The organism is Streptosporangium sp. NPDC020072, assembly GCF_040631445.1.
GTDB lineage: Bacteria > Actinomycetota > Actinomycetes > Streptosporangiales > Streptosporangiaceae > Streptosporangium.
The window spans coordinates 562,871-604,458 of the sequence record NZ_JBEYAB010000004.1 but is presented as its reverse complement, the minus strand read 5'-3'; the positions used below and the strand labels follow the sequence as shown (position 1 = coordinate 604,458).

At 70.6% G+C, this 41,588-nt stretch carries 44 protein-coding genes and 1 CRISPR repeat array (1 of these 45 cut by a window edge); of the genes, 21 read left to right on the top strand and 23 right to left on the bottom strand.

All coding sequences use genetic code 11. The annotated features are described in order from the left end of the window. The first annotated feature begins 325 nt into the window (after window positions 1–325). A complete protein-coding gene (locus ABZ470_RS12425; protein ID WP_362911398.1) occupies window positions 326–1,354 on the top strand; it encodes an IS4 family transposase in 1,029 nt (342 codons plus the stop codon). Here ABZ470_RS12425 and ABZ470_RS12420 read toward each other — a convergent pair. Next, a complete protein-coding gene (locus ABZ470_RS12420; RefSeq protein WP_362911397.1) occupies window positions 1,303–1,728 on the bottom strand; it encodes a hypothetical protein in 426 nt (141 codons plus the stop codon). The two genes, ABZ470_RS12425 and ABZ470_RS12420, sit on opposite strands and share 52 nt — an antisense overlap. 596 nt (window positions 1,729–2,324) lie before the next feature. On the opposite strand from ABZ470_RS12420, the gene ABZ470_RS12415 reads away from it, so the two are divergent. Continuing rightward, a complete protein-coding gene (locus ABZ470_RS12415; protein ID WP_362911396.1) occupies window positions 2,325–2,798 on the top strand; it encodes a DUF1992 domain-containing protein in 474 nt (157 codons plus the stop codon). Between the two features lie 150 nt (window positions 2,799–2,948). Here the strand turns inward: ABZ470_RS12415 and ABZ470_RS12410 are convergent, their stop codons facing one another. The 3 genes from ABZ470_RS12410 to ABZ470_RS12400 form a co-directional block, all read right to left on the bottom strand. After that, window positions 2,949–3,998: an aldo/keto reductase gene (locus tag ABZ470_RS12410; protein ID WP_362911395.1), complete on the bottom strand. Its 1,050-nt coding sequence runs from the start codon at window positions 3,996–3,998 to the stop codon at window positions 2,949–2,951. A gap of 92 nt (window positions 3,999–4,090) precedes the next feature. Further along, the gene (locus ABZ470_RS12405) at window positions 4,091–4,759 is read right to left on the bottom strand and encodes a response regulator transcription factor (protein ID WP_352011231.1); all 669 of its coding nucleotides are present in this window, start codon (window positions 4,757–4,759) and stop codon (window positions 4,091–4,093) included. Window positions 4,760–4,762: 3 nt separating this feature from the next. Continuing rightward, window positions 4,763–5,908, bottom strand: a complete 1,146-nt coding sequence (locus tag ABZ470_RS12400; RefSeq protein ID WP_362911394.1) for a histidine kinase — start codon at window positions 5,906–5,908, stop codon at window positions 4,763–4,765. 139 nt (window positions 5,909–6,047) lie between these two features. On the opposite strand from ABZ470_RS12400, the gene ABZ470_RS12395 reads away from it, so the two are divergent. Together ABZ470_RS12395 and ABZ470_RS12390 are read left to right on the top strand one after the other, a co-directional pair. After that, window positions 6,048–6,761 (top strand): ATP-binding cassette domain-containing protein, encoded by a 714-nt coding sequence (locus tag ABZ470_RS12395; RefSeq protein WP_352011233.1) that lies wholly within the window; start codon window positions 6,048–6,050, stop codon window positions 6,759–6,761. Further along, window positions 6,758–7,489 carry an ABC transporter permease gene (locus ABZ470_RS12390; RefSeq protein ID WP_362911393.1) on the top strand — a complete coding sequence of 244 codons (732 nt, stop codon included), beginning with the start codon at window positions 6,758–6,760 and terminating at the stop codon, window positions 7,487–7,489. The genes ABZ470_RS12395 and ABZ470_RS12390 overlap by 4 nt, the downstream gene beginning before the upstream one ends. Window positions 7,490–7,579: 90 nt before the next feature. Here ABZ470_RS12390 and ABZ470_RS12385 read toward each other — a convergent pair whose 3' ends face one another. The 3 genes from ABZ470_RS12385 to soxR all read right to left on the bottom strand — a co-directional run bounded on the left by ABZ470_RS12385 (window position 7,580) and on the right by soxR (window position 9,676). Then, on the bottom strand, window positions 7,580–8,095 hold the full coding sequence (locus tag ABZ470_RS12385; RefSeq protein ID WP_352011235.1) for a hypothetical protein: 516 nt from the start codon (window positions 8,093–8,095) through the stop codon (window positions 7,580–7,582). A gap of 219 nt (window positions 8,096–8,314) precedes the next feature. Next, a complete protein-coding gene (locus ABZ470_RS12380) occupies window positions 8,315–9,088 on the bottom strand; it encodes a lytic polysaccharide monooxygenase (RefSeq protein ID WP_352011236.1) in 774 nt (257 codons plus the stop codon). Window positions 9,089–9,205: 117 nt separating this feature from the next. Continuing rightward, the gene (gene soxR / locus ABZ470_RS12375; protein ID WP_352011237.1) at window positions 9,206–9,676 is read right to left on the bottom strand and encodes a redox-sensitive transcriptional activator SoxR; all 471 of its coding nucleotides are present in this window, start codon (window positions 9,674–9,676) and stop codon (window positions 9,206–9,208) included. A 44-nt stretch (window positions 9,677–9,720) separates the two neighbouring features. Between soxR and ABZ470_RS12370 the strand changes: the two genes are divergently transcribed. The 7 genes from ABZ470_RS12370 to ABZ470_RS12340 all read left to right on the top strand — a co-directional run bounded on the left by ABZ470_RS12370 (window position 9,721) and on the right by ABZ470_RS12340 (window position 19,200). Continuing rightward, window positions 9,721–11,166, top strand: coding sequence for an MFS transporter (locus ABZ470_RS12370; protein ID WP_352011238.1), 1,446 nt, complete (start codon window positions 9,721–9,723; stop codon window positions 11,164–11,166). Between the two features lie 166 nt (window positions 11,167–11,332). Continuing rightward, window positions 11,333–11,902, top strand: coding sequence for an RNA polymerase sigma factor (locus ABZ470_RS12365; RefSeq protein ID WP_362911392.1), 570 nt, complete (start codon window positions 11,333–11,335; stop codon window positions 11,900–11,902). Continuing rightward, window positions 11,895–12,845, top strand: a complete 951-nt coding sequence (locus ABZ470_RS12360) for a CU044_5270 family protein (protein ID WP_362911391.1) — start codon at window positions 11,895–11,897, stop codon at window positions 12,843–12,845. The genes ABZ470_RS12365 and ABZ470_RS12360 overlap by 8 nt, the downstream gene beginning before the upstream one ends. 39 nt (window positions 12,846–12,884) lie before the next feature. After that, window positions 12,885–14,822 carry a S8 family serine peptidase gene (locus tag ABZ470_RS12355; protein ID WP_362911390.1) on the top strand — a complete coding sequence of 646 codons (1,938 nt, stop codon included), beginning with the start codon at window positions 12,885–12,887 and terminating at the stop codon, window positions 14,820–14,822. 1,584 nt (window positions 14,823–16,406) lie between these two features. Further along, window positions 16,407–16,561: direct repeats of the CRISPR family, unit length 29 nt; unit sequence GTGCTCCCCGCGCACGCGGGGATGGTCCC. Window positions 16,562–16,767: 206 nt separating this feature from the next. Next, window positions 16,768–17,382: a hypothetical protein gene (locus tag ABZ470_RS12350; protein WP_362911389.1), complete on the top strand. Its 615-nt coding sequence runs from the start codon at window positions 16,768–16,770 to the stop codon at window positions 17,380–17,382. A gap of 19 nt (window positions 17,383–17,401) precedes the next feature. Further along, window positions 17,402–18,535 (top strand): sensor histidine kinase, encoded by a 1,134-nt coding sequence (locus ABZ470_RS12345; protein ID WP_362911388.1) that lies wholly within the window; start codon window positions 17,402–17,404, stop codon window positions 18,533–18,535. Then, window positions 18,532–19,200 (top strand): response regulator transcription factor, encoded by a 669-nt coding sequence (locus ABZ470_RS12340; protein WP_362781552.1) that lies wholly within the window; start codon window positions 18,532–18,534, stop codon window positions 19,198–19,200. The genes ABZ470_RS12345 and ABZ470_RS12340 overlap by 4 nt, the downstream gene beginning before the upstream one ends. A gap of 64 nt (window positions 19,201–19,264) precedes the next feature. Here the strand turns inward: ABZ470_RS12340 and ABZ470_RS12335 are convergent, their stop codons facing one another. Both ABZ470_RS12335 and ABZ470_RS12330 read right to left on the bottom strand, forming a co-directional pair. Beyond that, window positions 19,265–19,801, bottom strand: coding sequence for an SMI1/KNR4 family protein (locus tag ABZ470_RS12335; RefSeq protein ID WP_362911387.1), 537 nt, complete (start codon window positions 19,799–19,801; stop codon window positions 19,265–19,267). A gap of 7 nt (window positions 19,802–19,808) precedes the next feature. Beyond that, entirely contained in the window at window positions 19,809–20,993 is a 1,185-nt protein-coding gene (locus ABZ470_RS12330) for a TetR/AcrR family transcriptional regulator (RefSeq protein ID WP_362911386.1), read from the bottom strand. Between the two features lie 254 nt (window positions 20,994–21,247). Between ABZ470_RS12330 and ABZ470_RS12325 the strand changes: the two genes are divergently transcribed. Beyond that, window positions 21,248–22,093, top strand: a complete 846-nt coding sequence (locus ABZ470_RS12325; RefSeq protein ID WP_362911385.1) for a class I SAM-dependent methyltransferase — start codon at window positions 21,248–21,250, stop codon at window positions 22,091–22,093. Between the two features lie 65 nt (window positions 22,094–22,158). Here the strand turns inward: ABZ470_RS12325 and ABZ470_RS12320 are convergent, their stop codons facing one another. Beyond that, window positions 22,159–22,539, bottom strand: coding sequence for a peptidase inhibitor family I36 protein (locus ABZ470_RS12320; protein WP_362911384.1), 381 nt, complete (start codon window positions 22,537–22,539; stop codon window positions 22,159–22,161). Between the two features lie 162 nt (window positions 22,540–22,701). After that, window positions 22,702–23,847 carry an FAD-dependent monooxygenase gene (locus ABZ470_RS12315; RefSeq protein WP_362911383.1) on the bottom strand — a complete coding sequence of 382 codons (1,146 nt, stop codon included), beginning with the start codon at window positions 23,845–23,847 and terminating at the stop codon, window positions 22,702–22,704. Window positions 23,848–23,905: 58 nt separating this feature from the next. Between ABZ470_RS12315 and ABZ470_RS12310 the strand changes: the two genes are divergently transcribed. Continuing rightward, window positions 23,906–24,481 (top strand): TetR family transcriptional regulator, encoded by a 576-nt coding sequence (locus ABZ470_RS12310; RefSeq protein ID WP_362911382.1) that lies wholly within the window; start codon window positions 23,906–23,908, stop codon window positions 24,479–24,481. Between the two features lie 99 nt (window positions 24,482–24,580). Here ABZ470_RS12310 and ABZ470_RS12305 read toward each other — a convergent pair whose 3' ends face one another. Beyond that, window positions 24,581–25,237 carry a response regulator transcription factor gene (locus ABZ470_RS12305; RefSeq protein ID WP_362911381.1) on the bottom strand — a complete coding sequence of 219 codons (657 nt, stop codon included), beginning with the start codon at window positions 25,235–25,237 and terminating at the stop codon, window positions 24,581–24,583. Further along, complete coding sequence (locus tag ABZ470_RS12300) at window positions 25,234–26,361, bottom strand: histidine kinase (RefSeq protein WP_362911380.1); 1,128 nt, start codon at window positions 26,359–26,361, stop codon at window positions 25,234–25,236. The genes ABZ470_RS12305 and ABZ470_RS12300 overlap by 4 nt, the downstream gene beginning before the upstream one ends. Window positions 26,362–26,480: 119 nt before the next feature. On the opposite strand from ABZ470_RS12300, the gene ABZ470_RS12295 reads away from it, so the two are divergent. The 3 genes from ABZ470_RS12295 (at window position 26,481) to ABZ470_RS12285 (ending at window position 28,758) form a co-directional block, all read left to right on the top strand. Then, window positions 26,481–27,779 carry a prolyl oligopeptidase family serine peptidase gene (locus ABZ470_RS12295; protein ID WP_362911379.1) on the top strand — a complete coding sequence of 433 codons (1,299 nt, stop codon included), beginning with the start codon at window positions 26,481–26,483 and terminating at the stop codon, window positions 27,777–27,779. A 62-nt stretch (window positions 27,780–27,841) separates the two neighbouring features. Then, window positions 27,842–28,261: a hypothetical protein gene (locus tag ABZ470_RS12290; protein ID WP_362911378.1), complete on the top strand. Its 420-nt coding sequence runs from the start codon at window positions 27,842–27,844 to the stop codon at window positions 28,259–28,261. 20 nt (window positions 28,262–28,281) lie between these two features. Then, window positions 28,282–28,758 carry a hypothetical protein gene (locus ABZ470_RS12285; protein ID WP_362911377.1) on the top strand — a complete coding sequence of 159 codons (477 nt, stop codon included), beginning with the start codon at window positions 28,282–28,284 and terminating at the stop codon, window positions 28,756–28,758. Window positions 28,759–28,812: 54 nt separating this feature from the next. Here ABZ470_RS12285 and ABZ470_RS12280 read toward each other — a convergent pair whose 3' ends face one another. Both ABZ470_RS12280 and ABZ470_RS12275 read right to left on the bottom strand, forming a co-directional pair. Beyond that, entirely contained in the window at window positions 28,813–29,130 is a 318-nt protein-coding gene (locus ABZ470_RS12280; protein WP_362911376.1) for a hypothetical protein, read from the bottom strand. Between the two features lie 72 nt (window positions 29,131–29,202). Next, on the bottom strand, window positions 29,203–29,892 hold the full coding sequence (locus ABZ470_RS12275) for a TetR/AcrR family transcriptional regulator (RefSeq protein ID WP_352011260.1): 690 nt from the start codon (window positions 29,890–29,892) through the stop codon (window positions 29,203–29,205). A gap of 130 nt (window positions 29,893–30,022) precedes the next feature. On the opposite strand from ABZ470_RS12275, the gene ABZ470_RS12270 reads away from it, so the two are divergent. Then, entirely contained in the window at window positions 30,023–31,039 is a 1,017-nt protein-coding gene (locus ABZ470_RS12270; RefSeq protein WP_362911375.1) for an NAD(P)-dependent alcohol dehydrogenase, read from the top strand. 77 nt (window positions 31,040–31,116) lie between these two features. Next, on the top strand, window positions 31,117–31,605 hold the full coding sequence (locus ABZ470_RS12265; RefSeq protein WP_362911374.1) for a DUF6326 family protein: 489 nt from the start codon (window positions 31,117–31,119) through the stop codon (window positions 31,603–31,605). Window positions 31,606–31,840: 235 nt separating this feature from the next. Here the strand turns inward: ABZ470_RS12265 and ABZ470_RS12260 are convergent, their stop codons facing one another. From ABZ470_RS12260 to ABZ470_RS12250, 3 genes are read right to left on the bottom strand one after another with little or no spacing between them, the layout of a single operon-like run. After that, complete coding sequence (locus ABZ470_RS12260; protein ID WP_362911373.1) at window positions 31,841–32,605, bottom strand: ABC transporter permease; 765 nt, start codon at window positions 32,603–32,605, stop codon at window positions 31,841–31,843. A 43-nt stretch (window positions 32,606–32,648) separates the two neighbouring features. Continuing rightward, window positions 32,649–34,226: an ABC transporter permease subunit gene (locus tag ABZ470_RS12255; RefSeq protein WP_362911372.1), complete on the bottom strand. Its 1,578-nt coding sequence runs from the start codon at window positions 34,224–34,226 to the stop codon at window positions 32,649–32,651. Further along, on the bottom strand, window positions 34,223–35,140 hold the full coding sequence (locus tag ABZ470_RS12250; protein ID WP_362911371.1) for an ATP-binding cassette domain-containing protein: 918 nt from the start codon (window positions 35,138–35,140) through the stop codon (window positions 34,223–34,225). Before ABZ470_RS12250 ends, ABZ470_RS12255 begins: the two co-directional genes overlap by 4 nt. Window positions 35,141–35,227: 87 nt before the next feature. Here ABZ470_RS12250 and ABZ470_RS12245 point away from each other — a divergent pair, with 87 nt between their 5' ends. Together ABZ470_RS12245 and ABZ470_RS12240 are read left to right on the top strand one after the other, a co-directional pair. Next, entirely contained in the window at window positions 35,228–36,430 is a 1,203-nt protein-coding gene (locus tag ABZ470_RS12245) for a HAMP domain-containing sensor histidine kinase (RefSeq protein WP_362911370.1), read from the top strand. Then, window positions 36,427–37,113 (top strand): response regulator transcription factor, encoded by a 687-nt coding sequence (locus tag ABZ470_RS12240; RefSeq protein ID WP_362781515.1) that lies wholly within the window; start codon window positions 36,427–36,429, stop codon window positions 37,111–37,113. Before ABZ470_RS12245 ends, ABZ470_RS12240 begins: the two co-directional genes overlap by 4 nt. A 463-nt stretch (window positions 37,114–37,576) precedes the next feature. Here the strand turns inward: ABZ470_RS12240 and ABZ470_RS12235 are convergent, their stop codons facing one another. The 5 genes from ABZ470_RS12235 to ABZ470_RS12215 all read right to left on the bottom strand — a co-directional run bounded on the left by ABZ470_RS12235 (window position 37,577) and on the right by ABZ470_RS12215 (window position 39,768). Then, window positions 37,577–37,798 (bottom strand): BldC family transcriptional regulator, encoded by a 222-nt coding sequence (locus tag ABZ470_RS12235; RefSeq protein ID WP_352011268.1) that lies wholly within the window; start codon window positions 37,796–37,798, stop codon window positions 37,577–37,579. 49 nt (window positions 37,799–37,847) lie between these two features. Beyond that, window positions 37,848–38,033, bottom strand: a complete 186-nt coding sequence (locus tag ABZ470_RS12230) for a hypothetical protein (protein ID WP_362911369.1) — start codon at window positions 38,031–38,033, stop codon at window positions 37,848–37,850. Window positions 38,034–38,621: 588 nt separating this feature from the next. Further along, complete coding sequence (locus ABZ470_RS12225) at window positions 38,622–39,014, bottom strand: hypothetical protein (RefSeq protein ID WP_362911368.1); 393 nt, start codon at window positions 39,012–39,014, stop codon at window positions 38,622–38,624. After that, window positions 39,011–39,553, bottom strand: a complete 543-nt coding sequence (locus ABZ470_RS12220; protein ID WP_362911367.1) for a hypothetical protein — start codon at window positions 39,551–39,553, stop codon at window positions 39,011–39,013. The genes ABZ470_RS12225 and ABZ470_RS12220 overlap by 4 nt, the downstream gene beginning before the upstream one ends. Beyond that, on the bottom strand, window positions 39,550–39,768 hold the full coding sequence (locus ABZ470_RS12215; protein ID WP_362911366.1) for a hypothetical protein: 219 nt from the start codon (window positions 39,766–39,768) through the stop codon (window positions 39,550–39,552). The genes ABZ470_RS12220 and ABZ470_RS12215 overlap by 4 nt, the downstream gene beginning before the upstream one ends. 1,067 nt (window positions 39,769–40,835) lie before the next feature. Between ABZ470_RS12215 and ABZ470_RS12210 the strand changes: the two genes are divergently transcribed. Continuing rightward, on the top strand, window positions 40,836–41,588 hold the 5' portion of the coding sequence (locus ABZ470_RS12210; RefSeq protein WP_362911365.1) for a hypothetical protein. Its footprint extends 522 nt past the window's final position; the window shows 753 of its 1,275 coding nt (coding positions 1–753); its start codon is at window positions 40,836–40,838; its stop codon lies off the right edge, out of view.

Sequence of the window (41,588 nt, the reverse complement as noted above, 5' to 3'; positions counted from 1 at the left end):
AACTGCGCTTGAGCAGCCCAAAAGCGGCTGGGGCGGCCTGACGCTGTATGCGGTTCTCAGGGAACTACAGGTGCTGCTGGCCGTCTGGGCAGGCCGGTGCCCGACCTGCCACCAGCGACCGCCCTAACCACCTAACAAAGCACTACTAGTGCTGCGTTCCTTAAAGCAGGTAGACGAACGTGCGTCGTAGTATGCGGGGCTGCGGGGATGGTCGTCCCCAGATCCAGGGCTGAGCGTGGGTGTTGAGTTGGGCGGTGGCGAGGGCGACCGCGTCCAATGTCGTTTAGATAGGGGTTTGCGCTGGTAGTGTCCGCCGGATGGTGGAGTGGATCAAGGTCGGCGGGTCGGGCTGGGGGCGTTGACGTCGCTGGTGCCACGGCAGGTCCTGGACGAGGCAATCGAGCTGCACGGGTGCCGCGAGGAGCGGGTGCGGAAGCTCCCGGCTCATGTGGTCGTCTACTTGCTGATGGCGTTGTGCCTGTTCGCGGACGATGACTACGAGGAGGTCGCGGAGAAACTGACCGGTCTGCTCGCGGCCATGCCGGGCTCGCAGTGGGAGCCGCCAACGCGTCGAGCGGTCACCCAGGCCCGGCAGCGTCTGGAGGCCGAGGTTGTCCGGGAGGTGTTCGAGCGGGTTGCGCGCCCGGCTGCGACACAGGCGACCGCAGGAGCGTGGCTGGGACGGTGGCGGTTGATGGCGATCGACGGATTCACCCTCGATCTGCCGGACACGGCGGCGAACCTGGCTGAGTTCCCCAACGACAGCGCGGGAGGGTACGAGACCGTGTACCCGCAGGCCCGGGTCATGGCGATGAGCGAGTGTGCCTCACACGCGATCGTCGCGGCGGACGTGTCGGGCTGCTGGGACAGCGAGCAGACCCTCGCCTACTCGTTATACGGGCGGTTGACGCCCGAGACGTTACTGACCGCCGATCGCGGCTTCTACAGCTTCTACGCGTGGCAGTACGCGTCCTCGACCGGCGCGCAGCTCCTATGGCGGGTTCAGGCCGGGCTCCACCCGTACTGGCTGAAAGGCTTGGAGGACGGGTCCTGGCTCGCGGTCATCACCAAGCCCACCAAGCTGCGTAGTGACCAGAAGGACCGGCTGCGTGAGGACGCCCGCCTCGGACGCGACCTCGACCCTGAGCAGGCGATGATCGTCCGGATGGTCGACTACACAGTGCCCGAACGCAGGGGCGACCACATCCGCCTCATCACGACCATCCTCGATCCCGCGGAGGCGAGCGCGCAGCAACTCGCCGCCTGTTACCACGAGCGCTGGGAGACCGAAACCGGGTTCGCTCAGCTAAAGATCCACCTACGTGGTCCCGGCAGGATCCTACGGTCGAGGTAGGCCGAGAAGCGCCGTCTTCCGGCTTCAACCGTCATGGGACGGAACCGTGACGGCCGGGAGTAACCGTATCCCTGGGACAGGTAGTCGTCGAAGACTCGGTCGGAGACGATCACGGCGAGGTCGACAGCCGGGCGCGCCCGCATGGCCTCGCGAACGGCGGGAGCGTTGACCAGTCGGTTCACCTGTACGGCGTGCGGACCGGGGATACCCATGGGTCCGGCAGGGAGCACGGGCCCCACGTGCAGGGCTACGCGCAGCCGTACCCGGGTCCAGTTGTCGCCGTACCGCCTGCGGTTGCACACGGCCAGGGCGACGTCGAGCTCGTGTACGAACGGGCCGGCCAGGTCAAGCACGGAGGCGGGCTCGGTTAGCACCGAGAACTCCCCGTCACCGGACACCTGCCGCCACCACCGTGGGCGTTCGAGCCCCGCCTCCCTGGCGGCGGTGTCAAGGAGGGCCGGCCAGGGTCGTCTGCAGAACGGCCTGTTCGCCGGCGTTGCGTGAGCTGTAGTCCTCGATGTCACCGGAAATCATCGCCCGGTACTCGGGCATAACGGCTTCCGTCATCCGCTTCCCCTTTGTCAGCTTGACCTGTCATCTCTGTCGAGGACAGGTCAACGACGATGCCCAGGCCGCGAAATAAGGGTCTACAAATAGATTTTCGGGTAAATATCCACTTTCATAGGAAAATAGGCGCTATCAGTTCACGTCAGCCACCACCACGAACACCATGAGAGACATCGTCGAGGGACTGCGATTCCACGGCGACCATCCTCGCCAAGACCCTGAATGGCCAGGCAGACCGACGAAGCACGGCCGAAACCAAACCGACGTTCTCTTTCCGGTGGCCCTCCGCACATGGCCGACGTCGGGAGAATCCGTTTTCCCGGATCTTGGCCTCGGATCCAGGGCGGAACATCTGCCTGGTTATCCTCGGAAAAGAACACCGGCCGCGATACGGAGGTGCCCTGTGACAGAGCGCAAACCCCTCGGCGTCAGCTTCGAGACGTGGATCGACCGGCAGATCCGCGAGGCCACCGAACGCGGCGAGTTCGACAACCTGCCCGGTGCCGGCAAGCCCATCCCCGGCGGGGGCAAGCAGGACGACGAGATGTGGTGGATCAAGCGGAAGATGCAGGAGGAGAACCTCTCCTTCCCGCTGCCGGGGACGCTCGCGCTGCGCAAGGACGCCGAGGACTCCAGGGCGGCGGCGGTGGACGCGCGCACCGAGGCCGAGGCCCGGAAGATCATCGACGAGCTCAACGCCCGCATCCGCGTCGCCCACGGCAAACCCCTGTCGGGGCCGCCGGTCTTCCAGCCGACCCTCGACGTCGAGGAGGTCCTCGCCGAGTGGCGCGAACGCCATCCCGCCGAGGACCCCCCGGCCTCCTCCGAACCCCCGACCCGGAGGAGACGCTCCTTCTTCCGCCGCGGGAAGGGCTGAACCCCCCGCCACCGGAGCCCCCCACCGCAGGAACGGCCGAACCTCGCCACGGAAGACTCCCGCCGCGGGAATGGCCGAACCTCGCCGCGGAAGACCTCCGTCGCGGGAGCAGCCGAACCCCCGCCACGGAACAGATCAAGACAGGACGGATCAGACCGCGGCGCGGTCGTCCGTCGTACGGCGGCGCAGCGCCACGTCGGTCAGTGCGGGCGGCTGCCAGGCCCCGTCCGGGTGGTAGACGTCGGTGCCGGGCGGCACGATCTCGTCGATCCGGTCGAGGGTCGCGTCGTCGAGGACGAGCGAGGCCCCCTTCAGCGTCGCGTCGAGCTGGGCGGGGGTCCGCGGCCCGATGATCACGGAGGTGACGGCCGGGTGCGCGGCGGGGAAGGCGACGGCCAGCTCGGGCAGTGTGCAGCCGAGTCCGTCGGCGACCTCGACGAGCTGCTCGACGACGTCGAGCTTGGTCGCGGTCAACGGCAGTGCGGGGTCGAAACGCGCGGGCGCCAGGGCGGCGCGGCCCGTGGTGAGGTCGATGTCCTGCCCCTTGCGGTACTTGCCGCTCAGGAAGCCCCAGGCCAGCGGGCTCCAGGTGAGCGCCCCCATGCCCAGCCGCCGACAGGTCGGCAGCACCGAGCGCTCCGTGCCCCTGGCCAGCAGCGAGTACGGCGGCTGCTCGGTCCTGAAGCGCATCAGCCCCCGGCGTTCGGCGACGTGGTAGGCCTCGACGACCTCCTCTGCGGGGAAGGACGAGCAGCCGAAGGCGCGGATCTTGCCCTGCCGTACGAGATCGCTCAGGACGGAGAGGGTCTCCTCGATGTCGGTCCTGTGGTCGGGGCGGTGGACCTGGTAGAGGTCGATCCAGTCGGTCCTCAGCCGCCTGAGGCTCTCCTCGACCTCCTTGACGATCCAGCGCCGGGAGTTGCCGCTCCGGTTGGGGCCCTCGCCCATCGGGAAGTGGACCTTGGTCGCGAGGACGACCTCGTCGCGGCGGCCGAGCAGCGCCTTGCCGACGATCTCCTCCGACTCACCCGCCGAGTACATGTCGGCGGTGTCGACGAAGTTGACGCCCTGGTCGAGCGCGGTGTGGATCATCCGGACGCACTCGTCATGGTCGGGGTTTCCCACCGCGCCGAACATCATGGTGCCCAGACAGTGGACGCTCACCTCGATGCCGGTGCCGCCGAGAACGCGGTAGCGCACGGTCGTGCTCCTTCGATGGTCGTTTTCGGTGACCGGCACTCTAGGTGCTGGAGTCCACTCCAGGGCAAGCCGTGCCTCCTGGACCAAGCGGGTCACAGCAGCCCGGCGTCACGGACCTTCATCGCGACCTGGACGCGGTTCTCCACCCCGAGCTTGGCGAAGATCCGGGTGACGTTCGCCTTGACGGTCGCCACACTCATGTGGAGACGTTCGGCGATCTCGGTGTTCGAACCGCCCCGCGCCACCTCGACCGCCACCTCGCGCTCACGCTCGGTGAGCCTGTCCAGCTCCCGCCGCGCCCCCGCGTCATACGGGCCGTGCGGCCCCTGCGCGCCGTACGGCCCGCCGGTCGCGGCGGCGATCACCTGGTGGGTGACGCTCGGTGAGAGCACCGCCTCGCCCCTGGCGACGGCGCGGACCGCCTCGACCATCCGGGGCGGCGGCGTGTCCTTCAGCAGGAAGCCCGCGGCGCCGAGCCGCAACGCCCGCAACACCATGTCGTCGGCGTCGAAGGTGGTGAGCACGACGATCCTGGGGGCGTCCGGTTCGGACAGCAGCAGTTCGGTCGTGGTCAGCCCGTCCTGCTCGGGCATCCGGATGTCCATCAGCACGACGTCGGGTTCGAGGTCGCGGATCACGGCCATGGCCCGCAGGCCGTCCCCGGCCTCCCCGACGATCTCCAGGTCGGACTCGCCGCCGAGGATGAGCCGCAGCCCGGTGCGCACCATCGGGTCGTCGTCCACGATCACCAGCCGGATCACGGGTCAAGCCTCCCACGGAAGATGGACATCAAGAACAAAGCGCCCTTTCCGTACGGCGTGGTCGAGCGTGCCCCCGGCCATCCTGGTCCGTTCCGCCAGGCCGACCAGCCCGTGTCCCCCGTGCTCCCCGCCGGGGCTCGGGGGCGTCCCCCACGACACCGGGTTGCTCACCCGGATGCGCAGCCCCTTGCCCGGCCTGCCGTCCAGTTCGGCCGCCACCTCACTGCCCGGCGCGTGCTTGCGCGCGTTGGTCAGGGCCTCCTGGACGATGCGGTAGGCGTGGCGGCCGGTCTGCGTCGGCAGCGACTCCCGGTCCTCGACGGTGTCGGCGACCTCGACCCGTTGCCCGGCCGCGCGCACCTCCTCGAACAGCGCCCCCATGTGCTCAAGGCCCGGCTGCGGCGCCTCAAGCGCGCCGTCCCTCCTGAGCGTGCCGAGTACGGCCCGCAGCTCGTTGAGCGACCGGTGGGCGTTCTCCTGGATCGCCAGCGCGATCTCCCGGGTCTCCTCGGGACCCAGGTCCTTGCGGTAGGCCAGGCCCCCGGCGAGCATCGACAGCAGCGACATCCGGTGGGCCAGGACGTCGTGCATCTCCTGGGCGATCTTCGCCCGCTCGGCCAGCTTGGTCTGCTCGATCTGCTGCAGTCGTTCGCGTTCGGCGGCCAGCCCGGCCTCCCGCCGGGAGGCTTCCAGGTCGCGCAGCCCCCGGAGATACAGCCCGAAGAGGGTCAGGCCGCCCAGGATCACGGTCCCGGTGACCTGGCTGACGACGGCCGCCGAGGTGAGGCCGTACCGGGTGGTGTTGACCAGCAGGAACAGCCATGACGCGACCGCGACCGGCAGCGTCCAGCGCCACCTGCGGTGCGTGACCAGGGAGACGTAGGCGACCTGGGCCGGGCCGGTCGCGGTGACGGAGAAGCTGGTCAGCAGGGCCGTGGCCAGCGCGGTCTGCCACGGCAGGCGGCGGCGCCAGCGCATCAGGACCAGCCCCGCCACCCCGAGCGGGATGTCGACCAGCATGGGGACGAGCCGGTCCGGCGAACGCGACGCCCCCATGACCAGGATGACGCCATAGAACAGCATGGGCAGCGCCGCGCACAGATAGCGCAGGGCCTCGCCCCGCCGGTCCAGTGGTGTGTTCTCCCGCACGCCACCAGCCTAGGAAACGCCGCCCTGTGCCCCCAGCGACCTGGGTCCACACCCTGACGTCCGAAGGCGATACCTGGGTCGGTATCCCTCTCGCCCCAGGGCCGATGACCGGCGGCGCCGGATCCGGTGGACTTGACGCATGATCGAGTTCAGTCACGTAAGCAAGGTCTACCGAGGGGTCCGGGCACTCGACGACGTGTCCTTCACGGTCGAGCCCGGCGGCGTCACCGGGTTCCTCGGGCCGAACGGCGCGGGCAAGTCCACGGCCCTGCGCGTCCTGGTCGGTCTCTCCCGCCCCACCTCCGGCTCCGCCACCGTGTACGGCCTGCCGTACGGCGGGCTGGGCAACCCCGGGACCCGGGTCGGGGTGCTGCTCGACGCGGGCGCCCTGCATCCGGGCCGCAGCGGGCGGGAGGTGCTGAGGCTCGGCGCGACGACGCTCGGCCTGCCGGAGTCGCGGGTCGGGGAGATCCTCGACCTGGTCGGGCTCACCGGCCAGGAGGCGCGGCGCCCGGTCGGCGGCTACTCGCTGGGGATGCGGCAGCGGCTCGGCATCGGCCACGCGCTCCTCGGCCGCCCCGGGACGCTCATCCTGGACGAACCCGCCAACGGCCTCGACCCGCAGGGCATCCGGTGGCTGCGCGAACTGCTGCGCCACCTGGCCGACTCCGGCTGCGCGGTGTTGCTCAGCTCGCACCTGATCCACGAGGTGGAGCAGATCGCCGACCACGTCGTGATGATCGGCCGGGGCCGGGTCCTCGCCCAGGGGTCGGTCGACGGGCTCGGCGGCGGCCGTTCGCTCGAAGAAGTCTTCCTGAACCTCACCTCCGACACGGACCGGAGCGCGGCGTGACCTCGATCCCCTTCCACAGGCTGCTGCTCGTCGAGACCCGCAAGATCTTCGACACCCGGAGCGGGAAGGTCCTGACGGCGGTCCTGGTCGCGCTGACGGTCGCCTCCGTCGTCGGACGTGGCCTCGTCGCCGGTCCCCGGCTGTTCACCCTGACCGGCACGGCCGGGATCGGGTTCGGCATCCTGCTGCCCGTGCTCGCCGTACTGTCGGTGACCGGCGAATGGAGCCACAGGACCGCCCTGACCACGTTCACGCTCGAACCCCGCAGGACGCGGGTGCTGGCCGCCAAGTTCCTGCCGCCGCTGGCCGTCGCCGTGGTGGCCACGGTGTTCGCGCTGCTCGTGGCGGTGCCGGCCACGGCCGTCGTCGCCGCCGTCCGGCACGTCCCGGCCGACTGGGCCGTCCCTCCCCTGGCCCTGCCCGGCATGGCCGCGACGTTCGTCCTGCTGACCGCGATGGGCTCCGCCTTCGGCCTGCTGTCCCTGAACGCCCCCGTCGCGATCGTGGTCTGCCTGACCAACACGATGCTGTGGAGCGTCGTCAGCAGACTGGGCGAGACCGGCCGCGTCCTGGCGGAGTGGTTCGACCTGGGCAACACAACCGGCCCCCTGGCGACCGGCACCATGACGGGCGGCGACGCCGTACGGCTGGCCACGTCGGTCCTGCTGTGGATCGCCCTCCCGGCGGCCCTGGGCGCGCTCCGCGTGTCCCGCGCCGAGATCCGCTGACGGGGTCGGTTGAAGTCGAGGCCGAGTTGGCGGGGGTCAGGGACCGGGTGGCCCGTGCCATGCTGACCGGCGAGCTCTGAACCGGGTGGGTCAGAGGTCGGGGTCGTTCTGCTGGGCCTCGGCGAGGGCGACGAGGAGGCCGTCGGCGGCGCCGCGGAACATGCGGTGCAGGTCGCGGACGTTGTCGACGATGACGACGCTGTCGAGCAGGTCGGCGCGGAGCCTGGCGGCCCTGACGTCACCGGCGCCGTCCGGGTCGAAGGCGGTCGCGGCGAGGAACAGGCCGCCGACCCCGGAGGCCACGGCGGCGTCGCGGGCGGCCGTGCCGTCGATGGCGGAGATGTCGTCGGGGACCCCGGGCAGGATGGGGCGGCCGTCGCGGAGCATGAGGGTGAGCGGGCGGATCGGGAAGTCCTCACCGGCGATGCCCTCGGGAACGAAGGGCTCACCGGTGAGACAGCGGGTGCGGTTGTCGGGGTAACCCCAGGGCTTGCCTCTGGCCTGGTCGGCGAGGCCCGCGCGGGTGAACAGGCCGCCCTCGGCGTCCAGCACGAGGTCGCCGGGCTGCCAGCGCTCGCCCTCGTAGGGATGGTGCTCGTCGCTCACACCCGGCACGTTACCCCCCACCACCGACAAACAGCCCGAACGAGGGGTTCCGGCGACCGTACGGCCCGCCTGACGGCTCCGGACGTACGGCCCGGCCGGCGGTTCCGGGTCGTGGTCCCGGATGGTGGTCCTGGATGGTGGTCTTCGTGGGAAAAGGGGAGAGCCCGCGTCCCCGGTGAAGGGGGCGCGGGCTCTCAGTGACGCGCTGGCGTCACCGGATCACTGGCGCTGCCAGAGGGCCGGGACGTTCGGCGGCTCCCAGCCGGGGAGGGCGGTGTGCTGCTGGAGGCAGCGGTAGGTGGTGCCGTTGTAGATCGCCAGGGCGCCCGACGTGTAGACGGTGCCGGCGGCCCACGGGGAGGCCGGGCCCTGGGTGGGCGTGACGGTCGGGGTCACGGTCGGCGTGACCGTGGGGGTCACGGTGGGGGTCGCGGTCGGCGTGACCGTGGGGGTCACGGTGGGGGTCGGCGACGGGTCGGGACCGCCACCGACGTTGACGTCGACGCAGTTGTAGAAGGCCATCGCGGTGTCGGCGATGTTCCAGATGGCGTAGATCTTCTGACGGCCGCTGTAGTTGCCGAGGTTCACCACGTGCGAGACCGTGGAGCCGGGAATCTTGCCACGGTCGTTGAACTCCGCGACGCGGGTGTTGCCGACGTAGTACTGCCACGTGCTGGTGGAGTGGCGGGCCTCGATCCGCCAGTTGAACGTGACGCTGCTGCCGACGTTGGTGACCGGCCACGCCTTGCTGTCGTCGTCCAGCGGGGACCAGCGGGCGTCACCTCCGCTGCAGTTGTGCTGGCCCTTCGGGCCCTCGACGCTCGCGGGCTCCCAGATGATCTGGCCGCAGTTGGAGACCTTGCCCTGAGCGCACAGGGCCTGCCTGCTGGGAGGAGAGGTGATGTAACCGTGCGCCGACGCGGGCGTGGCGGTGAGCAACACCGTGGCGAACGCGATGACCGTCGCTGATGCGACTGAGATCGTTCTGCGCATGTTGATTCCTTCGCTGGGGGGAAATCCAAATATAAAGGAAACTTTACTAACAGTAAATATCCCTCGAACTGGGATTCCACCCAAACGGTCAACGCGCCCCAAGGCCTCAGGAAAGGGTCACTCGTCCTCTTCGGGGAGAGCCGGAGGCAGTCGCGTGGCGCCCGTCCCCTCCTCCGCCAGGCTGTCCTGCGGGTTGAGGACGCGGCAGCGCCGCAGGGACAGACAGCCACAGCCGATGCATCCGGTGAGCTCCCGTTCGAGCCGTTCGATCTCCCGGCGGCGGGCCTCAAGGAGGGCGGCCCAGCGGCGCGAGATGCGCTCCCAGTCCCGCTTGGAGGGCATCCGGTCGCCGGGCAGACCCTCGAAGACCTGGGCGACCTCCGCCAGCGGGATGCCCATGCGTTTGGCGACCAGGATCAACGAGATGCGCCGCAGGACGTGCCTGCGGTAGCGGCGCTGGTTGCCCGCCGTACGTTCGGAGACGATGAGGCCCTGCTGCTCGTAGAAGTGCAGCGCGGAGACGGCGACACCCGCGCGGCGGGCCACCTCTCCCACGCTGAGAAGGTCCGTCGGCGTGAGCTTGTCCATACCCTCTTTACCTCAAGTGGACTTGAGGTCATAGCTTACCGGCCATGGCAGCGTCATCCACGGAAGATATCGGGAAAACACCTCCGCGCTCCCCGGAAAAAGGTCCTCGCCCAGGCAGTTGGGGAGACCTGTTCCGCCGTGATCACCTGGCCGCGGCGCTCGTTCTCGCCGGAGGCGTCGCGCTCTACGCGATGAACCTCTACCTCACCGCGGCCCTGATGCCCTCGATCGTCCAGGAGGTCGGCGGAGAGCGGTACTACGCCTGGGTCGCGACCGGCTTCCTCATGGCCGCGGTCATCGCCTCGATGCTCGTCAGCCGCCTCCTCGTGTCCCTCGGGGCGAGCGGCGCCTACGTCCTGGGCTTCCTCGTCTTCGCCGCCGGAGCCGCCCTGAACGCGCTGAGCCCCACGATGGAACTCCTGCTCGTCGGCCGGGTCGTGCAGGGCTTCGGCGGCGGCCTGCTGGCCGGGCTCGGATACGCGGTGATCCGGGGCGCGCTGCCCGACCGGCTCTGGGCCCGGGCGGCGGGACTCGTCTCGGCCATGTGGGGTGTGGGCACCCTCGTCGGCCCCACCCTTGGCGGCCTGTTCGCCCAGCTCGGCGCGTGGCGGTGGGCCTTCGGCCTGCTCGCCGCCGTCGCGCTCGTCCTGGCTGCCCTGGCCCGCCGCGCGCTTCCCGGCCACACCCGGTCCGAGGCGGACCGCGAAGCCGTACCCGTGCTCTCGCTGGCCGTGCTGACCCTCGCGGCCGCGGCGTTCAGCGTCGCCTCGACCCTGCCCCAGGGCTGGGGAACCCTCGGCGGGGTGGCCGTCGGCGCCGTGCTCGTCGTCGCGTTCGTCGTCGTCGACAGGCGTGGTGCCGCGACCGTGCTCCCCCGGCTGACCTATCTCGGGGGCAACGGCCTGAAGTGGATCTACCTGACCGTCGCGGTGCTGTGCGCGGGGGTCATGACGGAGAACTTCATCCCGCTGTTCGGCCAGCGGCTCGGCGGCCTCAACCCGCTCGTCGCGGGCTTCCTCGGCGCCGCCGTCTCCGCGGGCTGGGTCGTCTCCCAGCTGTTCAGCGTGGGCATCACCGCCGAACGGTCCAAGACCCTGGCCGTCCGTTGCGGATCGTTCCTGCTGCCCGCCGGTCTGCTCGCGTACGGCTTCCTCCAGAGCGCGGACGCCTCCGGGCCGCTCGTCGCCCTCTGGGCGGCCGTCCTGGTCCTGGCCGGGGTCGGGATCGGCGTCGCCTACCCACACCTGAGCGTCGCCGCGATGCGCAGCACCGACGACGAACGGGAGGGCGCCAAGGCCGCCGCGGCGCTCAGCACCACCCAGCTCATCGCCTACACCGTCGCCTCGGCCCTGGCGGGCATCCTGCTCAGTCTCGGCGGCTCGTCCCTGGTCGCCTCCGCCCGCTCCATGATCCTCGGTCTCGCCGTCGTCACCGTCCTCGGTACGGTCACCACGGCCCTCGCCCTGCGAGGGTCGCACGGACAACGGTGAGGCGTCGCCGTACGGCCGCCGCGTCCCCGCTGAGCTGGAGGGACGCGGCAGCTTTCTGCTGTGCGGGATGGGTTTCTGCCCTACGGGAAGATGATCTGGCTTTGCGGCGAAGAGATGGTGAGAGCACCCACCGACCGAAAGGCAGGCTCATGTCGGAGACAAGAGCTTGATCACCGAAGCGGATGAGCTGACCGACGCCGAACTCGTCGCCCGCTACCGGCGGGACCCCGACCTGTTCACCGTCGTTCACGACCGCTACCACCGTGACGTCTACCTGTACGTCGCCGGGCGGCTGGACACGCAGATCGCCGAGGACATCGCGGCCGAGACGTTCCTGGTGGCCTTCGACCGACGTGACCGTTTCGACCCGGAACTCGGGGAGTTGCGGCCCTGGCTCTTCGGCATCGCCACCAATCTGATCGCCAGGCACAGGCGCAAGGAGACACGGCACTACAGGGCGCTGGCCCGCCTCGGACCGGACCCCGACGTCGAGGGGCACGAGAACCGGGTCGTCACCTCCGTCACGGCCCAGCGCATGCAGCCGTATCTGGCCAGGGCACTCGCCGCGCTCTCCGGGGGCGAGCGCGACGTCCTGCTCCTGGTGGCGCTCGGCCAGCTCGGCTACGAGGAGGTGGCCCAGGCGCTCGGCATCGCCGTCGGCACCGTGGGGTCCCGGCTCAGCCGGGCACGCGCGAAGATCCTCACCCTCATCGACAAGGAGAAGGTCCGTGGATGACCTGGACGACATCGCCGCCCTGCTCACCAAGCCCGAACCGTCCCGCGAGGTCCTCCTGCGCAGCCGGGGACGACTCCAGGATCGGATCGACGGCCGCACCCGGCACCGTCGCCGCGTCAACTGGCTCGTGCCCTCGGTCGCCCTGGCGGCCGCGGTCACCGCGGCCGTCGCCGTGGTCACGGTGGACCCGGCCCCGTCCGCCGTACCCGCCGCGCCCACCACGACCACCTCGGCCGCCGTCTCGGTCGGCGACCTCTCCGGCAAGGAGATCCTGCTCATGGCGGCCGTCAGCGCGGAACGCACGCCCCAGACGACCGGGACCTACTGGCACGTCACGTCCACCTCCCTGAACTCGGACATGCCTCCGATAGAGAGCTGGACCAGACGTGACGGCCGACGCTGGACCAGAGCCATGCCGGGAGACCCCGCCGACACCGTCCTGCAGAGCAGGAACCCGCTCTCCCTCAAGGGCGCGGACATCAGCCTCGACGACCTCGCAGGGCTGCCGACCGATCCCGAGGCGTTGAAGACCTGGATCGTCCAGCGTCAGGGAAACCCCGACGACATGAGCCTGTCCGAGCAGCGAGACGAACCGCTCTTCCCCCTGATCACGCTCATCTCCGAACTGCCGACGCCCCCCGAGGTCCGCGCCGCGGCGTTCAAGGCGCTCGCCACGACACCGGGGGTCAGGAGCACGGGCGCGGTCGAGGGCGGCCAGGCACTGGCCATCCCCGATCCCGGCTACCACGGCTGGGAGATCAAGATGGTCGTCGACCCCGAGACCGCCCAGGTGAAGCGCACCAACTTCCTTCTCGGCGGAGACGGAAGCGTGACCTTGTCCGGGGATGCCATCGCGTTGGCCACCGAGTGGACGGACGAACTTCCCAAGCAAAGATATTCCGCGTTCGCCCACGGTGACCTGGAAGGGCTCGCGAAGGCGTGACCCTGGGCGAACACATCCCCCTCAACCCCTAGGAAGGCCATGATCTTCGGCAAACCGTTCCTCGCCGTCGCTCTCGCGGCGACGGCCCTGGGCGTCACCCCGACGCCTCCCTCCCAACCACCTCAACCGGCCGACGGGGTCACCCTGATCACCGGGGACCGCGTCGTCATCGTCGGCCGTGGACACCGGATCATCCCAGGCCCCGGCCGTACGGAGGTCGTCTTCGCGAGCCGGACGCGGGACGGGCACCTGCACGTGACCCCCTCCGACGCCCAGCCCCTGATCGCCAAGGGCGTGCTCGACCCCCGGCTGTTCGACGTCACCCAACTGCTCCAGTGGCGGTACGGCGACGCCGACACCCCCGACATCCCACTGATCACCCGGTCGGAGAACGGCCCGGCCCCCGCCCTCGGGAGCGCGCGGGGTCTGCGGCGGCTCGACGGCCTCGGCATGGCCGCCTTCCACCTGCCCAAGAACGGCGCGGCCCAGGCATGGAAGGACCTGGCGGGCGGCCGTACCCTGGCTCCGGCTACCGCCAAGATCTGGCTGGACGGCCGCCGGTCCTTCAGCCTCGACCGGAGCACCGCGCAGATCGGCGCCCCCGAGGCGTGGAAGCAGGGGCTGACCGGCAAGGACGTCACGGTCGCCGTGCTCGACTCCGGCTACGACCCCGACCATCCGGACCTGAAGGGCGTGGTAACCCAGGAGCGCAACTTCAGCGAAGATCCCGACATCCGCGACACCCTTGGCCACGGCACCCACGTCGCCTCGATCGTCGCGGGCAACGGGGAGAAGTACCGGGGAGTGGCCCCCGGTGCCCGGCTGGCCATCGGGAAGGTCGGCGGCGAGCTGGGTCCCTCGGACTCCGCCGTCCTGGCGGGCATGGAATGGGCCGCCCGCGAGGTCAAGGCCAAGATCGTCAACATGAGCCTGGGCTACGACGACCAGCCGGGGATCGACCCCGTGGAGGAGGCGGTGAACACGCTGTCCGCGGAGACCGGCACCCTGTTCGTCGTCGCCGCGGGCAACGACGGCGGCAGCCTTCCGGTGAGCAGCCCCGCCGGCGCCGACGCCGCCCTCGCGGTCGGTGCCGTCGACAGGCGGGACCAGGTGGCCTACTTCTCCAGCCTCGGCCCCCGGATCGGCGACCACGCCGTCAAGCCGGACCTCACCGCACCGGGTACGGACATCGTCGCGGCGGCGGCCCAGGGCACCGCCGACGGTCCCCACGTCGCCGCGAGCGGCACCTCCATGGCCTCACCACACGTGGCCGGGGCCGCGGCCATCCTCGCCCAGCGGCACCCCGACTGGACCGGGCAGCGGCTCAAGGCCGCCCTGGTCGGCAGCGCCCGTCCCACGTCCGGCGCCACGCCGTACCAGCAGGGCACCGGGCGGGTGGACGTGGTCCGCGCGCTGAGGCAGCAGGTCACGGCCCAGTCCGAGGGCACCTGGGCCGCCTTCCCCTGGAAGGGACCCGACGGGCGGGAGAAGACCGGGACCATCACCTACGCCAACGCGGGCGAAACCCCGGTCAGCCTCGACCTGACCGTGGAGGGGACGTGCTCCGGCTCGGCACCCAGCGCCTCGACGTGCCCGCCGGAGGACAGGCCTCGGTCACGGTCACCGTCGACGCGGCCGGCAAGGCCCCGGGAGAGCACGTGGGGACGGTCACCGCCACCTCCGGTGACACCGTGGTCCGCACCTTCGCCGGCGCGTACGTCGAACCCGAGTCCTACGACGTCACCGTCAACGCCCTCGACAGGCAGGGGCAGCCGGTCGATCCCTGGATGGCCGAGATCTACGACGCGAAGTCGGGCAAGACCATGGGCCTGGCGTTCCAGAACGGCACGGCCACCGTACGGCTCGCCAAGGGCGACTGGAACCTCTTCACCGAGACAGCGGAACGGGTGGACGGCAGGAGCTCCTTCACCACCGCCGTCTCCCCGTTCAAGGTCGACGGTGCGGACCTCCGCCTGACGACGGACGCGCGTCAGGGCAGAGCGGCCGGGGCCACCCTCGACGACCCGACCGCCGAACGCCAACGTGGCTTCGACCTCGGACTGGTCCACGGCGCGTGGAGCTTGACGGCTTTCGCGACTGCTGACGTCGGTTCCCAGCGCTTCGTCCCGGTTCGTCTGGCGGGCCTGACCTACGACCTGCACACCACATGGCTGAGCAAGGACGTCACGCCCAGCCCCTACGTCTACGACCTGGTGGACCACCACACCGACGGCCTCCCCGACAACCCCGTCTACGACGCCAGGAAGCGGGACCTCGCGAAGATCACCACGACCTACCGCGCCTCGGGAACCGCGGCCACCGGGGCGCCGATGTCCGGGCGTTCCTCCGACAAGTTCCCCGGCACACTCATGGGCATTCCCGTCGGGGACATCCCCCTGCCGGGAACGCTCGTGCACTACCGGACCCCCGGGGTGGCCTACGAGGACGGCCTGCAGGTCGGTGGCTCCATCGTCTTCGGCGCGGGCGGGCTCGCCAGGCGCGGACAGACCGGCGAGACCGTGAACGCCGCCGTCACAGGTCCGTCGTTCCTGCTGCCGAACGGCGGCCGCACCGGCGACGAACTGCTCTTCACCGGGGCGGGGATGTTCGCCGACGGCGGCCGGGAGAGAACCGGCTCCGACAGCGCCGCGACCGGCACCGCCACCCTCACCGGGGACGGAAAGACGCTGGCCACGGCCGACCTCGTCGGCTGTGACGCCTTCGACACGCGGACCTGCGAACTCCGTACCGCCCTCCCCGCCGGGCCGGGGACCTACACGCTGACCGCGTCGATGCACAGGCAGGTGCCGTACTCGACACTGTCCACCGCCGTCGAGTCCGCCTGGACGTTCCGCTCGGCGACCACGGTCAAGGAACAGCCGCTCCCCCTGACCGCCGTCCGGTACGGCCCGGCGGACCTGGACTCCTTCAACCGCGCCAAGCCCGGCAGCCTGACCCGGCTCCCCCTCTGGCTCGACCACAACCCCGGCTCCTCACCGTCGGCCGGGCCTTCCTCGGACTCCTCGGCCGCGCCTTCCTCTGGTTCCTCGGCCGATTCTTCGGCTGGGACTTCCTCCGGTTCCTCGGCCGGGACTTCGGGGTGGTCGTCGAGCCGGACCTCGATCCGGTTGGAGATGTCGGCCGACGACGGTGCGCACTGGCGTCGGATCCCGGTAGTCCGTACCGGCTCCGGGTGGACCAGCATGGTGCCGAACCCGCGTACGCCCGGTTTCGTCTCCCTCCGCGCGACCGTGACCGACCCTTCGGGCACCGACCTGACCCAGACGATCACCCGCGCCTACGCCATCGGCTGATCCAACACCCCGAACCCCTCAGGCCCGGTCACCCCGAACCCGGGCCTGAGGCCTTTTCATCCGTACGGCCTCGCGTTGATTCCACAGGCTGTGGACACCCACCCCACGAAGCCACCCAGAGCCCGGCCGATCACTACCCTGGCTACCAGCGTTCGCCTCTCCCCAAGAGACACCATGCCCGAGATGTCCAACTCAACAGAAGTAATGAATTTCAGCCCCTCACGCCGATAAACCCCCAGGTCACCAAGGGTGCTCCCCGCGCACGCGGGGATGGTCCCAGGTCTTGTTCGTCGGCGACAACCTGGCGCTTGTGCTCCCCGCGCACGCGGGGATGGTCCCCTGTGCCTGAGTGTCGGGTATACGGGGAGGGGGTGCTCCCCGCGCACGCGGGGATGGTCCCCTCCGAAGGGAACGGCACGGCAAGCCGATGAGAGCCCTCAGGTGACGGCACTCCGTCGGCAAGACCGGTGGGGACCCCCTCTCAGGAGCCTGTCCGGTCCGGCGGATCCCTCCTGAGAGGGGGGTGGGAGTTCGCTCGTCGCGGCGATGTCCACAAAGTCGTGAAAAACCAGGATTAAGGAGGTCAGCCCCACCAAGGAGTCAACGAGATGAACCCCCGTATCGCCTTCGTCGCCGCCCCCGTCCTCACCTTCGCCTACGGCGTGCTCCGCATCCTCGACGGCCTGGACGGTGTCCGCGGCCCCGGCGTCGCCTGGACGACCGGGCACCTGGCCTTCATCGGTGCCCTGGTGTTCTTCGCCATGGCGTTCCACGAGATGCGAAGGCTGGCCGGTCGCGGGCCCCTGGCCACCGGGCTGGCTTCCGCCGGATATGTCGGCATCGCCACACTGATCGCCCAGTTCTTCATCGACATCGTCCTGGGGTTCCAGGCAGCCGACCACGCCGAGATGGGCGTGCTGTTCGACCAGGTCCAGGCGGTTCCCGGCGTTCAGCAGGTGGTCTACGACTTCGGTCCGCTGCTGTTCTTCGTCGCCCAGATCGGCCTGGTCGTACAGCTGGCGGCCCAGCGCCGCGTCAAGGCGTGGACGCCCGTCCTGGTGATCGCCGACGTGCTGGTGCCGTTCGTGGACAAGGACCTGATGCCGCTGGGCGGCGCCTGCCTGCTGGTCTCCTTCCTGGCGCTGGCCCGGGTGTCCCGCGCGTCCCGCCTGGCCGACGGCCGGCACCGTGTGGTCGAGCCCGCCGTACCGGCTTCTGTGTGACGAGTAGAGAATGCGCCTTATGCCCCTTTTTGATCGGCTGCGCGCCATCCCGGCACTCCAGCTGGACGTGGCACTCACCGCGCTGGTCCTGGTGGTCCAACTCTGGCCGCTCCTCTCCGCCGCCCAGGAGTCGTTGAGCTGGTGGGGGTACGCCGTCGTGCTCGCGGCGACCGTACCCCTGATGTGGCGGCGGCGGGCACCGGTGGTCACGCTCATCGTCACCCTCGGCGCCGTCGCCCTCTACGACCTGTCCGACCGGGTCGCCGCCCAGCCCGTCTGGTACGGCGCGCTGGTGGCGATGTACTCCGCCGCCGCCTACGCCTCCTGGTGGCCGCGTGTCATCGCGCTGGCCGTGGCCACCGTCGGCGGGCTCGCGTTCACCGGGTCGTCCGACACGGCGGTGCGCGGCGTCGTGCTGTTCGTCGCCGCCTACGCCGTCGGCCGGGCCGCGGCCGTCTCCCGGAGCCACGCCGCCGCCCTTGAGGAGCGGGCCGCCCAGCTCCAGCGCGAACGCCGGATCGAGGCCGAACGGGCCGTGGAGCGCGAGCGGGCCCGCATCGCCAGGGACATGCACGACATCCTGGCCCACGCGGTCAGCCTCATGGTCGTCCAGGCCGAGGCCGGGCCGGTCGTGGTGCGCAGCGATCCCGACCGGGCCGAGGCCACGTTCGACGCGATCGCCGCCTCGGGGCGCGACGCGATGACTCAGCTCCGCAGACTGCTCGGCGTGCTCAAGGAGGGCGAGGGGCAGCGCGCGCCGCAGCCCACGATCGCCGACCTGCCCGGTCTGACCGACCAGGTCGCGAACCCCGGGCTGGCCGTGAACTACGTCGTCACCGGCACCCCCGTCCCGCTCCCCGGTGACGTCGACGTCGCGGCCTACCGGGTGACCCAGGAGGCGCTCACCAATATCGTCAAGCACTCCGGCGCCACCCGCGCCGACATCCGACTCGACTGGCGGGACGACGAACTCATGATCCACATCACCGACGACGGCAAGGGGGCCTCGCGCGCGCTCCCCCGTGGCGGTAACGGCCTGATCGGCATCCGTGAGCGCGCCGCCGCCTGCCACGGCACCGCCTCGGCGGGACCGCGCTCCGACGGCCCCGGCTTCGAGGTCGTCGTCCGTCTTCCCCTCGGGGTGGCGGCGTGAGCGGCCTGCGTGTCGTCATCGCCGACGACCAGGAGCTCGTCCGGACCGGGTTCGGCATGATCCTCGACGCCCAGCCCGACATCGAGGTCGTCGCCGAGGTGGGGGACGGGGTCGAGGCCGTCGAGGCGGCCCGCGCGCACAGGCCGGACGTGCTGCTGCTCGACATCCGGATGCCCAGGATGGACGGCATCGAGGCGGCCGGGATCGTCTCGGCCGAGACGCCGTGCCGGGTGCTCATGCTGACCACGTTCGACCTCGACGACTACGTGTTCGAGGCGCTGCGGGCGGGCGCGAGCGGGTTCCTGCTCAAGGACGTACGGCGGGACGACCTGGTGCACGCCGTACGCGTGGTGGCGGCCGGTGAGTCGCTGCTGGCCCCCTCGGTCACCCGCAAGCTGATCGCCGAGTTCACCTCCCGGGTCCAGGCCGTGAGGCCACCGGCCGGAGAACTCGACGTGCTGACCGCCAGGGAACAGGAGACCCTGCGGATGATCGCCCTGGGGCAGTCCAACGCCGAGATCGCCGCCACGATGGTCCTCAGCGAGCACACCGTGAAGTCCCACGTCAGCAACATCCTCACCAAGCTCGGCCTGCGTGACCGGGTGCAGGCCGTGATCGCGGCCTACGAGGGCGGCCTGGTCGTGCCGGGTCACGGTCACACCTGATCCCGCCGTGGTCGCCGGTCGCGCCCGGTGAGCGGCTCGACCGGACGGCGCCGCGCCGTGACCCTCAGACGTCGAACCAGGGCCTCCCCGCGACCCAGTGCTCGACCCATCCGGCGAACCCCGAACTCCCCGTGGTGGTGCCGAACTCCGCGCCGAAGGGGACGGCGCCCTCGCCGCTGATCTGCCAGACGTGCCCCCGGTGTGGGCCGCTGACGACGAGGTGCCAGTACATGCCGCACCCGTCGGTGCCCAGCACGATCGAGCCGTGGTAGAAGACCCGTTCGAGCAGAGGGTCGATCTCCTCCGACGGGCGTGGATCGTCCTCCCACGCCCACACCGCCGTCAGCGGGAAGGGCCGGGCCAGGACCCGTCGCGGCCGACGGTCCCCCCAGTCCCTGGGCAGCTCGGCCAACGGCACCAGCCCGAAGTCCGGCGGCCCCGAGCGGGACCCGTCACAGACCTCGGCGACGAACGTCCGGTACGGCTCCGGCAGGACGATCCCGTGTTCCGCCTCGAAGGCACGCACGGCGTCCCAGCCCAGGGGCGGCGCGCACGTCCCGACGTCGAACGCGGCACGGAGCGCGGCGAGGTCGATGTCCATGCGCCCCCTAACCACACGACCTCGGCCGGCCGACGGCTTCCCCCGCCTCGGCCGGGAACAGTACGGCGAGCGCCGCATCGAGTGTCACGGCCTCCAGCCGGTCGCCGACGAGTGACGTGCCGGACATGACGAGGCCGAAGATGAGGGCCCTGACTCCGTCGACCACCGCGCGGGCCTCGGGGTCGCGCAGGTCGGAACGAGACTCGGAGACGAGATGCGTCCATTCCTCGTGGTTGAGCCGTCGGCGGCGGAGCAGCGCCTGTCGCCGTCGCGGCGGCAGGCCGTACGACTCCCGCTCGACGACCGCCATGAGATGGGCGTCGGTGAGCGCCCTGCGCACCCGCCTGCGTACCAGTGCCTCCAGGAGCCGCTCCGCCGGGCCGTCCACGACGTACGTCTCCGCGACCTCGGCCTCGGCGCGGTCGGCCTCGGCCTGCAGTACCGCCAGCAGCAGCTCGTCCTTGCCCTTGACGTGGTGGTAGAGCGCAGGCCCCGTGACGCCCACCGCCTCGCCGATCTCGTCCATGCCGGTCGCGTGGTAGCCCTTCTCGACGAACAGGCGCGCGGCCTCCCGGATGATCAGTTCACGCCGGTCGCCGTCCGCCAGGGGTGCGGGCGTCACCGCGGGTGCCGGGTCCGCCGGAGCCCGGTGCGAGCGGCCGGGCAGGAGCATGGCCAGTGTCATGCGGACGATGAGGCGGTGCAGCAGGTGGTCGTCGAGTCCCACGTGGCCGGTCGCGACGGTGAAGATCAGCCATTTCGCGCCGACCGCCAGCGCCCGCGCCTCGTCCTCGGTCAGCTCGGGTCGTGCTCCGACGATTCGGCGCACCCACTCCTGGAGGTTGGCCCGCCCGCGCCGTAGCAGTGGCTCGCTCGTCTCGGGGGACAGACTGCGCAGCTCACGGGCGGCGACCGCGGACAGCGGACCGTCGTCGACGGCCTGGCGGACCTGGGCGTGGACCAGCCGCTCCAGAACCTCGCGCGGGCTTCCTCCCTCGCGAACGATCTGGGCGATCTCCGCTTCGGAGCGCTCCGCGCTCTGCTCGATCAGGGCGACCAGCACGGCGTTCTTGTCGGGGAAGTGCCGATACACCGTCGGCCCCTTCACTCCGGCCGCGGCACCGATCTGGATGATGCTCGTCCCGTGGAATCCGCGCTCGTGGAACAGACGGGCGGCTTCGCGAAGGATCAACGCGCGCCGGTTCCCCGGCGGCCTGCCGCGTCGTGGACGCGATCGCGTCTGCTCAACCTCCGGCATCCGCCCCGCCCCTCCGTCCATCCACGACGCGTCGACCGTACCTGATCCGGCCACACCCTCTTGATCATGTTAACCGTGAATCACGTAATCATCCAAGGATCTTGCTCTTTAGCGCTTGCCAGAGCCGTACGGCCGCATTAAAGCTATCGTTGGTAAAGTTTTCAGCGATCAGGGAAACGGCGGTTGCCATGCCAGGCATCAGTACGGCCGGGCTCTCCGGCATCGAGGAGACCTCTCTCATCACCTTGCACGCACGGGCACTGGACGCCAGGTCGGACGACCCCATCCTGGGAGACCCGTACGCCGAGAAGGCCGCCCAGGCCCTCGACTACGACTGGCGGCGCCTGCGGCCGACTCCCCGGCTGGAGGAGAAGGAGCGGCTCAACGTCAGCATCAGGGCCGTCCACTTCGACCGATGGGTGCGCCGGTTCGTCGCCCGCCACCCGGACGCGGTCGTGCTCGACCTCGGATGCGGGCTGGACAGCCGCGGTTACCGGATCGACCCCCCGCCCGGCGTGGACTGGTACGACGTGGACCTGCCCGGCATCATGGCCGTACGCGCGAAGCTCTACGACGAGACCGACCGCGTCCACGCGCTGGCCCTGTCGCTCGACGAGGACGGCTGGCTGGAGGCGCTGCCGGCGGATCGGCCGGTGGTCGTGGTCATGGACGGGCTCTACCCGTGGATGACCAGGCCCACCTTCGTCAGGCTGCTGCGCCGGATCACCGCCCACTTCGAGAGAGGCGAGATCCTCCTGCTGGGCTTCTCCAAGCTCTCCAGCCGGTTGATGCGCAGGGTCGTACCGGCCATCAGGACGATCGGGGCTCCCGTCAACGAGGGGTTCGACGACCCACACGACGTGGAGCGCTGGAATTCCGACCTGCGGCTCGTCGAGCGACAACGGCTGATCACCTCTCCCGAGGTGGCGAAGATGCCGCGCGGCGAACGTATCCGCTGCGGGATCATGCGGGTGATCCCCGGCATGGCCCGCCTGGACAAGGGCTTGCTCCGCTTCACCTTCGGCGGAGCCTGACCCCGCCCAGACGGAACCCGGGCCGCGTACGACCCGGGTTCCTTGTCTGACGGGATGTCGCCGGATCAGCAGGAAGGCGCCACCGCGTCGATCTTGCCGCCGAAGTCGTTGTCGTAGACCCTGCGGTAGTCGCCCCTGCGGACGACGCGGGTCTCCCTGCGGTCGGGGACGTGGATCCAGTTGATGAAGCAGCCGTTGGCGTCGGCCTTGAAGGAGCCGACGTTGTCGTGCAGGGCCGGGGGGACGTCGACGTAGCCGTTGCCGGGGTTCCAGCACCACGAGGCGCCGGTGTAGTTGCGCCCGCTCCACAGGCAGATGTCGCCGGCCGTCGCGGTGGTCGTCGAGGTGGGGACGGCGGCCGAGGCCGGGGTCGCGCAGGCCAGGGCGATGAGCCCGAGAGCGCCGACGGCGACGGCGATCCGGGCGGTGGAGGTCGTTACCTTCATGGTGGTTTCTCCTTTTCTGGGTGGTTAAGGAAGATCCCTCAAGGCACTTCCAGCACAGTATGTAATGGATCGAGTTCGAAGGGTAATGGTTTTTCCATCCGAACCTCCCTGAGCCTTCTCGGAGAACGCGCCCGAGCATGCTCCCGGTCACGGCGCCGGACGTCAGACGCGCCAGAGGGCGGCGAGCTGCCGGGTGGCCAGCCGGGACGGTACCGCGCGCAGCAGGGCGTCACGCAGCGACGCGGCGAGGCCGGTCCGGGAGGTCAGCCATGACTGCCGGGACGCCGCCCGCATCATGCGGTTGGCGCTGGGCCTGCGCTCGGCGTCGTAACGCAGGAGCCGCCGGGCGGCGTCCGCCGGTTCCGCGCCGGTCAGGTGGCGGGTCAGCGCGGCGGCGTCCTCGAAGGCCTGGCTGGCCCCCTGGCCGAGGTCGGGCGGCATGGCGTGCGCGGCGTCGCCGAGGAAGGCGACCCTGCCGACCGCGAACGAGGGCAGGGGCGCGGCCAGGCGGGCGATCGGGTCGACGTAGATGTCGGCGGGCGGGGTGGCCTCGATCAGCGTCGCGACGAGGGGATGCCAGTCGGCCGTCAGGGACAGCATCCACCGGCGCGCCTCCTCCGCGTCCGGCGGCGTGCCGTACAGGACGGAGTCGGTGAACCAGTACAGGAGGTCCTCGCCGACGGGGTACAGGCCGAACATCGCCCCGGTGCGGCGGTCGACCAGCTGGCTGGTGAGCAGGTCCGTCACCAGACCGGGCGGGCGGGGCAGCATGCCGCGCAGATCCATCCGGCCGGTCCGCCGCAGCCCGGGGTGGCCGGGGAAGAGCTGAGCCCGCAGCCTGCTGCCGATGCCGTCGGCGGCGATCACGACGTCCGCCCTGGCGACGGGCTCACCGTCGGCGATCACGGTCACCCCGGTGGAGTCGGGTTCCAGACGCTCGACCGGGGTGGAGGTTCGCACCCGCTCGGCGGGGAGCGGGGCGCGTAGCGCCCGGTGCAGACGCGCCCGGTCGATGATGACGGGAATCCCGATCCGCTCCCGTACCTGGGCCACGTCGGTGATCAGCAGGGGCCGTCCGTGCCGGTCGCGCAGCCCTCCACGGCCTTCACGCATGACGTGCTCACGGATGTCTTCGGCCAGCCCCAGCGTGTCCAGTGCCCGGAGCCCGTTGGGCATGACCACGATCCCGGTCCCCGCCTCCCTGAGCTCGGCGCCGCGTTCGAAGAGCGTCACCTCATGGCCCAGGCGATGCAGCCCGACCGCGGCCGCCACTCCTCCAAGCCCGGCGCCAACCACCACGATCCTCATGGAACCTCCTCGATTCACTACGATCGTACTAGTACGCCTACTGGTATAGCGTGACTGTATGCCGCCCACCAATCCGGCCCGTCGCCGCGCCCTGACCGATGCCGCCATCGCGCTGCTGGCGTCGTCGGGCGTGCACGGGCTGACCCACCGCGCGGTGGAGAAGGAGGCGGACCTTCCGCCGGGAACCGCCTCCAACTACTTCCGTGACCGGGAGACGCTGCTGGTGGCCGCTGCGGAGCGCGTCGTCGAGCTGCACCACACAGACACCGGCCAGGCCACCGACCGGCCCGCGACGCTGGACGACCTGCTGACCGAGTCGCTGTTCACGGCGGCGACCACACTGCGCGACCGCTATCTGGCGATCTTCGAGCTCCAGCTGGAGTCCGTACGCCGCCCGGCGCTCGCCTCGGCCCTCGCGGGCCTGGGGGACGCGGCGGTACGGATCACCGCAGGGCAGCACGACAAACTCGGTCTCACCCTCCCCCGCGAGACGATTCCCACCCTGATCGCGCTCTACGGGGGCGCGCTGTTCACCCTGGTCACCGCACCACCGGAGACCGTCGACCGGGACGTCGTCCAGACCCTGGTCCGGACCATCCTGAACGGCTGCGCCTCGCGGGAGGAGAAAACCTGAGGCCTGTCACCGGCTCCTGCGGCAACGGCGCCGCAGGTCGGCGGCCTGCCCTCCAGGCCGTTCACGGGGACGCCGCCACCCCGGGCCCGGCCCGGCGGCCTACGATCCGGGCCGGACCAGGCCCGCCTCGTAGGCCGCGATGACCGCCTGGACACGGTCCCGTAGCCCCAGCTTGGTCAGCACATTGCTGACGTGCGTCTTGACCGTGTGCCCGCTGACCACCAGGTGCGCCGCGATCTCCGGGTTCGACAGGCCTCGGCCGAGCAGGGTCAGGATCTCGCGCTCCCGCTCGGTCAGCACGCTCAGGTCCGCGGTCGGGGCGCCGGGTCGGGTTCGGCGGCGTACGACGTCGTCGATCAGCCGGCGGGTGACCGTGGGCGCCAGCAGGGCCTGCCCGTCCGCGGCCACGCGGACGGCGTGCACCAGGTCGTCGGCGCGCACGTCCTTGAGCAGGAAACCACTGGCCCCGGCCTCAAGCGCGTCATAGACGTAGTCGTCCTGGTCGAACGTCGTCAGCATGACGACCTTGGCGGCCGTCTCGGCGCACACGATCCTGGCGGCGGCGATGCCGTCGAGGCCAGGCATCCGGATGTCCATGAGGATCACGTCCGGGGCCAGGTCGCGGGCCGCCTCCACGGCCGTGCGGCCGTCGCCCGCCTCGGCGACGACGCGCATGTCGGGCTGGCCGTCCACGATGAGCACGAAGCCGCTGCGCACCAGTTCCTGGTCGTCGGCCACGACCACGTTGATCGTCACCGCGACGCCCCGGCGGGGAGCCTCGCCACGATCTCGAACCCGGCCGCGACCACGCCCCAGGTGAGCGTTCCGCCGCAGGCCACGGCGCGCTCTCGCATCCCGATCAAGCCGTGGCCTCCCGCGCCCACGGAAGCCGAGCCGCCGCCGTTCGTGACAGTGATCATGAGTTCGTCGTCCTTCCAGTCGAGCCGGACCTCACCGGTCGCGGCTCCGGCGTGCTTGACCAGGTTGGTGAGCGCCTCCTGCACGATCCGGTACGCCGCCACCTCGGTGTCCGCCGGCAGTGTCACCGGCTCGCCGACGACGGTCAGCCGCACCTCGGGGCCCGTCGCCGAGACCCGCTCCACCAGCTCCCCGACACCGTCGAGTGTGGGCTGCGGCGCCAGTGCGGGCTCGCCGTCCTTGAGCAGGTCGAGCATGCGGCGCAACTGCGCCTGCGCGTCCCGCCCGACGTCGGCGATCGTCCGGAACGCCTGAGCCGCCCGTTCCGGCGAGGTCCGTGCGGCGTACGGCCCCGCCTCCGCCTGCACGATCATGATGCTGATGCCGTGCGCGAGGATGTCGTGCGTGTCGCGGGCGATTCTGGCACGTTCACGTTCGGCGGCCCGCTCGGCCACGAGCGCCGCGTACTCCCGGTGCTGTACGACGGCCCGGCCCATCACGTACGCGGCCAGTGCCGTCAGCGTGCTGCGCACGAAGGTCGTGGGTGAAACCGTGACCGCCGGGGCCAGGCTGAGCAGGATCGCCGTCACCCGCTGCCACCGCGGTGACCGCTCGGCCACCGTGTAGAGGGCGACCAACCATCCGTACGGCACCGGCTGCGACGGGACGTCGGGGCCCAGGGCCGCGTAGACCTCCGAGGCCGCCGCCACCACGACGAACACCGCCATCGGGAACCGGCGGCGCAGCAGCAGTGGCAGCGAGGAGAACAGGATCGGCCAGTACTCGGCGAACGTCCACGGCTCCAGGCCGGACATCCGCTCGGTGAACAGGAACGGGACGGTCTGTCCGACGAGCACCGCGAACACGATGGCGGCGTCGGCGGCCCCCGGCGGGAGCGCGCGGAGCCGGGCGCGCACGGTGCGCAGGGTGTTCGTCGCCGCCCGGTGGAACCTGTCGTACATCACCGCCAAGTATCGCCCGCGTGGGTGAGTCCTCAGATCGCCTGCGTCGGCGATGTGATCAAAGGCTGATTTATCAAGACTTGTCGGTGCAATTGATCCGTTGACCTGGAGAGATACCGATGAAGCTCGTGGCAGCCGCGCTCCTGGCGCTGTCCCTGCACCACCCGGCCGCCGCCCCGGACGTCCCGTTGAAGAGCGTCGATGTCACCTTCACCACCCCGGACGGGCAGCGACTGGGCGGCAGGATCTTCCAGCCCGCCCAGACCGAGGGCAAGCTCCCCGGCCTGGTGCTGGTGCACGGCTCGGGTGACGGCAACGGCTGGGAGGACCTGCGAGCCGAGGCCGAGGCGTTCGCCGCGCAGGGCATGGTGGTACTGGCCCCCGACAAACGTTCGGTCGGCTACTCCAAGACCGAGCGTGACTACGGGCAACTGGCCGACGACGCGCTGGCCGCCCTCACCGTACTGAGGAAGCAGCCGTCGGTCGGGCGGACCGGGCTGTGGGGCGTCAGCGAGGGCGGCTGGGTGGCGCCGATCGCGGCCACCAGGTCCAAGGACGTGGAGTTCCTGGTCACGGTGGGCGGCCCCGGCTACTCGCCGCTGCGCACCCAGTCGTGGAACGCGGCCAACAAGGTGCACCGGGCGGGCGTGCGCGGGTCGCTGAACAGGGCCTACGCCGGTACGTTCCACCGGCTCCTGGGCGACGTGGGCCTCTTCCCCGAGGCCGACCACGACCCCGCGCCCACGCTCGCCCGGCTCACCCGGCCGGTGCTGGCCCTGTGGGGAGCCGAGGACAACCAGGTGATGCCCGCGGAGAGCGCCGAACGGTTCCGGGCGAACGTCCACGGCAGCCTGACCGTCAGGTTCTTCCCGAACGCCGGGCACTCGCTGCGCGCCGACGACCGGACCCTCGTCCCCGGCTACGCCGACACGGTCGGATCCTGGGTGCGACGGGTGGCCGCGGGCGAGACGCCGGCTCCCAGCGCCGACCCTTACCCAGCCCAGGAAACGCGGAGCGTGGAGCCTCCGACGCCGGCCTGGTGGTCGTCCTGGCAGCTCCAGCTCGGCGGGCTCGTCCTGATGCTGCTGGTGTTCCTGGGCGGAGTGGTGCGCTGGCGGCGTCTGGCGTGGTCCGCCCGCGTCGTGGCGGCCTCGGGCGTCCTGTCGCTGGCCGGGTTCGTGTTCACGATGGTCACGCTGGTCGCGACCTCGAACAGCAAGGGCGTCTCGCCCGGCCCCCTGCTGCTCGACCGGCCCGTCGCCTGGCTCGCGGCGCAACTCCTGGCCGTCGGCACCGCCGTGGCGGCGCTGACCTGCCTCGCCCAGTGGCGTACGGCCTCCCGAGGGGCACGGGTGGTCACGGCGGCGGGCCTCGCGTTCGTCCCGTGGGCGCTCTACTGGGGTCTCCTGCTTCCCTGACCCACCTGACACGAAGCCGGGGTGTCACGACGGTGCCGTGACACCCGATGGGATTCTGTGGTGTGTTCGAAGAGAAGGTCACCGCCCTTTCCCAGATGACGGCCGAGCACATGGCCATGCCGTTCCCGCCCGGCCTCCGTGGCCTGGACATCGCGGGCCACGACCTGGTGATGCTCGACGCGGACGCCTACGGCCACGCCGTGCGCGTTCTCGACGACTCACTCGACGAACAGCGACATGCGAGCCTGACCCGGATGACGGCGGTTCTTGAGAAGGTCCTCGCGGCGATCGAGGACGAGTATGCGACCACGTACTACACGCACGTCCGCGACCTGGCCGCGCTGGCGGTGGAGGCGCCGGCAGTTTCGCGGGTGGAACGGAAGGCCAAGGTGGCGACGGCGGCCAGAACGGCACCGACGGTGCCACCCCGAACCAACCCGGCGCCGGTGTCGGCGGCTCCTCGGGCGGTAACGGCGGCGTAGGCGGCGCCGGTGGGCAGCCCGTGTCCGACTCCGACCTTCCCGGCCTTCCCGGCGGGGCCGCCCAAGGACGCGCCGGAGGAAACGGCGCCGTCAACCTCGCCGATCCGCACATGGGCACGGGCGGGGGCGGTGGCGGCGGCGCACAAGGCGGCGGCGCCGGCGGCTCCTCCTCCGCCAGCACCATGTACGGCGGCGGCGGGGGCGGAGGGTCGAGTCTCGGCCCTGCCGGATCCACCTTCACCGTCGGTGTCCGCCAGGGCGACGGCGAGCTGACCCTCACCTACGACACCGAGTCGTGCGGCGTCCCGCCCACGCCGAAGCCGTGCCCCGACAAGAAGCCCAAGTCCTCTGGCGACAACGGCGACGTAAGCGGCGGCGCAGGCGGCGCCGGTGGACGGTCCGGGACGGACTCCGATCGTCCCGGCCTTCTCGGCGGGGACACTCAGGGACGCACCGGCGGAAACGGTGGCGGTGGCGGCTCCGCCGGTACCACGTAGGGGTGCCCCTCGACGGTCAGACACGGAACCTCACCACCCGCCTGCGGCGCGCTCTCACGAGGCGTTGAGGAGGGCCTTGATGTCGGTTTCGCGGATGACGGCCGAGCAGACTGGGGCACGAAGGGCTTTGTCGGCGGGGTTGCGTTTGACGATGTCCACGGCGCTTCCCAGGCTGGCGCCATGGGCGACAACCGTGTTCTTGAACCCTTGGTCGACCAGCACTTTGGTCACGCTGCCCTCGGTGACGACGGTGACCCGGTCCAGCAGGGCGACCCCGGCCGTGTTCTCGTGGGCTGAGGCCGTGAGGACCGGTCCGATCAACGCCCACTGAGCGTCGGTTAAGTCGCTCGGGTACGGCTTGCGCTCAGCCATCGCGCCATCCCAGCACAACTGGCCCCGCAGACGGGCGGTAGCACTACAAAGCCACACGATCACCTGACGACATCACGGATGGGGGCTCGCGGAAGGCACTCTCAGGGGTTCAAGGGCGGCCAGGACGAGGTCGAGGCCGAAGACGAACTCCTTCGCCGGGTCGAAGCCGGCGGCGACGAGCGCCGCGGCGGACTCGTTGAGGTAGGGGAACTCGTCAGGAGGAAGCTGGGGTAGGTAGGCGTCCTCGATCACGTCCGCGAGCTCGTCGGCGGTGCCGAACGGCAGGCTGGCCGCCTGCAGGGCGAAGCCGTAGACATAGCTGTCGAGCAACCAGTTGGCGTGCGTCGCCATCAAGGCCGAGAAGCCGGCCCTCCGCAGGCAGGCGGTGACCGCCTCGTGGTGGCGGAGGGTCGCGGGCCCTGGCGACGTCCGCGACTCCATCAGGCCGTTCGCCCACGGGTGGCGTGCGAGAACCTGTTGGGCGGACACCGCCCGCCGTCGTATCGCCGACTGCCAGTCGGTCCCTTCCGGCGGGAGCTCGATCTCCTCGAACACGACGTCGATCATGGCGTCCAGCAGCTCTTCCTTGCTCGCCACGTAGTGATACAGCGACATCGCGCCCGCGCCGAGCGTGCCGGCCAGCCGGCGCATGCTCAGCCCGTCGACCCCCTCGCGGTCGGCGAGCCGGATCGCCTCCTCCACCACCCGCTGCTTGCTCAGCCCCGCGTCGGACGCGACCCGCCTTTGTTCCCTCGCAGCCAACGGGTCTCCTCGCTCGCTCGTACGGCTTGACAGTCGTACAGCGTACGTCCATAGTACGGTGTACGTGTTCGTACGGTGTACGACGTACGGTGTACGAACCAGCGGGCGTCGCGGCTCGGAGGAGGCTTCTGTGGGGACTGAACGAATGCCGGAGGCGAGTCCAGACGGGGCGGCGACGATGCGGGCCGCCGTCCAGCACCGCTACGGCCCGCCCTCCGTGCTCGTGATGGCCGAGGTCGGGCTACCGCTGCCCGGTCGAGGCGATGTGCTCGTCCAGGTGGGCGCGACCGCAGTACATCCTGGCGACTACTTCGTCATGACCGGTGAGCCGTACGTGGTGCGTCTGGTGTTCGGGCTCCGTCGGCCGCGTCACGGCATCCCTGGCAGGGACCTCGCCGGCGTCGTGGCGGCGGTCGGGAAGGACGTCACCGCCCTCCGACCCGGCGACAAGGTGTTCGGCTGGAGCACCACGGGAACGCTCGCGGAGTACGCCCGCGTCCCGGCGGACCACCTCGTGTCCGTGCCCGCCAACCTGTCGGACGTGGACGCGGCGGCGGTGCCCACGTCCGGCATGACGGCATTGCAGGCGTTGCGCGACATCGCGAACGTTCGACCGGGTCAGACAGTGCTGATCACGGGCGCGTCGGGCGGCGTGGGCTCCTTCGCCGTGCAGATCGCCAAGGCGTTCGGCGCCGAGGTGACGGGTGTGTGCAGCACCCGCAACGTCGACCTGGTCCGGTCACTCGGCGCCGACCACGTCGTCGACTACACCGAGACCGACTTCACCCGCACCGGGAAGCGCTACGACGTCATCCTCGACAACGTGGAAGCCCAGCCCCTGGCGGCTGTCCGCCGAGCGCTGACGCCCACCGGCACTCTCATCCCCAACAGCGGACGCGGCGGCCGCCTGCTCGGCCCCCTCGGCCGGATCGTCAAAGCGCGCGTGCTGTCCGGGTTCACCCGTCAGCGGCTGAAGCCCTTCACGTCGGTCGGGAGGCGCCAGGACCTGCTCGCCCTGGCCGACCTGCTCACGACCGGGCAGGTCAAGCCCGTCATCGACCGCACCCACCCCCTCGACGAAGCGGCTGACGCCCTCCGCCACGTCGCGGCCGGCCACACCCGGGGGAAGGTCGTCGTCACCGTCTGACGCCCGGACCCGTGCGTGTGCACGCCAACCTGTCGCCGCTCCGGCGCAGGGGACCGCTCCTCCCGAAAGAAGAACCGGTGACCATCCGAACGAAAACCCCGAACCTGCTCGACGACCCGCCGGTCCCCGTTCAGGCCAAGCTCGCCGCCGCATGGACCGGCTTCATGTTCCTCTACATCTACGTCGACTACTTCCACCTCCACAAGCCCGGTGTCATCGACGGCCTCCGCGCCGGCGTCGTCTTCGAGTTCGACATCAGCCCGACGTTGTTGACCGTGATGCTCGCGTCCGTAGCGATCCCGGCCCTGATGGTGATGCTCTCCATGACGCTGCCCGCCCGGGTGAACCGCGCCACGAACCTCGTCGTCGCGTCGCTCTACATCCCCTACTCGGTGTTCAACGCGGTAGGGGAGTCCTGGGACTGGGCCTTCTTCTATGGCCTCTCCATCGGCATCGAGGTACTGCTCCTGGCCTTCGTCCTGCGCTTCGCCTGGACATGGCCTCGAACTCCCGCCGTTCCGGCCCGTCCCGCGACGACCGACCTTCGACAGGACGTTCGACGGTAGGTATCCGTGTAAGGCCCTACGGCGTGAAGCCCGTAGGCCGAACGGTGGCCGACCGGCCGCGACGACGAAGGGGGCATCAGCTCGCCTGGCGCGCTCTCAGGCGTTCATGCCCCTGACGTCGTGGTCAGGGAGTCGAGCCGTTGAGGAGGGCCTTGATGTCGGCTTCCCGGTAGCGGCGTCGGTCGCCAGGGGTCCGCGCCGAAGGGGTCCCGGACCGCTTCGCCCACGCCGGCGGCTACGCGTCGCGCATCCGTAGGAGCAGCCCGCCGCCCAGGAGCGCCGCGGCGGCCCACGCGGTGAGAACGCCCAGGCCGGCCCATGGGCTGAGGGGGAGGCTGGACAGGTGGGTGGTGGCCTGGATGGCGAGCCCGGCATTCATCGGGGAGATCTGCCACAGAAGCCGCTGCCAGTCATCGTCGGCGATCATGAGGATGAGGGCGGGGAAGAGGTAGAGCAGGCCGAGCACGACCCCGATGGCGGTGGCGGAGTCCCGTACGGCGGTGGCGACGCCCAGGCTGAACAGGGCGACCAGCGCCAGATAGAGGACCGAACCGACGGCGGCGCGCACCATGGGACCACTGGTGGGAAGGAGCATGTCGGCGGGGAAGCCGTTGGCGAGCAGGATGCGCCGCGTGGCCAGCGCGGAGGCGATCACGGCGACACTTCCGGCGATCAGGGTCAAGCCGACCAGAATGATCGCCTTCGCGGCCAGGACGCCGACCCGGCGCGGCATGGCGGTCAGGGTGAGGTGGATCATGCCGGTGCCGTACTCGCCGGTGATCGCCTGCACGGCCAGGATGGCGACGACCGCCTGGCTCACCTGGACCCCGAAAAGACCGATCTTGGCGGGGTCGTAGCCGCAGCCTTCCGAGGCGCAGGACACGACGGCGGAGGCCGCGACGCTGACGGCGACGGTCAGCACCACGATCGCGAGCAGCAGCCAGCCGGTGCCGGCCAGGGTACGGAGTTTCGTCCACTCCGCATGCAGGTGCTCTCTCATGCGCTCCTCCCGCGACGCGGGAAGAGGTCCCGACGGGGACGTCTCATGCGTCCCTCCGGCGGAGTCGAAGGGCGGCCAAGCCGAGGGCGAGCGCCGTATAACCGGCCAGCACGGCCAGACCGGCCCACGGCGGCAGCGGGTAGAACCCGGCGATGGGCGCGTAGTGGCCGAGCACGTGCGCGTACTGCGGGACGCTCTGCTGCGTGGCGAAGCCGGCCGCCGGGGTGAGGCGCAGCAGCCACTGCGCCGCGCTGTCGGGCAGGACCGAGGTGGTGGCGAGGACGTGCGGGACCACGATCACCGCGATCGCGGTGATGACCGCCGCGACACTGCGCCGCAGCAGCGCGCCGAGGGCGAGGGCGAGCACGGCGGCCAGCGCGAACAGCGCCGCCATGCCGACCACGATGCGCACCTGGGTGAGCAGGGACACCGGGAGGACGGCGTTGCCGTTGCCGCGCAGGATCCGCCCGCCGACCGTGAACGTGATCGCACCGGCGGGCAGCGCGGCGGCGAAGGTGACCAGGCCGAGCGCCAGCGCCTTGGCCGCCAGCGTCCGGCCGCGGCGCGGGCCGGCCAGCAGGGTGACGCGGATCAGGCCGTGCCGGTACTCGGCGGTGACGAACATGACCGCCACCACGATCACCGGGATCAGCCCGGTCAGCGCGCCGCTGAGGGGACGTTCCGCGGTCGGGCCCTCGATGGTCGGCGCGATGTCGCCGACGCCGGTGACGGAGAAGGTGCCACCGGACTGGCCGGCGCGGCCCGGGTGGTGCTCGACCCCGTCGGGACCGACGGTGACGCCGATGTCGTCGTCGCGCCACGCGCCGGACGTGCTGCCCTGCAGCCTGACCTGGTCGAACTCACCGGTGGCTTCGGTGAATCGGGCCGCCGCGACGGACCCGCCGAGATCCCCCTGCGTGACCGTCAGATCCCCGGGGGAGGTCGCGAACAACCCGATCTGTACGGTCTGCGGTAGTCCGGCCAGGGTCGCGGTGCCGATCCGCGTCCAGTCCGTGCCGTCGACGGACTCGTATCCGGTGAGGGTGTCGCCGGAGCGGGTCAGCCGGAGCCAGCGCGGCGACTGCCGGGAGACGCCGCCCGCCCGGCCGGCCACGTCGTGGGTGAAGTTGTGCTGCATCCGCACCCCGTGCTCGCCGGTCATCATCACCGCCGCGTAGGCGGAGCCCTGCCTGGTGCTCTCCTTGATCATGACTCCGGCCTTCGCCCACGGCACGAGGCCGGGAACCACGTTGCGCCGCCCCGGGGTGACATCGGGCTTGCGGATCTGGCCGGTCATGGAGGTGAGGCGGACGGTGATGCCGCCGTCCCCGGTCAGCGGCCGGTGCACGAAATAGAACTTGTCGTCCACCGCCTCGCCGCCCGGACCTACCAGGGGCGGAGGACAGGCGACCTCGACCGGACCGGCGCCGCACGAGGCGTGGCTGCTGGACGCGGACAGCAACCCGAGCAGCACGGTGACCAGTGCCGCTGCCGTCAGGGCGACCACCCAGCCGCGCACCGTCCTGAACTTGGTCCACTCGGCGCGCAGCGACCGCCCGAACCCTCCGCGTCCGGCCCCCGGCTCCGCGTGGTGTGAGGAGCGGCGCGGAATGGCGCTCATCGTGCCGCTCCCCGGTATTCGACCGCGTCGGCGGTGAGGTCCATGTAGGCCTGCTCCAGCGTCACCCGGTACGTCGCCACCTCGGAGAACGGCACCGCGCCGGCGTTGAGTACGGCCACGACGTGCTCCGACGACAGCCCTGAGACGACGATCGTGTCGTGGTCGGTGACGGCCGTGGTGGCACCGGCGTGACCCAGCGCGGACATCGCCGCCGAACGCGCCGCCGTCCGCAGTGTGACCCGGCCGCGGGAGGCGGTCGTGATGAGATCGGCCACACTGGTGTCGGCGATGACGCGGCCCTTGCCCACCACCACGAGATGGTCGGCGGTGTCCTCCAGTTCGCTCATCAGATGGCTGGACACCAGCACGGCCCGCCCTTCGCCGGCCAGTGACCGCAGGAGGCCGCGCATCCACACGATGCCCTCGGGATCAAGGCCGTTGACCGGCTCGTCCAGCATGAGCACCGGCGGGTCTCCGAGCAGCGCGGCCGCGATACCGAGCCGCTGGCGCATGCCCAGCGAGAAGCCGCCCGCCCTGCGCCGGGCGGCGGACCGCATGCCCACCTGTTGGAGCACCTCATCGACCCGCCTGCCGTCCAGGCCCTGGGAGTGGGCCAGCCACAGCAGATGGTTGCGCGCGGTACGGCTCGGCTGCAGCGCCCCGGCATCCAGCAGCGCTCCGACGTGGGTGAGCGGGTCGCGCAGGCCGACGTACGGCCGTCCGCCGATCAGCGCCTGACCCTCCTCGGCCGCGTCCAGGCCGAGGATCACCCGCATCGTGGTGGACTTGCCCGCCCCGTTGGGGCCGACGAACCCGGTGACCCGGCCGGGCAGCACGGTGAACGACATGCCGTCCAGCGCGAGGGTCGGGCCGAACCGTTTGCGCAGCCCGCTGACTTCGATGGTTGCCTGCATGCGACCGGTTGTACGGACCCGGCCCTAACACGGGCCGAACAGAGGCTGTCACACCGCTGTTAGGTCCCGTACGGCATCCTGGAGCCCATGCGAATCTGGCGACGGCCGGCGCGCACCGTACGACTGCGCTTCACCGTCTTGTACGGTGCCATGTTCCTGCTGTCCGCCGTCGGACTGCTGGTCATCACCAACCTCGTGGGCCTCGGAGGGACGCGGGTCAGCCGATCCGCACCCCCTGGGACCCCGCCGGTCGAGCCGACCACGCTCGCCGCCGCCACCGAGCGCATCGCATGGCTCCAGACCCAGCTGTCGGACACCCACGCGGCCCAGTCACGCCAGTTCCTGATCGGCTCGGCGCTGGCGCTCGCGGTCATGGCCGTGGTGTCGCTCGTCCTGGGCCGCCTCATCGCCGGCAGGGTGCTGCGCCCGCTACGGATGATCACCGCGGCCACCCGCCGCATCTCCGCCGACAACCTGCACGAGCGGCTGGCCGCCCAGGGCCCGGCCGACGAAGTCAAAGACCTTGCCGACACCATCGACGACCTGCTGGAACGGCTGGAGAACTCATTCGCCGCCCAACGCCGGTTCGTCGCCAACGCCTCCCACGAACTCCGCACCCCGCTGGCCACCATGCGTGCGTCCCTGGACGTGGCCCTGGCCAAGCCGGAGCCCGTACCGGCGCAGACCGCCGCGCTGGCCGACCGGCTCCGCACCGAACTCGACCAGGTCGACCGGCTGCTCGAAGGTTTCCTCATGCTCGCCCGCGCCCAGCACGGCGCCCTGACCGACCGCACCACGCTCTCACTCCACCAGCTGGCGACCGCCGCCCTGCACGCCCGGACCGCCGACATCGCCACCAACAACCTCACCGTCCACTCCCCCGCCGCCGACACCCCGGGCACCGTGCACGACAGCGCGTGGACGCAGGGAAACAGGACGCTCATCACCCGCATGATCGACAACGTCATCGACAACGCCATCACCCACAACCACGAAGGCGGCTCGATCCTCCTCGCCACCACCACCGACGGCGCAACGGCTCGGCTCGTCGTCGAGACCGGCGGACGCGTCCTCGACCAGCGACAGGTCGACCGACTGGCTCAGCCCTTCCAGCGACTCGGCGCCGACCGCACCCACTCCGGCGACGGCTCCGGGCTCGGCCTTTCGATCGTCGCAGCCGTCGCCGCCGCGCACGGCGGCACCCTCGACCTGCGGGCCCGGCCGGAAGGCGGTCTCCGCGTCGTCATCTCGCTGCCGGCGGCGGCCGTACCGGCGGAGGTCGCGGCGTGAGGGTGCTCGTGGTGGAGGACGCACGCTCCCTCGCCGCCGTACTCGTCGAAGGTCTGAGCGATCAGGGCATGGCCGTGGACGTCGCCCACGACGGCCTGGAGGCCGCAGCCAAGCTCGACCTCAACGCCTACGACGTGGTCGTCCTCGACCGCGACCTGCCGGGTATCCACGGCGACACCCTCTGCCGGATGATCACTGAACACGACGACCGTGTCATGGTCCTGATGCTGACCGCGGCCGACGAGCCCGGAGACCGGGTCACCGGCCTGACCCTGGGAGCCGACGACTACCTGACCAAGCCCTTCCACTTCCCCGAGCTGGTGCTGCGCATCCGCTCCCTGGCCCGCCGCCGTCCCACCGCCCAGCCCCGTACGCTGCGCGCGGCCGGCATCGAGCTCGACCCGCTGCGCCGCACCGCCACCCGCGACGGCCGCCACCTGGATCTGTCGGTCAAAGAGTTCGCCCTGCTCGAAGCCCTCCTCCGCGCCGCTCCCGCGTTCCTCAGTGCCGAGGACCTCCTCGAACAGGTGTGGGACGAGCACGCCAACCCCCTGACCAACACCGTCACGGTCACCGTCGGCCGCCTGCGCCGCAAACTCGGCGACCCCCCGGCCATCACCACCACGCCCAGGGTGGGTTACCGGATCACGGCCCACGATCTCCGGGAAGACCCCGTCATCTGACCACCCGGCCGACGCGGGAGAACCGGAGACAGGTGGCTCCTCCTCCACCGACACCCTGTACGGCGGCGGCGGGGGCGGCGGGTCGAGCCTCGGCCCTGCCGGATCCACCTTCACCGTCGGTGTCCGCCAGGGCGACGGCGAACTGACCCTCACCTACGACACCGAGTCGTGTGGCGTCCCGCCCGCGCCGGAGCCGTGCCCCGACAAGAAGCCCGGGCCCTCGAACGACAACGGCGACGTAAGCGGCGGCGCAGGCGGCGCCGGTGGACGGTCCAGGACCGACTCCGACCGTCCCGACCGTCCCGGCCTTCCCGGCAGGGACACTCAGGGACGCACCGGCGGAAACGGTGGTGGTGGCGGCTCCGCCCGTACCACGTAGGGGTGACGCTCGACGGTCAGACGCGGAACCTCGCCACTCGCCTGTGGCCCGCCGTGGCCGCCACCGTCCGGCTGCTGCGCGCTTTCACGAGGCGTCGAGGAGTGCCCTGATGTCGCTTTCTCGGTAGCGGCGTTGCCTGCTGGGTGTCCTGACCGAGGGAATCTTCCCGGTGAGCGCCCACCGGTTCACGGTCTTGGGGTCCACGCCGAAGATCCGAGCCACTTCTCCGGGGGTGAGAAGTCGTTCGGTGGTGTCGGGCCCGGTGACGAAGGTGCCGTCGGGGGCGACGGCCTTGAGGGGGGACATAAGGCTCTCCTTCAGTGGCGGAGGGTGTGCAGGATCTGGTTGTGGTGGGTCAGCGCATGGACCAAGCGGTGCGGGGTCGTACGGCCCAGCACGTCCCGGGCCCCGGCCCCACGCTGGTCAGGGCGTAGCGGATGGCCCACCATCGGGGCAGGCCGGGCAGGTCGTGTCGCTCGTACCGCCAACCGGGGTGGGTGCTGATGAGCAGGCTGATCAGACGTCGCTCGTCGTCGGTCATGGCCACCCTGGTTCGGAGGGTGGACAGGAACACATGTCGTTCAGGCCGGGGCTTTCGCTCGGGGAGGGGTCCCGCTCGCTCGAACCATGAAGTCCAGGCGTCTTCGTTCGGCGCGGGCTTTCGAGGGCCTTCGCCCGGGCCACGGGGTCCGGGTTCGGGCCGTGAGTTCAGGGGTCCTCGTCCAGGCCGGGAGCCCGGGTCGTGAGACCCAGGATCCGACCGCTCAAGCCATGGGTCCGGGGTCTTCGTTCGGTTTGCGAGGTCCGGAATGCAGGGCCTTTCGTGGGACGGGTGCTTTCAGAGGCGGGTGCCCGGCCCCGAGCCGGGGAGCACTTGGCCGGGCACCCTGGAGGAGGACCGGCCCCAGGACACAGGGCCGGTGCGCCAGACGGCTCCCCTTCCCCAGCACGCCCGGAACGTGCACGGAAACCGCCTGCGAGGAAGTGCGGCCCAGACCCCTCCCGCCTGGACCGCACGCTTATGGGGGTGTGAAGGGTGTGCGGCCCAGGTCCCTCATCCCTGAGCCGCACGTCATGGGGTACGGCGAGCAGCGGGTGGGATGAGTTTCCACGCCCGCCGTACCGGCTTTCAGGAGCGCAGCAGCCCGCGCAACGCCGTGGCCCGACCCGGTTGAGCCGCCTGACCAGGGCATACGGCCTGAACGACCCGGGGGACCCGGGCCAGCTGCCTGACCCGAGCGGCCTGGATCGCTCGGGCGACGGCGACGGCCTGAATGCTCGGCGGCACCACCGGAACCACCTGAGCGGCCAACTTACGGTCCAACTCCTCGGCCGACCCGGCCCGCACCAGCAGCACCTCCCCGGGACACGGCCTGCCGAACAGGACACTCCGGTAGGCACTCCACAACCCGGTCGTCGAGCTGTGGAAGACCAGCCATCCGGGATGAGCCGTCTGCAGGGAGGCACAGGTTCGATCGGAAAACTCAGAAATTTGACGGGCCGTCCAGGCCGGAAGCGTCATGCCGCCCTCCCGCCCAGCGAACGCCGATCCCCGGCGGAAACCGTTTCCCCACCCGGCGAAGACCGTCTCTCACCGGACATCATTCCCTCACCTGACGAAGGCCGTCCCCCGACGGGCGCCGTTCCCCCACCCGACGAACCCCGCTCCCCACTGGGCTCCTTGGTGATCACCTCGGTTCGCGTCCCACCGAACTCCTCGACGACCGCCCCTCCGGAGGGCCCTCCCCGCCTGCGGGAAGCCCTCCTGCGAACCGGCGCCGGGGAAGGCTGCGGCACGGGAGCCGTGAGCCGGATGGCCCGGATCATCTCGGCCTCCCGCATCCGCTCCTCCAACCCGTCAGCCGTGGGGTCCTCGACGATCACCGGTCGGGGGCCGTCCCAGGCGGCCACAGCGTAGAAGGAGCGTCGTCCCAGGCTGTAGAGGACCGTCCAGTCCACCCAGGCCTGGTCGATCCGCTCGGCTTCGGCGCGTGCCGGGCCGTCCCACACCCGCCGGTACACCGGGGCGTACGGCTGGCCGTCGCGGTGTCGTCCGGTCACGGGGTCACCCCCGCAACGGCGTCGCGGGCGGTCTTCTCCTGCTCGGCGATGACGGCCTGAACCTCGTCGAAGGTGTCGGCGTCCACTGCCGACTGCGCCCCGGCCCGTACGGCGGCGCGGGGGAAGAGGTGGTTGCGGAAGGCCCAGAACCGGCCCGCGTCACTGATGATCAACCGCCAGCCCGGGATCACCGGGCGCGTAGGAGTGTCGTGCATGATCTGGACCTCCACGATCCGACCAGAGGCGTGCCTGGCCAGGGTGATCGCCAGACGGGCCTGCCCTGCGGGACAAGAAAGAAGCCGCGCGCCGTACGGCACAGCCGAAGACCGAAGACCACGAGCACCAGGCCGACAGGCCGCCTGAGCACGGGGAACGTGACATCGGTCTCCGCGTCGAGGCGGCCCGCCGCTCGCGGGCCGTACACCGAAGTGGCCGGGCGGACGGACCCTCGTCCAGGTGATCCCCGACCGGGGAATCCGGTGGAACGGGCGCCGAACCCGCCTGGACACCGGAGCCTGGGCAGGCCGTACCGGCGCGACAGGCGTGGACTCCGGAACCATGACCGGGCCGTCCACAGGAACCGGCTCCGCAGAACCGTCCGGTACGGCACTCACGGCCGGGGCAACCGAGAACGTATCCGGCTCGGGAACAGGACAACCCTGACCAGGCCCCAGCACCAGATCTGGCCCAACCACCCCCACAGGACCATCCGGTACGGCGCTCGCGGCCGGGGCCATCGCGGGTGCCTCCGGCTCAGGATCGGGGTCAGGACGCCGCTGGGCAGGCACCAACGGAACCACCTCGGCGGGAGCCACCTCCACCGGAGGCCGAGGAGCGGGAAGGAGCTGCGGGCCGTACTCGCGACGGGCCTGGAGGCGGGCGTTCATCAACAGCCCGGACGGCTGCACGTAGTCGTGCCCGTCCTGGTTCGGGCAGCCGTGGGCGTACGGGGAGTGGCCGCATCGGGCGCATCCCATGGGCAGGGGGATGGCACCGGCGAAGCAGCCGCAACCGTCCCGGATCAGCGTGTCCGAGTCGAAGCTCGGAGCACTACTCTTGCTCACGTCAGGAGATACCTTCCTGATCAAGGCCCCGGCCGGTGCTGTTATCACCGCGTCCGGGGCCGCTGTCGTTTCAGGGCTTTGACAGTGAACCCCAGCGAAAGCACCGTCCGTAACGGAAAATGACGGAGACATGGGCGGAGACTTTCTCCCCGCCCTTTCTCCGATGGGCGGGTGATATGGCGACATCTCTGCCAGAACGTCCGGCATGGGCATCACGCTTGCAGTCCGAGCGTGAAAAGCGCCGGTGGAACAAAAGTGAGATGGCCCGCCGCCTGATCACCAAGGCCGGGCACGACCCTTCGACGGTCAACTCCCTGGCCCGATCGATCCGTGACTGGGAGAAAGGTAAGCATTACCCCCGCGACTGGGCAGCCGTCTATGCCCAGGTCTTCAATCTCCACGAAGGCGTCCTATTCTCCAAGAAAAGGGCGTCACATGAGGATGGTGAGATGGAACGACGCAGGCTCCTGCAAGCACTGGCGGCGCTCGGCGTCGCCTCGCCGCCGGTCTTCGACTCGCTCCAGACGATCCGGGACAGCGTCGGCCTGTCGCTGGGGCGCGACGAGCGTCTCGATGTGGAGATGTGGGAGGAGACCGTCTCCGAGCACGGTTACGGCTATCGGCTGACCCCTCCGCAGCAGATGCTCGGCGAGCTTGCGGCCGATCTCGTCGCGGTCAAGCAGTCCATGTCCCGTGCGGGAGATCGCAGCCGGATGTTCCGCTCCTGGTGCCGGGTGACCGGGGGCCTGTCGCTGCTCATGGCGAAGACGCTGTGCAACCTTGAGCAGTCCAGGCAGGCCCGACAGTGGTGGGCGACTGCCTTGAACGCTGCGGAGCTATCCGGAGACCCTGACCTGAGCTCGTGGATCAAAGCGGAGCAGTTGATCCACGGACTTTACGACCAGCGCCCCGCACCGGTTCTCCTGCGTCACGCCGACGCGGCGCTCAACGAACACGGCGACTCTGCCTAT

Excerpts from the sequence above, each read along its gene's own strand:
- ABZ470_RS12335 (WP_362911387.1), bottom strand. The coding sequence starts at position 19,801 with ATGGACATCGACCTCGCCGCGCTCCGTGCCGCGTTCGACGTCGGGACG.
- ABZ470_RS12380 (WP_352011236.1), bottom strand. The coding sequence starts at position 9,088 with ATGCGCAGAACGATCTCAGTCGCATCAGCGACGGTCATCGCGTTCGCC.
- ABZ470_RS12320 (WP_362911384.1), bottom strand. The coding sequence starts at position 22,539 with ATGAAGGTAACGACCTCCACCGCCCGGATCGCCGTCGCCGTCGGCGCT.
- ABZ470_RS12230 (WP_362911369.1), bottom strand. The coding sequence starts at position 38,033 with ATGACCGACGACGAGCGACGTCTGATCAGCCTGCTCATCAGCACCCAC.
- ABZ470_RS12300 (WP_362911380.1), bottom strand. The coding sequence starts at position 26,361 with ATGTACGACAGGTTCCACCGGGCGGCGACGAACACCCTGCGCACCGTG.
- ABZ470_RS12260 (WP_362911373.1), bottom strand. The coding sequence starts at position 32,605 with ATGAGAGAGCACCTGCATGCGGAGTGGACGAAACTCCGTACCCTGGCC.
- ABZ470_RS12345 (WP_362911388.1), top strand. The coding sequence starts at position 17,402 with ATGCCCCTTTTTGATCGGCTGCGCGCCATCCCGGCACTCCAGCTGGAC.
- ABZ470_RS12350 (WP_362911389.1), top strand. The coding sequence starts at position 16,768 with ATGAACCCCCGTATCGCCTTCGTCGCCGCCCCCGTCCTCACCTTCGCC.
- ABZ470_RS12325 (WP_362911385.1), top strand. The coding sequence starts at position 21,248 with ATGCCAGGCATCAGTACGGCCGGGCTCTCCGGCATCGAGGAGACCTCT.
- ABZ470_RS12225 (WP_362911368.1), bottom strand. The coding sequence starts at position 39,014 with ATGACGCTTCCGGCCTGGACGGCCCGTCAAATTTCTGAGTTTTCCGAT.
- ABZ470_RS12215 (WP_362911366.1), bottom strand. The coding sequence starts at position 39,768 with ATGCACGACACTCCTACGCGCCCGGTGATCCCGGGCTGGCGGTTGATC.
- ABZ470_RS12370 (WP_352011238.1), top strand. The coding sequence starts at position 9,721 with ATGGCAGCGTCATCCACGGAAGATATCGGGAAAACACCTCCGCGCTCC.
- soxR (WP_352011237.1), bottom strand. The coding sequence starts at position 9,676 with ATGGACAAGCTCACGCCGACGGACCTTCTCAGCGTGGGAGAGGTGGCC.
- ABZ470_RS12255 (WP_362911372.1), bottom strand. The coding sequence starts at position 34,226 with ATGAGCGCCATTCCGCGCCGCTCCTCACACCACGCGGAGCCGGGGGCC.
- ABZ470_RS12295 (WP_362911379.1), top strand. The coding sequence starts at position 26,481 with ATGAAGCTCGTGGCAGCCGCGCTCCTGGCGCTGTCCCTGCACCACCCG.
- ABZ470_RS12355 (WP_362911390.1), top strand. The coding sequence starts at position 12,885 with ATGATCTTCGGCAAACCGTTCCTCGCCGTCGCTCTCGCGGCGACGGCC.
- ABZ470_RS12280 (WP_362911376.1), bottom strand. The coding sequence starts at position 29,130 with ATGGCTGAGCGCAAGCCGTACCCGAGCGACTTAACCGACGCTCAGTGG.
- ABZ470_RS12395 (WP_352011233.1), top strand. The coding sequence starts at position 6,048 with ATGATCGAGTTCAGTCACGTAAGCAAGGTCTACCGAGGGGTCCGGGCA.
- ABZ470_RS12245 (WP_362911370.1), top strand. The coding sequence starts at position 35,228 with ATGCGAATCTGGCGACGGCCGGCGCGCACCGTACGACTGCGCTTCACC.
- ABZ470_RS12310 (WP_362911382.1), top strand. The coding sequence starts at position 23,906 with ATGCCGCCCACCAATCCGGCCCGTCGCCGCGCCCTGACCGATGCCGCC.
- ABZ470_RS12315 (WP_362911383.1), bottom strand. The coding sequence starts at position 23,847 with ATGAGGATCGTGGTGGTTGGCGCCGGGCTTGGAGGAGTGGCGGCCGCG.
- ABZ470_RS12250 (WP_362911371.1), bottom strand. The coding sequence starts at position 35,140 with ATGCAGGCAACCATCGAAGTCAGCGGGCTGCGCAAACGGTTCGGCCCG.
- ABZ470_RS12235 (WP_352011268.1), bottom strand. The coding sequence starts at position 37,798 with ATGTCCCCCCTCAAGGCCGTCGCCCCCGACGGCACCTTCGTCACCGGG.